The sequence below is a fragment of the Pseudomonas sp. 30_B genome (assembly GCF_017491605.1).
GTDB lineage: Bacteria > Pseudomonadota > Gammaproteobacteria > Pseudomonadales > Pseudomonadaceae > Pseudomonas.
Genome location: NZ_JAFGYY010000003.1, coordinates 57,672 through 115,342 on the forward strand (window position 1 = coordinate 57,672; position 57,671 = coordinate 115,342).

The 57,671-nt window shown below is 65.5% G+C and carries 47 protein-coding genes (2 of these 47 cut by a window edge); 24 read left to right on the forward strand and 23 right to left on the reverse strand.

The genetic code is table 11. The annotated features are described in order from the left end of the window. Positions 1-482: the 3' end of a succinylglutamate desuccinylase/aspartoacylase family protein gene (locus tag J5M67_RS03985; protein ID WP_207883532.1), read on the forward strand. It extends 532 nt beyond the left edge of the window; the window shows 482 of its 1,014 coding nt (coding positions 533-1,014); the start codon falls outside the window, past its left edge; its stop codon occupies positions 480-482. Positions 483-719: 237 nt separating this feature from the next. Here J5M67_RS03985 and J5M67_RS03990 read toward each other — a convergent pair whose 3' ends face one another. Beyond that, positions 720-2,303, reverse strand: a complete 1,584-nt coding sequence (locus tag J5M67_RS03990; RefSeq protein ID WP_207883534.1) for a peptide chain release factor 3 — start codon at positions 2,301-2,303, stop codon at positions 720-722. 678 nt (positions 2,304-2,981) lie between these two features. Between J5M67_RS03990 and J5M67_RS03995 the strand changes: the two genes are divergently transcribed. Continuing rightward, positions 2,982-4,145, forward strand: a complete 1,164-nt coding sequence (locus J5M67_RS03995; protein WP_152220567.1) for a type III PLP-dependent enzyme — start codon at positions 2,982-2,984, stop codon at positions 4,143-4,145. A 330-nt stretch (positions 4,146-4,475) separates the two neighbouring features. Here J5M67_RS03995 and J5M67_RS04000 read toward each other — a convergent pair whose 3' ends face one another. From J5M67_RS04000 to J5M67_RS04010, 3 genes are all read right to left on the reverse strand, one after another. Next, positions 4,476-6,275, reverse strand: a complete 1,800-nt coding sequence (locus J5M67_RS04000) for a phosphoethanolamine transferase CptA (RefSeq protein ID WP_207883536.1) — start codon at positions 6,273-6,275, stop codon at positions 4,476-4,478. 102 nt (positions 6,276-6,377) lie between these two features. Next, the gene (locus tag J5M67_RS04005) at positions 6,378-7,169 is read right to left on the reverse strand and encodes a tetratricopeptide repeat protein (RefSeq protein ID WP_207883538.1); all 792 of its coding nucleotides are present in this window, start codon (positions 7,167-7,169) and stop codon (positions 6,378-6,380) included. A gap of 6 nt (positions 7,170-7,175) precedes the next feature. Continuing rightward, the gene (locus J5M67_RS04010) at positions 7,176-7,856 is read right to left on the reverse strand and encodes a Fe2+-dependent dioxygenase (RefSeq protein WP_207883540.1); all 681 of its coding nucleotides are present in this window, start codon (positions 7,854-7,856) and stop codon (positions 7,176-7,178) included. Positions 7,857-8,058: 202 nt separating this feature from the next. On the opposite strand from J5M67_RS04010, the gene J5M67_RS04015 reads away from it, so the two are divergent. Both J5M67_RS04015 and J5M67_RS04020 read left to right on the forward strand, forming a co-directional pair. Beyond that, on the forward strand, positions 8,059-10,362 hold the full coding sequence (locus J5M67_RS04015; RefSeq protein WP_207883542.1) for a TonB-dependent siderophore receptor: 2,304 nt from the start codon (positions 8,059-8,061) through the stop codon (positions 10,360-10,362). A 159-nt stretch (positions 10,363-10,521) separates the two neighbouring features. Further along, positions 10,522-13,068, forward strand: a complete 2,547-nt coding sequence (locus J5M67_RS04020; protein ID WP_243434502.1) for a sulfite reductase flavoprotein subunit alpha — start codon at positions 10,522-10,524, stop codon at positions 13,066-13,068. Positions 13,069-13,332: 264 nt separating this feature from the next. On the opposite strand, the gene lpxO is transcribed toward J5M67_RS04020, so the two are convergent. Continuing rightward, entirely contained in the window at positions 13,333-14,232 is a 900-nt protein-coding gene (lpxO, locus tag J5M67_RS04025) for a lipid A hydroxylase LpxO (protein WP_207884146.1), read from the reverse strand. 150 nt (positions 14,233-14,382) lie between these two features. Here lpxO and J5M67_RS04030 point away from each other — a divergent pair, with 150 nt between their 5' ends. From J5M67_RS04030 to J5M67_RS04040, 3 genes are read left to right on the forward strand one after another with little or no spacing between them, the layout of a single operon-like run. Beyond that, complete coding sequence (locus tag J5M67_RS04030; RefSeq protein WP_207883546.1) at positions 14,383-15,138, forward strand: 5-oxoprolinase subunit PxpA; 756 nt, start codon at positions 14,383-14,385, stop codon at positions 15,136-15,138. After that, positions 15,135-15,812 (forward strand): 5-oxoprolinase subunit PxpB, encoded by a 678-nt coding sequence (gene pxpB / locus J5M67_RS04035; protein ID WP_207883549.1) that lies wholly within the window; start codon positions 15,135-15,137, stop codon positions 15,810-15,812. The genes J5M67_RS04030 and pxpB overlap by 4 nt, the downstream gene beginning before the upstream one ends. Beyond that, complete coding sequence (locus J5M67_RS04040; protein ID WP_368735918.1) at positions 15,806-16,726, forward strand: biotin-dependent carboxyltransferase family protein; 921 nt, start codon at positions 15,806-15,808, stop codon at positions 16,724-16,726. The genes pxpB and J5M67_RS04040 overlap by 7 nt, the downstream gene beginning before the upstream one ends. Here the strand turns inward: J5M67_RS04040 and J5M67_RS04045 are convergent. Then, positions 16,719-17,192: an Lrp/AsnC family transcriptional regulator gene (locus tag J5M67_RS04045; RefSeq protein ID WP_207884148.1), complete on the reverse strand. Its 474-nt coding sequence runs from the start codon at positions 17,190-17,192 to the stop codon at positions 16,719-16,721. The two genes, J5M67_RS04040 and J5M67_RS04045, sit on opposite strands and share 8 nt — an antisense overlap. Positions 17,193-17,336: 144 nt before the next feature. On the opposite strand from J5M67_RS04045, the gene J5M67_RS04050 reads away from it, so the two are divergent. Beyond that, positions 17,337-17,963 (forward strand): LysE family translocator, encoded by a 627-nt coding sequence (locus tag J5M67_RS04050; RefSeq protein ID WP_207883553.1) that lies wholly within the window; start codon positions 17,337-17,339, stop codon positions 17,961-17,963. A gap of 146 nt (positions 17,964-18,109) precedes the next feature. On the opposite strand, the gene J5M67_RS04055 is transcribed toward J5M67_RS04050, so the two are convergent. From J5M67_RS04055 to J5M67_RS04095, 9 genes are all read right to left on the reverse strand, one after another. Further along, complete coding sequence (locus J5M67_RS04055; protein WP_207883555.1) at positions 18,110-18,760, reverse strand: hypothetical protein; 651 nt, start codon at positions 18,758-18,760, stop codon at positions 18,110-18,112. A gap of 163 nt (positions 18,761-18,923) precedes the next feature. Beyond that, complete coding sequence (locus J5M67_RS04060) at positions 18,924-19,895, reverse strand: peptide ABC transporter ATP-binding protein (RefSeq protein WP_207883557.1); 972 nt, start codon at positions 19,893-19,895, stop codon at positions 18,924-18,926. Continuing rightward, the gene (locus J5M67_RS04065) at positions 19,892-20,869 is read right to left on the reverse strand and encodes an ABC transporter ATP-binding protein (RefSeq protein ID WP_207883559.1); all 978 of its coding nucleotides are present in this window, start codon (positions 20,867-20,869) and stop codon (positions 19,892-19,894) included. Before J5M67_RS04065 ends, J5M67_RS04060 begins: the two co-directional genes overlap by 4 nt. A 115-nt stretch (positions 20,870-20,984) precedes the next feature. Beyond that, a complete protein-coding gene (locus J5M67_RS04070) occupies positions 20,985-21,896 on the reverse strand; it encodes an ABC transporter permease subunit (RefSeq protein WP_207883562.1) in 912 nt (303 codons plus the stop codon). Between the two features lie 14 nt (positions 21,897-21,910). Next, a complete protein-coding gene (locus J5M67_RS04075; RefSeq protein WP_207883564.1) occupies positions 21,911-22,921 on the reverse strand; it encodes an ABC transporter permease subunit in 1,011 nt (336 codons plus the stop codon). 60 nt (positions 22,922-22,981) lie between these two features. After that, entirely contained in the window at positions 22,982-24,568 is a 1,587-nt protein-coding gene (locus J5M67_RS04080) for an ABC transporter substrate-binding protein (protein WP_207883566.1), read from the reverse strand. A gap of 11 nt (positions 24,569-24,579) precedes the next feature. Continuing rightward, positions 24,580-26,001: an OprD family porin gene (locus J5M67_RS04085; RefSeq protein WP_207883568.1), complete on the reverse strand. Its 1,422-nt coding sequence runs from the start codon at positions 25,999-26,001 to the stop codon at positions 24,580-24,582. A 140-nt stretch (positions 26,002-26,141) separates the two neighbouring features. After that, positions 26,142-27,740: an ABC transporter substrate-binding protein gene (locus J5M67_RS04090; protein WP_207883570.1), complete on the reverse strand. Its 1,599-nt coding sequence runs from the start codon at positions 27,738-27,740 to the stop codon at positions 26,142-26,144. A gap of 208 nt (positions 27,741-27,948) precedes the next feature. After that, on the reverse strand, positions 27,949-28,512 hold the full coding sequence (locus tag J5M67_RS04095; RefSeq protein ID WP_207883572.1) for a helix-turn-helix domain-containing protein: 564 nt from the start codon (positions 28,510-28,512) through the stop codon (positions 27,949-27,951). 135 nt (positions 28,513-28,647) lie between these two features. Between J5M67_RS04095 and J5M67_RS04100 the strand changes: the two genes are divergently transcribed. Then, positions 28,648-29,865 carry a Xaa-Pro peptidase family protein gene (locus tag J5M67_RS04100; protein WP_207883575.1) on the forward strand — a complete coding sequence of 406 codons (1,218 nt, stop codon included), beginning with the start codon at positions 28,648-28,650 and terminating at the stop codon, positions 29,863-29,865. Between the two features lie 235 nt (positions 29,866-30,100). Here the strand turns inward: J5M67_RS04100 and J5M67_RS04105 are convergent, their stop codons facing one another. From J5M67_RS04105 to J5M67_RS04115, 3 genes are all read right to left on the reverse strand, one after another. Further along, a complete protein-coding gene (locus J5M67_RS04105) occupies positions 30,101-31,672 on the reverse strand; it encodes an ABC transporter substrate-binding protein (RefSeq protein ID WP_243434503.1) in 1,572 nt (523 codons plus the stop codon). 70 nt (positions 31,673-31,742) lie between these two features. Beyond that, on the reverse strand, positions 31,743-33,347 hold the full coding sequence (locus J5M67_RS04110; RefSeq protein WP_207883579.1) for an ABC transporter substrate-binding protein: 1,605 nt from the start codon (positions 33,345-33,347) through the stop codon (positions 31,743-31,745). A 266-nt stretch (positions 33,348-33,613) separates the two neighbouring features. Beyond that, positions 33,614-34,330: an SIMPL domain-containing protein gene (locus J5M67_RS04115; RefSeq protein WP_207883582.1), complete on the reverse strand. Its 717-nt coding sequence runs from the start codon at positions 34,328-34,330 to the stop codon at positions 33,614-33,616. Between the two features lie 221 nt (positions 34,331-34,551). On the opposite strand from J5M67_RS04115, the gene J5M67_RS04120 reads away from it, so the two are divergent. The 13 genes from J5M67_RS04120 to J5M67_RS04180 all read left to right on the forward strand — a co-directional run bounded on the left by J5M67_RS04120 (position 34,552) and on the right by J5M67_RS04180 (position 51,569). Continuing rightward, entirely contained in the window at positions 34,552-35,808 is a 1,257-nt protein-coding gene (locus J5M67_RS04120; protein WP_207883584.1) for an ATP-binding protein, read from the forward strand. 24 nt (positions 35,809-35,832) lie between these two features. Next, complete coding sequence (locus J5M67_RS04125) at positions 35,833-36,393, forward strand: response regulator transcription factor (RefSeq protein ID WP_207883586.1); 561 nt, start codon at positions 35,833-35,835, stop codon at positions 36,391-36,393. Positions 36,394-36,460: 67 nt separating this feature from the next. Further along, complete coding sequence (locus J5M67_RS04130; RefSeq protein WP_207883588.1) at positions 36,461-38,194, forward strand: ABC transporter ATP-binding protein/permease; 1,734 nt, start codon at positions 36,461-36,463, stop codon at positions 38,192-38,194. Between the two features lie 191 nt (positions 38,195-38,385). Further along, positions 38,386-39,354, forward strand: a complete 969-nt coding sequence (locus J5M67_RS04135) for a M23 family metallopeptidase (RefSeq protein ID WP_207883590.1) — start codon at positions 38,386-38,388, stop codon at positions 39,352-39,354. Then, positions 39,335-39,703 (forward strand): hypothetical protein, encoded by a 369-nt coding sequence (locus tag J5M67_RS04140; protein WP_243434480.1) that lies wholly within the window; start codon positions 39,335-39,337, stop codon positions 39,701-39,703. The genes J5M67_RS04135 and J5M67_RS04140 overlap by 20 nt, the downstream gene beginning before the upstream one ends. A gap of 18 nt (positions 39,704-39,721) precedes the next feature. Then, positions 39,722-40,156, forward strand: a complete 435-nt coding sequence (locus tag J5M67_RS04145; protein WP_207883592.1) for a polymer-forming cytoskeletal protein — start codon at positions 39,722-39,724, stop codon at positions 40,154-40,156. 69 nt (positions 40,157-40,225) lie between these two features. Continuing rightward, positions 40,226-41,167 (forward strand): AEC family transporter, encoded by a 942-nt coding sequence (locus tag J5M67_RS04150; protein ID WP_207883594.1) that lies wholly within the window; start codon positions 40,226-40,228, stop codon positions 41,165-41,167. 165 nt (positions 41,168-41,332) lie between these two features. Further along, positions 41,333-42,145, forward strand: a complete 813-nt coding sequence (locus J5M67_RS04155) for a YfaP family protein (protein ID WP_207883596.1) — start codon at positions 41,333-41,335, stop codon at positions 42,143-42,145. Between the two features lie 38 nt (positions 42,146-42,183). Further along, positions 42,184-43,935 carry a DUF2138 domain-containing protein gene (locus J5M67_RS04160; RefSeq protein ID WP_207883598.1) on the forward strand — a complete coding sequence of 584 codons (1,752 nt, stop codon included), beginning with the start codon at positions 42,184-42,186 and terminating at the stop codon, positions 43,933-43,935. Beyond that, on the forward strand, positions 43,935-44,564 hold the full coding sequence (locus tag J5M67_RS04165) for a DUF1175 domain-containing protein (protein WP_368735919.1): 630 nt from the start codon (positions 43,935-43,937) through the stop codon (positions 44,562-44,564). Before J5M67_RS04160 ends, J5M67_RS04165 begins: the two co-directional genes overlap by 1 nt. Continuing rightward, the gene (locus tag J5M67_RS04170) at positions 44,561-49,114 is read left to right on the forward strand and encodes an alpha-2-macroglobulin (RefSeq protein ID WP_207883602.1); all 4,554 of its coding nucleotides are present in this window, start codon (positions 44,561-44,563) and stop codon (positions 49,112-49,114) included. The genes J5M67_RS04165 and J5M67_RS04170 overlap by 4 nt, the downstream gene beginning before the upstream one ends. After that, positions 49,114-50,748: a DUF2300 domain-containing protein gene (locus J5M67_RS04175; RefSeq protein WP_207883604.1), complete on the forward strand. Its 1,635-nt coding sequence runs from the start codon at positions 49,114-49,116 to the stop codon at positions 50,746-50,748. Before J5M67_RS04170 ends, J5M67_RS04175 begins: the two co-directional genes overlap by 1 nt. Positions 50,749-50,753: 5 nt before the next feature. Further along, a complete protein-coding gene (locus J5M67_RS04180; RefSeq protein WP_207883606.1) occupies positions 50,754-51,569 on the forward strand; it encodes a YfaP family protein in 816 nt (271 codons plus the stop codon). Positions 51,570-51,817: 248 nt separating this feature from the next. On the opposite strand, the gene J5M67_RS04185 is transcribed toward J5M67_RS04180, so the two are convergent. The 5 genes from J5M67_RS04185 to gatC all read right to left on the reverse strand — a co-directional run bounded on the left by J5M67_RS04185 (position 51,818) and on the right by gatC (position 55,987). Continuing rightward, complete coding sequence (locus J5M67_RS04185) at positions 51,818-52,207, reverse strand: carboxymuconolactone decarboxylase family protein (protein ID WP_207883609.1); 390 nt, start codon at positions 52,205-52,207, stop codon at positions 51,818-51,820. A 10-nt stretch (positions 52,208-52,217) separates the two neighbouring features. Further along, complete coding sequence (locus tag J5M67_RS04190) at positions 52,218-52,613, reverse strand: septal ring lytic transglycosylase RlpA family protein (protein WP_207883611.1); 396 nt, start codon at positions 52,611-52,613, stop codon at positions 52,218-52,220. Between the two features lie 155 nt (positions 52,614-52,768). Next, positions 52,769-54,214, reverse strand: a complete 1,446-nt coding sequence (gene gatB, locus J5M67_RS04195) for an Asp-tRNA(Asn)/Glu-tRNA(Gln) amidotransferase subunit GatB (RefSeq protein WP_207883613.1) — start codon at positions 54,212-54,214, stop codon at positions 52,769-52,771. Positions 54,215-54,225: 11 nt separating this feature from the next. Then, positions 54,226-55,680, reverse strand: coding sequence for an Asp-tRNA(Asn)/Glu-tRNA(Gln) amidotransferase subunit GatA (gene gatA / locus J5M67_RS04200; RefSeq protein WP_207883615.1), 1,455 nt, complete (start codon positions 55,678-55,680; stop codon positions 54,226-54,228). Positions 55,681-55,699: 19 nt separating this feature from the next. Further along, positions 55,700-55,987, reverse strand: coding sequence for an Asp-tRNA(Asn)/Glu-tRNA(Gln) amidotransferase subunit GatC (gene gatC / locus J5M67_RS04205; RefSeq protein WP_184588959.1), 288 nt, complete (start codon positions 55,985-55,987; stop codon positions 55,700-55,702). A gap of 239 nt (positions 55,988-56,226) precedes the next feature. Between gatC and mreB the strand changes: the two genes are divergently transcribed. Next, complete coding sequence (mreB, locus tag J5M67_RS04210) at positions 56,227-57,264, forward strand: rod shape-determining protein MreB (RefSeq protein ID WP_017518164.1); 1,038 nt, start codon at positions 56,227-56,229, stop codon at positions 57,262-57,264. Between the two features lie 86 nt (positions 57,265-57,350). Then, on the forward strand, positions 57,351-57,671 hold the 5' portion of the coding sequence (mreC, locus tag J5M67_RS04215) for a rod shape-determining protein MreC (protein ID WP_207884152.1). It continues 750 nt past the right edge of the window; only the first 321 of its 1,071 coding nucleotides appear in the window; it begins with the start codon at positions 57,351-57,353; its stop codon lies off the right edge, out of view.

Genomic DNA, 57,671 nt, shown 5'->3' on the forward strand with positions numbered 1-57,671 from the left:
ACGGCGCCTTCGAGGAGGTGGTGATCGCGCCCTGGCTTGCCGAGCAGCGCCTCGACGGGCGCCTGGTGGCCACGGTCGAATTGCGCGGGCAGGGCGACGTCAGCGATGCGCTGGCGCGCCAGGATGCGGACGGCATCTACCGATTCCTCGGGGCGCGCGGGGTGGTGACCGATGCTGAACCGCTGCCCGAGTGGAAAGGTGTCGCCACGCCCATCGGCTTCATGGAAACCGTGTTCGCTCCGGCCGCCGGCGTGCTGGTGTTCGAGCGCGAACTGGGCGAATGGATCGAGGCGGGGGAGCGCTTCGGCCGCATCGTTGCCCGGCCCGGGGACGCGAGCAGCGAGCACATCCTGCGCGCGCCGCAGAGTGGCATTCTCGCGACCCGTTATCGCGACCGCCTGATCCCGCAGGGCGCCATCGCGGCCAAGCTGACCGGCAGCGCGCAGTCGAGCACCTGGAGCGCAGGCGCGCTCGATCCGTAATCCAGACGTAGGGCGTATAACGCTCCGCGTTATACGCCGATTGACCTTGGTTCCGACTTCACTCGAGCTCGGCCGATGGATTCGTGCCAGGTCGAACCGCGGGTGTATGCGGTGAAATGGGGGTATCGGCGTACAACCGCGAACGGTTGTACGCCCTACGGGATAGAACGTGGCGCCCCATGGAGGTGGCGCAAATGAAAACGCCCGCGCAAGGCGGGCGTTTGCTGAGCAGCGAACTCAGTGGTGTTCGCGGGTGGCGCGGAAGGTGATGTCCGGCCAGCGCTCTTCCATCAGGCTCAGGTTGACGCGGGTCGGGGCCAGGTAGGTCAGATGGCCGCCGCCGTCCACCGAGAGGTTCTCGAAGGCCTTGTCCTTGAACTCCTTGAGCTTCTTCTCGTCCTTGCACTCGATCCAGCGCGCCGACCAGACGTTGATCTGCTCGTAGGCGCACTCGACCTTGTATTCCTCCTTCAGGCGGCTGGCGACGACGTCGAACTGCAGCACGCCGACGGCGCCGAGGATGATGTCGTTGTTGCGCTCGGGGAAGAACACCTGGGTGGCGCCTTCCTCGGCCAGTTCCTGCAGGCCCTGGCGCAGCTGCTTGGACTTGAGCGGGTCCTTCAGGCGCACGCGGCGGAACAGTTCCGGGGCGAAGTGCGGGATGCCGGTGAAGCCCAGCGCCTCGCCTTCGGTGAAGGTGTCGCCGATCTGGATGGTGCCGTGGTTGTGCAGGCCGATGATGTCGCCGGCGTAGGCCTCTTCCAGCTGCTCACGCTCGCTGGAGAAGAAGGTCAGCGCGTCGGCGATCTTCACGTCCTTGCCCAGGCGCACGTGGCGCATCTTCATGCCCTTCTCGTACTTGCCCGAGCAGATGCGCATGAAGGCGATGCGGTCGCGGTGCTTCGGGTCCATGTTCGCCTGGATCTTGAACACGAAGCCGGAGAATTTCTCCTCGGTCGGCGCCACGGTACGCTCGTGGGTGCCGCGCTCCAGCGGTTGCGGGGCCCAGTCGACGATGCAGTCGAGCACCTGGTCGACACCGAAGTTGCCCAGTGCGGTACCGAAGAACACCGGGGTCATCTCGCCGTCGAGGAATGCCTGCTTGTCGAACTCGTGGCAGGCGCCCTGCACCAGCTCAAGCTCTTCGAGGAAGTTCTCGTAGAGGTCGCCCAGGTGCGCGCGGGCTTCGTCCGAGTCCAGCTTGTCGATGATCTTCGTCTCGATGCGCTCGTGGCCGTGGCCCGGCACGTAGACGATGATCTTGTCTTCGGCGAGGTGGTAGACGCCCTTGAAGTCCTTGTAGCAGCCGATCGGCCAGGTGATGGGCGCGGCCTTGATCTTCAGCACCGCTTCGATCTCGTCGAGCAGCTCGATCGGGTCGCGGATGTCGCGGTCGAGTTTGTTGATGAAGCTGACGATGGGCGTGTCGCGCAGGCGGCAGACTTCCATAAGGGCGATGGTGCGCGGCTCTACACCCTTACCGCCGTCGAGGACCATCAGCGCCGAGTCCACCGCGGTCAGGGTGCGGTAGGTGTCTTCGGAGAAGTCTTCGTGGCCGGGGGTGTCGAGCAGGTTGATCATGTGCTCGCGGTAGGGGAACTGCATCACCGAGGTAGTGATGGAGATGCCGCGCTGCTTTTCCATCTCCATCCAGTCGGAGGTGGCGTGGCGGTCGGATTTACGCGACTTCACGGTACCGGCGACGGCAATCGCCTTGCCCATCAGCAGGAGCTTTTCGGTAATGGTGGTCTTACCGGCGTCGGGGTGGGAAATGATCGCGAACGTGCGGCGTTTGGCGACTTCGGCGGCCTGGAGGGTCATGGATGCGTGCCTGGCTGGAATCGATGGTGGGCCCGGATCGGCCCAAAAGCGCGGGATTATAACGGGAAATGACCGGTCGATCAGCGCCACCGGGCACCCGGTGGATGACCTGTGCTCCCGGCGGTCCCTGCGGAAGGGGAGTCGGCAATCGAATCCGAGGCCATCGCCCACCGGTCATGACCTCTTTATCCCGGCGGAAAAAGGTCGGTCGGATGGCCCTGTCACTCTCTTGAAACCCGCGTCTGTGCAGCATTCCATGACGTTTTGTTAAGTATTCGAAACGAAACGCCGGATCGCGACAAAGGGTTATGAAAAGGCGGCAATTTTTGATTGATCTGTGCTGCCTCTGGTCCTAAAGTTCGCGCCCGAACGCTCATGCTGGAAACGATCCATCCGGCTCAAGTACTGACGACGAGAGTCAGCCTGACATTCGCTCAGCGGCTTCTGCGACCACTTCATGGCTAGGCGCTTCGCCGTAGACAGTAGATCTACTACGGCAAGGCGGAGCAACGACGCCAGGGAGTGGTCGCAGGAGTCGCCTGGCACCAGGTGATACTCGGCGACATGCCTTGGGAAGTAGGCGAACCAAAGTGGGGAAACTGATCAGGCGTTCGTGGCTCGAAAGATAAGAGCCGTCCCTCTTTTCAATTGCGTGTTTTGCCATTTGGAGTCCCAACCATGTCCATCAAGGTCGAGGATTACTTCGCCCCGGAAACCTTCCAGCGCATGAAGGCGTTTGCCGACAAGCAGGAAACCCCCTTCGTCGTCATCGACAAGCAGACCATCGCCAACGCGTACGACCAGCTGACCGATTGCTTCCCGTTCGCCAAGATCTACTACGCGGTGAAGGCCAACCCGGCCACCGAGATCACCGAGCTGCTGCGCGACAAGGGTTCGAACTTCGACATCGCCTCGATCTACGAGCTGGACAAGGTGATGAAGACCGGCGTGGGCCCGGAGCGCATCAGCTACGGCAACACCATCAAGAAAGCCCGCGACATCCGCTACTTCTACGAGAAGGGCGTGCGCCTGTTCGCCACCGACTCCGAGGCCGACCTGCGCAACATCGCCAAGGCCGCGCCGGGTGCCAAGGTCTACGTGCGCATCCTGACCGAGGGTTCCACCTCTGCCGACTGGCCGCTGTCGCGCAAGTTCGGCTGCCAGACCGACATGGCCATGGACCTGCTGGTGCTGGCCCGCGACCTGGGCCTGGTGCCCTACGGCGTGTCCTTCCACGTGGGCTCGCAGCAGCGCGACATCGGCGTGTGGGATGCGGCCATCGCCAAGGTGAAGGTCATCTTCGAGCGCCTGAAGGAAGAAGACGGCATCGAACTGAAGATGATCAACATGGGCGGCGGCTTCCCGGCCAACTACATCGCCAAGACCAACAGCCTGGAAACCTACGCCGAAGAGATCATCCGCTTCCTCAAGGAAGACTTCGGCGACGAGCTGCCGGAAATCATCCTGGAGCCGGGCCGTTCGCTGATCGCCAACGCCGGCATCCTGGTCAGCGAAGTGGTGCTGGTGGCGCGCAAATCGCGTACCGCCGTGGAGCGCTGGGTGTTCACCGACGTGGGCAAGTTCTCCGGCCTGATCGAAACCATGGACGAGTCCATCAAGTTCCCGATCCACGTGGAGAAGCAGGGTGAGCTGGAAGAAGTGGTGATCGCCGGCCCGACCTGCGACAGCGCCGACATCATGTACGAGCATTACAAATACGGCCTGCCGCTGAACCTGGCCGCTGGCGACCGCCTCTACTGGCTGTCCACCGGCGCCTACACCACCAGCTACAGCGCGGTGGAATTCAACGGCTTTCCGCCGCTGAAGGCGTTCTACCTGTAAGGTTCAGGTTCGACTGAAAAGGCCCCGCGATGCGGGGCTTTTTCGTTTCTGGTGTTTGTATTTCGTAGGAGCGAGCTTGCTCGCGAACCGCCCAACACCGATGCCGCCGGCTGAATCTGTTCGCGAGCAAGCTCGCTCCTACAAGAGGCCACACCCGACAGTTTCCGTGGGAGCCATTGCGCTGGGCTCGATGACTGTGGGAGCGGACTTCGTCCGCGATGAACCCGCTACGGGGCCGGATCGCGGACGGAGTCCGCTCCTACGAAGGGCCAGCACACCGTGAAATGAAAACGCCCCGCAGGGCGGGGCGTTTTCACGATCAGGATCGGCTCAACCCTTGTTGGGCTGCTCCGCCGGAGTCTGTGCGGTGTCCGGCGACTTGGCGTCCTTGGCGATCTCCTGCTGCGCGGCCTGGGTTGGCGGCAGCTTGTCGAACTCGTGCAGGCCATCCTTCTTGTACGGATCGCCGATCCAGCGCGGGGCTACGACGAACTGCTCGCTGACCAGGCTCTTGACCGGCTCGAAGCGGTCATAGCTCAGGCCCGCGAGGTCCGACAGGGTGTGGATCAGGTGCGAGCTGCTGTACGGACGGTTGGCGGCCGCCTGCAGGTCGCGCGGGTGCGCGGCCTGCCAGCTGGGCGAGGTCCAGACCATGAAGGGAATGGTGTACATCGGCCGGGTCGGGGCGCCTTCGTTGCGGCCCAGGCGGTCGTGATTGCCCGAGCTGTAGACGTCCTCGCCGTGATCGGAGAGGTACAGCAGGAAGCCGTTCGGATCAGTCGCGGCGTAGCGCTTGATCAGGCTGGATACCACGAAATCGTTGTACAGCACCGCGTTGTCATAGAAGTTGTAGGTTTCGACCTGGTCGTCGGACAGCGCCGACGGTACGCCCTGGCGGTCCTTGAAGTGGGCGTACTGCTCCGGATAGCGGTAGCGGTAGTCCATGTGCGTGCCGAGCAGGTGGATGACGATGAACTTCTTCTGCGCCGGGTCCTGCAGGGCCTTCTCGAAGGGTTCGAGCACCACGCCGTCGTACTGGCTGGCGTTCTGGTTGCGCTGGTTGTTCAGGTAGAACTGCGCGTCCGTCTGCTGCGAGAAGGTGGTCAGCATGGTGTTGCGCTTGGTCATCGTCTGCTGGTTGGTGATCCAGAAGGTCTTGTAGCCCGCCTGTTTCATCAGGTTGATCAGCGACGGATCGGTGAGGAACTTGTCGGGGTGCTGCTCGTCACCGAAGGTGAGGATCTGCTGCATCACCTCGATGGTGTAGGGACGCGGCGAGACCACGTTCTGGAACACCGTCAGGTTGTGGCCCTCGGCGGCGGCCAGCGCGTCGAGGTTCGGGGTGGTTTCGCGCGGGTAGCCGTACAGGTGCATGTGCTCGCGGGTGGTGGATTCACCCAGCACCAGCACCAGGGTGCGCGGCGCTTCGCCGCTGCTGTCCTTGAGGTTCTGCAGCGGCGGCAGGGAGGCGTTCTGCTCCAGCAGCTTCTGCATGTTGTCCAGCTGCTGGCGGTACTGGGCATAGCCCACGACCAGCTGCCAGGGCACGGCCGGTTCCATGCGCTGCTGCACCTTCTCCAGCGCCTCGGCGAAGCTGCGCTCCTGGGTCACCATCTGCTTGTAGAAGGGGTAGAGCAGGTTCATCACCACCAGCAGCACTGCCACCGGAATGCGGGCGTAGAGGGGCAGGGTGACCGGACGGATGCGCCGCCACAGCAGCACCGCGACCACGCTGTAGACCAGCAGCGCCAGGCACAGCCAGATACTGAAGTACTGGCTGAAGTATTCGCCGGCTTCGGCGGTGTTCGATTCGAACATGACGAAGATGACGCTCTGCGAGAACTCCTGGCGGTAGATGCCGAAGTAGCTCAGGCCCACCAGCGAAGCGCCCCACAGCACCAGACCGATGACCGCGGAAATCCCCCGGGTGAAGCGCGGCAGCAGCAGGACCGGGGCGAGCCACAGGCTGCTGAGGAAGAAGGCATCACGGAAGCCGGCGAAGCCGGTGGTGCCGCTGAGCAGGATCAGCAGCTGGGTAATGCCGGAGAAGTACCAGAAGAACAGGAGCAGCCAGCCCAGGCCGGCCCAGTCGACGCCTTTACGGGCGGAAGGGGAAGTAGTGGTAGACACACACGCCTCGTCGATTCGGGACAGAAGGCTGCAGTCCCGCAGCCTAAAAAGCCGGCAAGGTTATCAGGAGTGGCGTGAAAAATGCGTCAAGTTGCAATGATCCTATGCTGGATGCAGCGAATTCAGACGCATTTTATCGGATTCATCGCCCAGTTCGGCGGCGCGCTGGCAGTAGGCGAGGGCCAGCTGGCGCAGGGGCTCCAGCGGGGAGCGGGCCAGTTGCTCGCGGGCGACCCGCAGGAAATTCAGGTTGCCGCCGTGCAGCGCACGCTGCAGCCAGGGCAGGGCGGCGTCCAGGTCGCCGGCCTCGGCCAGCACCGTGGCGTGGCTGAACTGGCCGCGGAAGTCGCCGGCCTCGGCGGAGCGCCGGTACCAGCGATGGGCCGCCTCGGTATCGCGGGGAACCACCAGGCCCTCCTCATGGAAGCGGCCGACCAGGTTCATCGACTTGGCGTGCCCCAGTTCCGCTGCCCGGCGATAGAGCGCCAGGGCGCGGGCCTCGTCGCGCGCCACGCCGCGTCCGGTGGCGAGCAGGTTGGCCAGGTTGTACATCGCCCAGTCCAGTCCCGCTTCGGCGGCGAGTGCGTAGTGCCCGGCGGCTGAGGCGGGATCGGCGGCGCCGCCCCAGCCGTGCTCCAGGCAGCGGCCGAGCATGTTGCGCGCCATCGGGTGGCCGCGTCCGGCGGCGATGCCGAACCAGGTCAGGGCCAGCGCTGGGTCGCGCTCGATGCCGTGGCCGTCGAGGAGGATCTGGCCGAGCAGGGCCTGGGCTTCCAGTTCGCCGTCGCGGGCGGCGGCGAGGATCAGCCGCGCGGCCTGGCGCGGGTCATCGGCAAGTTGGCCTGCGAGGTCTTCAACGGCGATTTCTTCGGTGCGGCGCAGGACGAAGCTCATGGGCGGTCAGACATCCACCCAGCGGCGCAGCAGGTTGTGGTAGGTGCCAGTCAGCTCGACCAGCGCGGGGTGCTCGGGCACGTCGCGGGTCAGCGCCTGGATCGACTGGTCCATCTGGAACAGCAGGGCACGCTGGCTGTCCTCGCGCACCAGGCTCTGGGTCCAGAAGAACGAGGCGATGCGCGCGCCACGGGTCACCGGATTGACCTTGTGCAGGCTGGTGGCGGGGTAGAGCACCAGGTCGCCCGCCGGCAGCTTCACCTGCTGGGTGCCGTAGGTGTCGTGGATCACCAGTTCGCCGCCGTCGTAGTCCTCCGGATCGCTGAAGAACAGCGTCGAGGAGACGTCGGTGCGCACGCGCTCGCGGCCACCCTGGACGTCGCGCACGGCGTTGTCGATGTGGAAGTCGAAGGAGCCGCCGCCGGTGTAGCAGTTGAACAGCGGCGGGAAGACCTTGTGCGGCAGTGCGGCGGACTGGAACAGCGGGTTGCCCCACAGGCGCTGGAGCATGGCCTCGCCGATCTCGCGGGCGAGCGGATGGTCCTGCGGCAGTTGCAGGTTGTGCTTGGCGCGGGCCGACTGGTAACCCGCGGTGGCCTTGCCGTCGCCCCATTCGGCCTGTTCCAGGGCGGCGCGGATTCGCGTCACTTCCTCGCGGGTGAAGATGCCGGGAATGTGCAACAGCATGGGGCGGTTCCGTCGGTGCCTGAGAAGCTGTCAATGATAATGATTTGCAACAGCTAGCTACAACCGCTACGCCCTGTCACAGGTCAGTCATGAAATGTAAATCTTGTAAATCAGATGCGTATGATAATGCCTAGTAATTGATATGAATTCTTAATTGCAATAGATTGCGCGGCCTTCATGAGCCCCTGGGGAGGGATTTGCAATGTCGCGCCCATCGTCCGATCTCGCCGGCAACACGCCGCGCCTGCTGGCATCCGCCGTCGGTGTCGCCATCACCGCCATGTCCGGCAGCCACCTGGCCCATGCCGCCGAATCCTCGGAGAAGAAGCCGAGCCAGGACGTATTGTCCCTGGAAGCCGATACCGTCGTCGGCACCCAGCAGCAGGACCCGACGACCTACAACGTCGAGAAGTCTGCGTCGAAGAAGTACACCGCACCACTGCTGGATACCCCGCGCTCGGTGACCGTTGTGCCGCAGCAGGTGATCAAGGACACCGGCGCGCTGACCCTGCAGGATGCCCTGCGTACCGTGCCGGGCATCACCTTCGGCGCGGGCGAGGGCGGCAACCCGACCGGCGACCGTCCGTTCATCCGTGGCTTCGACGCCCAGAGCGACACCTATGTCGACGGCGTACGCGACACCGGCGCGCAGTCCCGTGAAGTGTTCAACCTGGAACAGATCGAAGTCAGCAAGGGCCCGAACTCGGCCTTCGGTGGCCGTGGCTCGGCCGGTGGCAGCCTGAACCTGATCAGCAAGCAGGCCAAGGCCGGCAACTTCACCGACGGCAGCTTCACCTACGGTTCCGACCAGACCCGCCGCTACACCCTCGACACCAACCAGGAGTTCCTCGACGGCAACGCCGCCTTCCGCCTGAACCTGATGACCCACGACCAGAACGTCGCCGGCCGCCAGGCGGTGGACGCCAGCCGCTGGGGCATTGCGCCGTCCGTGACCTTCGGCCTCAATGGCCCGACCCGCCTCACGGTCAGCCACTACCACCTGGAAAGCGACGACACCCCGGACTCGGGCATCCCGTACGCCAAGAGCGCCGACCGCAGCAAGCACAACCCGGACAAGCCGGTGAACGTCGATCGTGACAACTTCTATGGCCTGGAGGACCGCGACTTCTCCAAGAGTCGCGTGGACACCAGCACCATCACCTTCGAGCACGACTTCAACGACAACCTGAGCCTGCGCAACACCACGCGCTACGGTACCAGCCACCAGGACTACATCATGACGCAGCCCGACGACAGTCAGGGCAACGTCAACAACGGCACCGTATGGCGGCGCAACAACAACCGCATCAGCACCACCACCACCGCGACCAACCAGACCGACCTGTTCGGTGAGTTCTACCTGGCCGGCTTCAAGAACAGCTTCACCACCGGCCTCGAGTTCTCCCGCGAGGACAGCAAGCGCGACAGTTACACGGTCGACACTGACACCGGTCTGAACAAAAACAAGTGCAACCCGTCGATGGTCGGCGCGCCCAGCGGCTACAACTGCACCAGCCTGGAAAACCCCAACCCGCACGATCCGTGGAACGGCAGCATCACCCGCAACTACAAGCCGATGAACACCGTGGGTACCACCCAGGCCATCTACGGCTTCGACACCCTGGACCTGAACGAGCAGTGGCAGGTCAACTTCGGTGCGCGCTTCGACAGCTTCCAGACCACCGCGAAGAATCACGCCGCAACGCCCACCACTACCAAGTTCGAAGACAACTCCAACTTCTGGAACTGGCAGGCCGGCGTGGTCTACAAACCGGCGCCCAACGGCAGCATCTACGCGTCCTACGCCACCTCGGCGACGCCGCCGGGCGCCATGCTGGACAACGGCAACACCTCCAACGCGGTGGACGCCTTCTCGGTGAAGAACAACCTGGAGCCGGAAGAAACCACCAACTACGAGATCGGCACCAAGTGGAGCTTCCTGGATGAGCGCCTGGAGCTGACCGGCGCGATCTTCCGCACCGACAAGGACAACGCCAAGATCCTGGTGGCGCCGCAGACCTACGACAACGCCGGCCAGTCCCGCGTCGATGGCCTGGAGCTGACCGCCAGCGGTAAGCTGACCGACAAGTGGAAGGTCTTCGCCGGCTACAGCTATCTCGACAGCGAGCTGGTGAAGGCCGGCAAGACCGGGCGCAACGGCAACATCACCGCCAACGTGCCGTCCAACGATGGCAACGAAATGCCCAACACGCCGAAGAACAGCTTCAGCCTGTGGACCACCTACGACGTTCTGCCCAACGCCACCATCGGCGGCGGCACTTTCTACGTCGACAAGGTCTACGGCGACGTGGCCAACACCATGTACGTCCCGGACTACTGGCGCTACGACGCGATGGCCGCCTACAAGCTGAGCAAGAACGTCGACTTCCAGCTCAACGTGCAGAACGTCTTCGACAAGAAGTACTTCGACAAGGCCTACGCCTCGCACTATGCGACCCAGGCGGCGGGCCGCACCGTGCTGCTGTCTACCAACTTCCACTTCTAAGGTTCGCCTGCGGGCGAACCACCCCGGCCGACGCTCCTCGGCCGGGGTTTTTGTGTGTGTAAGCCCTGGGTAAAGGTTGTAAAAGACGGCTGCATTTGCGAGCCGTTCTCAATAAAATTCCGTTCCGCGCAGAGTGCGGCATGACGTGAGGCCACGGTGTTGAAGAAAGTCTGGTTCCAGTTGCATTGGCTGTTCGGTATCAGCGCCGGCCTGGTGTTGGCGCTGATGGGCCTGACCGGGGCGATGCTGTCGTTCCAGGACGAAATCCTGCGCGCTGTGAATCCCGCCAGCCTCACCGTGGAAAAGCGTGCCGAAGGCACGCTGCCGATGGACGAACTGATCCGCCGGGTTGAGAGCGCCGAGCCGGGCAAGAAGGTCGCCTTCGTCTGGGTGAGCATCGATGGCGACCAGGCCGGCAAACTCTTCTACACACCCAAGCCGGGCCAGCGCCGTGGCGAGTCGCGCTACGTCGACCCGTACACCGGGGAGTTCCTGCCGGCGCCCAAGGGCGAAGGCTTCTTCAACTTCATCATGCAGCTGCACCGCTTCCTCGCCGCGGGCGAGGCGGGCAAGCAGGTCACTGCCGCCTGCACCCTGATCCTGCTTTACCTGTGCCTGTCCGGCCTGTACCTGCGCTGGCCGCGCAAGGCGCTGAACTGGCGCGCCTGGCTGACCTTCGACTGGGCCAAGAAGGGCCGGGCCTTCAACTGGGACCTGCACGCGGTCGCCGGTACCTGGTGCCTGGCGTTCTACCTGCTGGCGACGCTGACCGGCCTGTACTGGTCCTACGACTGGTACCGCGCCGGCCTGTTCAAGCTGCTCGACGACGCCCCCGCCGGCCAGCAGAAGGGCGGCCAACGTGGCGGCGGCAAGCGCGGCCCTGCGCCGGAAGGTCCGCCGCCGATGGTCGATGCCAGCGCCGTCTGGGCCACCATCCAGCAGACTGGCGGCGCCGCGATGACCACCTACAACCTGCGCCTGCCGCCGGTGAAGGGCCAGCCCGCCACCGTCTTCTATCTCCTTGATGATGCCGCCCACGAGCGTGCCTTCAACGAGATGAGCATCGACCCGGCCAGCGGCAAGCTGCTGGCCCACAAGCGCTACAACGACAGTTCCTTCGGCAAGCAACTGCTGACCAGCGTCTATGCCTTGCACGTGGGCAGTTACTTCGGCCTGCCGGGGCGCCTCCTGATGATGCTGGCGAGTCTGTCGATGCCGCTGTTCTTCGTCACGGGCTGGCTGCTCTACCTCGACCGCCGCCGCAAGAAGCGCGCGGCCCGGGCGGCGCGAGGGGCGCTGAGCAATGACGCCGGTGCCGACGCCTGGCTGGTGGGCTATGCCAGCCAGAGCGGCTTCGCCGAGCGCCTCGCCTGGCAGAGCGCCGGGCAACTCCAGGCCGCCGGCCTGCCGGTGCGCGTGGAGCCGCTGGCGAAGCTGGACCGCGCGCAGTTGGAGCAGACCCGCAACGCGCTGTTCGTGGTCAGCACCTTCGGCGACGGCGAGGCTCCGGACAGTGCCCGAGGCTTCGAGCGTCAGCTGCTGGGCCAGCGCCTTGGACTGACTGATCTGCGCTTTGCCGTGCTCGCCCTGGGCGATCGCCAGTACGACCAGTTTTGCGGCTTCGCCCGCCGCTTGCAAGGCTGGCTGCAAGGGCAGGGTGCGCGGACGCTGTTCGATGGCGTCGAGGTGGACAACGGCGACGCCGCCGCCCTGCACGACTGGCAGCAGCGCCTGGCCGAACTCTCCGGCGCCGCACCGCAGGCGGCGTTCACCGCGCCGGCCTTCGAGGTCTGGACCCTGGCCGGCCGCGAACATCTCAATCCGGGCAGCCAGGGCGAATCCACCTGGCTGCTGCGCCTGGCCGCACCGAGCGATTCGCAGATCGACTGGAGCGCCGGCGATCTGGTGGAAATCGTCCCGCGCCAGCCGGAGTTCCTGGTCAGCGCCTGGCTGAAGCGTCTCGGGCTGGACGGCGAGTCCCGCATCCAGGTCGACGGCATCGCCACGCCGCTGCGAGTGGCCCTGGCCGGCTGCCTGCTGCCGGGTAACCTCGAACACCTGGTCGGCCTGCACGGCCAGGCGCTGTACGACGCGCTGATCAAACTGTCGGTGCGGCAATACTCCATCGCTTCGCTGCGCAGCGACGGTGCGCTGGAACTGATCGTGCGCCAGGAACAGCACGCCGACGGCTCGCTGGGCATCTGCTCCGGCTGGCTGACCGAGTACCTGCCGGACGGCGGCAGCCTGCTGCTGCGTCTGCGCCGCAACCGCAGCTTCCACCTCAGCAAGGAGGACCGGCCGCTGATCCTGATCGGCAACGGCACGGGGCTGGCCGGCCTGCGCGGCCTGCTGCGCGCCAGCATCGCCGCGGGCCGCCGACGCAACTGGCTGCTGTTCGGCGAGCGCAATATCGCCCATGACTTCTACTGCCGCGAAGAGCTGGAAGGCGCGTTGGCGCGGGGCGAGCTGCAACGCCTGGACGTCGCCTTCTCCCGCGACCAGGCCGAGAAGGTTTACGTGCAGGATCGCCTGCGTGCCAGCGGCGACGTGCTCGCCCAGTGGCTGGACGAGGGCGCGGTGATCCATGTCTGCGGCAGCCTGCAGGGCATGGCCGAAGGCGTCGACCGCACGCTGCGCGAGATGCTGGGCGATACCGAGGTCGAGGCGCTGCTGGAGAGCGGGCGCTATCGGCGCGACGTTTATTGATCCGGCGTTTAGGGTAGCCAATCGCGGACGGAGTCCGCTCCTACGATAAGGCTCATCTCGGTAGCAGCTGTTTTTCGTAGGAGCGAGCTTGCTCGCGAACCAACTCCGCTACGGGGCTGTTCGCGAGCAAGCTCGCTCCTACAAGGATCAATTGCCCTGCGCCTGACTCCCCTGTAGGAGCGGGCCATGCCCGCGATGCTTTTCAATCGCCTGGAAACAAAAAGGCCCCCGCCAATGCGGAGGCCTTGATATCACGAACGCAGCTCAGACCCAGACGATCACCGCCAGCAGCGCCGCCAGGACTCCCCACTTCTCCAGGTAATACAGCTTGCGATTGCGCTTCTTCAGCGCCTTGCCGTGCAGGCGGATCTTGTACAGCGAGGCGAAGGCGCGGTTGATGGCGCCGGTCCTGTCGCCCGCGTCATTGGGCGAGGCCGCCGCGGCCATCACGTTGCGGCTGAACCAGCGGTTGAAGGCCGTGGCCCAGCGGTACTTCAACGGACGCTCGATGTCGCAGAAGAGGATCACCCGGTCATGCTCCGTGGTGTTCTCTGCGTAGTGGATATAGGTCTCGTCGAACACCACGGCTTCGCCGTCGCGCCAGTGGTAGCGCTCGCCGTCCACCTCGATGAAGCAGGCTGGATCGTTCGGCGTCATCAGCCCCAGGTGATAGCGCAGCGAGCCGGCATAGGGGTCGCGGTGGCGCACCAGGCGCGAGCCGGGCGGCAGCTCGGCGAACATCGCCGCCTTCACCGAGGGAATCCGCCGCAGCAGCTCGGTGGTCCTGGGGCACAGCGCGTCGGCGGAGGGATGGCTGTCGTCGTACCACTTCAGGTAGAAGCGCTTCCAGCCAGTCTTGAAGAAGGAGTTGAAACCCACGTCGTTGAGCTGCTCGGAGCGCTTGATGCTGCCGGCGTCGCGCAGGTGCAGGGCTTCGCTGCGGATGGTTTCCCAGTTCTCGGTCAGCAGGCGCATTTCGGGGAAGTCGTCGGTCGCCAGGTACGGGCGGGCCGGTACCTTCGAGAACAGATACATGAGGCAATTGATCGGCGCCAGGAAGCTGGAGTGGTCGGTCAGCTGGCGCGAGAATTTGTGGCGCACCCGTCCACGCAGGTGGACATAGGCGATGCTCAGGCCGAAGGTGGCCAGGATAGCTGCTTTGATCATTCAGGCAGGTTTCCGCGTGTCTAACGTGTGGATGGTACTCCTGCCGACCCTGACTGAGTATTCTCCAAAGGCCAAAGGCCAAAGGCCAAAGGCCAAAGGCCGGCGTCTGCCTTAACCTGTAGGAACTTTCGAAAGATGGTGACCCCGATGACCGAACGCACCGCGCGGATTCTGCTCAATTGCGACATGGGCGAAAGCTTCGGAGCCTGGCGCATGGGGGATGACGCCCATGCCATGCCGCTGATCGACCAGGCCAACCTCGCCTGCGGTTATCACGCCGGCGACCCGCTGACCATGCAGCGCACCGTGCGTCTGGCGGTGGAGCACGGCGTCAGCATCGGCGCGCACCCGGCCTACCCGGACCTGGCCGGCTTCGGTCGCCGGCACATGAGCTGTTCGCCCGAGGAAGTCCAGGCGCTCGTGCTCTACCAGCTCGGCGCGCTGGACGCCTTCTGCCGTGCCGCCGGCACCCGCGTCGACTATGTGAAGCCCCACGGCGCGCTGTACAACGACCTGGTGCGCGACGACGCGCTGCTATCGGCCGTGCTCGACGCCTGCGCCGCCTACCGCAAGAGCCTGCCACTGATGGTGCTGGCGCTGGCCGACAACAGCCGCGAGCTGCAACTGGCCGACGCCGCCGACGTGCCGCTGATGTTCGAAGCTTTCGCCGACCGCGCCTACCTGCCCGACGGCCAGCTCGCTCCGCGTCGCCTGCCCAATGCCGTGCACCACGAGCCGCAGCGCATCCTCGACCAGGCCCTGGCCATCGCCCGCGGCGAGCCCTTCCCGGACATCGACGGCAACCCGCTGCGCCTGCGCGCCGACAGCCTTTGCGTGCATGGCGACAATCCCGAGTCCCTGGCGGTGCTGCGCCGTCTGCGTGGGCTGCTGGACCAGGCATGATCCGCGTCGAAGCCTTTGGCGCCACGGCGTTGCTGATCACCCTTGCCGAGCAGCCCGACGACACGCTGCCATTACGCATCGCCCGCCTCGCCGGGCGCCTGCGGGCCGAGCTCGGCCCGGCGCTGACCGACTGCGTGCCGGGCTGGACTACGTTGCTGCTGCACTACGACCTGCTGCGCATCGACCTGCCGGAACTGCAGCGCCGCGTGCAGCAGGCGCTGGAGGACTGGCCCGGCGACTCGGACGCAGTGGCTGCGGGACGCTTGCACGAAATTGCAGTCTGGTACGCCGGCGAAGACCTTGCGGAAATTGCTCGTCTCTGCGGACTTGCACCCGCAGAGGTGATCGACCTGCACGCCGGCCGCGACTACCGCGTCGGCGCCATCGGCTTCGCCCCCGGTTTCGCCTACCTCGGCGAGCTGGACGAACGCCTCGCACTGCCGCGCCGGGCCACCCCTCGTACGCGGGTGCCAGCCGGCAGCCTGGCCATCGCCGAGCGGCAGACGGCGGTTTATCCACAGGCCTCGCCGGGCGGCTGGCATCTGCTCGGGCGCACCGCGCAACGTCTGTTCGATCCGCATCAGGAACCGCCTTGCCCCTTGGCGGTCGGTGACCGCGTGCGCTTCGTGCCCATCGACGAAGCGGCTTTCCGCGCCGCCGGTGGCGAATCATGAGCCTGAAGGTCATCGGCTGCGGCCCGCTATGCCTGCTGCAGGATGGCGGGCGCCATGGCTGGCAAGGGCTGGGCGTATCGCCCGGCGGCCCGGTGGACAAACACGCGGCGGCCTGGGCCAATCGCCTGCTGAGGAACGCGCCCGATGCCGCATTGCTGGAAATCGCCCTGGGCGGCCTGGAGCTGGAAACACAGGCCGATACCTGGCTGGCGCTGACGGGCGCCGAGCTGCCCTTGAGTCTCGATGGCGAACCGCTGCCGGCCTGGTCGCGCTTTCGCGTGCGGGCAGGGCAGCGCCTGAAACTGGGCTTCGCCCGCGCCGGCCAGCGAGCCTACCTCGCCGCAGCGGGCGGCTTCCACGCGGAGCCGGTGCTGGGCAGCGCCTCGACCCAGACGCGGGAAAAGCTCGGCGGCCTCGCGGGCAACGGCCAGCCGCTCGCGGTGGGCGATGTGCTGGAGTGCGCCGCGGACGGCGGACGTTTTGCCCGCAGTGCCAGCGTGCCCTGGCCCTACCAACCGGATTACCGCGAAGTCCCGACGCTGCGTGTGCTGCCCGGCCCTGATGCGTTCACAGAGCAACAGCGACAAGCCTTCTTCGACCAGCCCTGGCGGATCAACCCGCAATCCGATCGCATGGGCGTGCGCCTGCGCGGCGAGGCAATGAGCGCGCCGCGTCGGCAGTGGTCATTGGGTGTTGTTGAAGGGGCGATCCAGGTGCCGCCGGATGGCCAGCCGATCATCCTGCTGGCTGACCGGCAGACCATGGGCGGTTACCCGCTGCTGGGCGTTCTGCACCCGCTGGACATCGGCCGCCTGGCGCAATGCCCGGCGCACAGCGAGGTGCGTTTTGCCGAGTCGACGGTGGAACAGGCACAGGCGGACCTGCGCGAGTTCCTGGGTTTCTTCGCTACTTAGGCAGATGCCGCAACGGCAGCGGCGCCGACTCCTTCACGGTCTGGATGGCGAAGTTGCTGCGGATGTCGCTGACGCCCGGCAGCTTGAGCAGGGTACAGGTGAGGAACTGCTCGTAGGCGCGCAGGTCGGGCAGCACCACTTGCAGGAGGAAATCCGACTCGCCGCTGACCAGGTGCACCGAGATGACTTCCGGCAGGTCGATCACCGCCTGGCGGAAGGCGGACGCGCTGCTGTCGCTGTGGCGTTCGACTTTCACCCCGACGAATACCGTCAGGCCTAGCCCGACTTCGTCGCGACCCAGTTCGGCGTGGTAGCCGCGGATCATCCCGGCCTCTTCCAGCAGGCGCACCCGGCGCAGGCAGGGGGAGGGCGAGAGGCCGATTTCCTCGGCGAGCTGCACGTTGCTCAGGCGGCCGTCGCGCTGCAGGGCGGCGAGGATGCGGTGGTCGTAGGCGTCCAGCTTGATGTTTGGCATAAGTGATATCTGTTGCGGGTCTGAATTGGCAGAACATGCCAACCAGTCTGCCAATCATGGCTGAATACGCAAGCACCTGCCTTGGCCTTCGGGCATAGAATCCTTATCCGCGATCACCTTTGCGGAGCTGCTCTCATGGATATCGGCGTGTTCCTGCTGGCCCTGGCGATGGTCTACCTGCTGCCGGGGCCGGACATGATTCTCCTGCTGCACACCGGTGCCCGCGATGGCAGTCGTGCCGCGCTGGCGACCGCCGTCGGGCTGGCGCTGGCGCGGGCCTGCCATGTGGCGCTGGCGGCGACCGGGCTGGCGCTGCTGTTCCGCACGGCGCCCTGGACCTTCGATGCGGTGCGGATCGTCGGCGGTGTGTACCTGGCGTGGATCGGGCTGCAACTGCTGCGGGCGCCTGTCGGCCTCGCGGTGGAGAGCAGCGAATGTGCGAGGGCACCGGTGAGTCTCTGGCGAGGTTTCCGTCGTGGAGTGCTGACCAATCTGCTGAACCCCAAGGCGTTGCTGTTCTGCTCGGTGCTGCTGCCGCAGTTCATCCAGCCGCAGAACGGGCCGCTGGGCGTGCAGTTCGCGCTGCTGGGCGGCTTGCTGGTGCTGGCCGGCTTTGGTTTCGACAGTTTCTACGCGGTCAGCGGCGAGCGCATGGGGCGCTGGCTGGCGCGGCATCGGTTGATGCAGCGGGTGCAGCAGTGGGGCTTTGGCGGCATCCTGCTGGGCTTCGGCGTGCGTTTGGCGCTGATCCGTGACCTGTAGGAGCGCTCCGTAGCTTCGGGTGTCGTAGGAGCGGACTCCGTCCGCGATAGATTGCCGGCAGCTCTGAACTGGCCTGTTGCACATCGCGGACAAAGTCCGCTCCTACGAGAGCCGGACGTGACAGTGCAAGGTTGCAGGCATGAGGATCAAAGGTCTTCCGGCTGGATTTTCCACAGGCGGGCCACCGACGGCTTCTGCGGGTTGCGCGCCACCACCAGCAGGCCCAGTTCCGTGCCGCGCAGTTCGCGCAACAGCTGCGCGCCATTGCGTTGCTGAAGGTTCTCGGCCAGATGGCCCAGGGCAATAGCGGCGGCTGCCGGGTGGGTAGCGACGGGCACGTAACCGCCATCGTCCATGTCCAGCACGACATGTTTCTCGCCGGGCTCCGGGGCGGGCAGGTACAGGTTGGCCTTGAGCAGTTGGGCCATGGCTTCGTTGCGCTGCGCGGCGGACAGTTGCCCCTGTGGCAGGGCGCGCTCCAGCGGGTGGAACTCGTCCTTGGGGTCCGCTTTCGGTTTCGTCTCGGACGACGTGGCGGGCGCTTTCACTGGCTTGGGCTGGGGTGGCGCTACGGGTGCTGGCGGGGGCGGTGCAAGATCCAGCTCTTCCTGGTCGAGGCCGTCCCAGTCGATCTCGTCGAGGTCGATTTCCTGCTGGACCTTCTTCCTCGGTGTCGACTTCTTCCGTGCGCCCACGGCTGCGCGGATATCCTGCCGTTGCCGGCGTTTCCACTTGTGGATCTGGACGTTGGCGATGATCGCGGCAACGAGAATGAGCAGAAGGAAGAACAGCAGCATGACTGGCGTGGCCCTGTAGATAACGGCCACTGCGGTGCTGGGCAGTGGCGGGACGCCACCCTAGCGGGACAGTCTGGAGCGGGCGGTAGGCCTGTTCCCTATGCGTGGTAGGACGCAGCTGAGTCCGAAAGGGTGGGCCGGCCTATGACCGGCCCACCGCGTTTCAGTTCAGGAATTGCTCCGCGTGGTGGCAGGCCACCTGGCGCTCATCCAGCAGGCGCAGCTCCGGCACCTCGGCCTTGCAGCGCTCGGTCGCGTATGGGCAGCGCTTGTGGAAGGCGCAGCCAGTGGGCGGGTTGAGCGGGTTGGGGAGTTCGCCCTGAATCTTGATCTTCGGCTTGGACGGATCGGGGTGGATGGCCGGGGTCGCCGACAGCAGCGCCTGGGTGTAGGGGTGCAGCGGGCGCTCGTAGAGCTTGTCCGCCGGGCCCATTTCCGCCGGGCGGCCGAGGTACATCACCAGCACGTCGTCGGCCACGTGACGGACCACGGCGAGGTTGTGGGAGATGAACACGTAGGCGGTGCCGAACTCCTGCTGCAGGTCCATGAACAGGTTGAGCACCTGGGCCTGGATCGACACGTCCAGCGCCGAGGTCGGTTCGTCCGCCACCAGCACCTTGGGCCGCAGCATCATGGCGCGAGCCAGGGCGATGCGCTGGCGCTGGCCGCCGGAGAACATGTGCGGGTAGCGCTGGTAATGCTCGGGGCGCAGGCCGACCTGCTTCATCATCGCCTGCACGCGCTCGCGGCGCTCGGCGCGGGAGAGGCTGGTGTTGATCACCAGCGGTTCGGCCAACTGGTCGCCGATCTTCTGCCGGGGGTTGAGCGAGGCGTAGGGGTTCTGGAACACCATCTGCACGTCGCGGCGCAGTTGCTTGCGCGTCTCGTGGTCGGCGCCCTTCACTTCGTGGCCGGCGATCTGCAGGGAGCCGGCGGTGGGCTCCTCGATCAGGGTCAGGGCGCGGGCGAGGGTGGACTTGCCGCAGCCGGATTCGCCGACCACGGCGAGGGTTTTGCCGGCCTGCAGTTCGAAGGACACGCCATTGAGCGCGCGGACCAGGGCGTGGGGCTTGAGCATGCCCTGGGAGATTTCATAGTGACGGGTGAGGTCGCGGGCGGTCAGGACGGCGTTCATCGGGCCACCTCGGTGTTCAGGTTGAGCGGATAGAAGCAGCGCACCGCGCCGCGCTCATGGGGTTCCAGCGCCGGGCGCACGTTGCGGCAGTTGTCCTGCGCGTAGGGGCAGCGCGGCGACAGCAGGCAGCCCTGCGGTCGGTCGTACTTGCCGGGGACGATGCCGGGCAGGGTGGCCAGGCGCTCTTCGCCGGCGCTGTGCTCGGGGATCGCCTTGAGCAGCGCCTCGGTGTAGGGATGGGTGGGAGCGTCGAACAGCGCCGGCACCTGGCCGATTTCCACCGCCTGGCCTGCATACATCACGCAGACGCGCTGGGCGGTCTCGGCAACCACGGCGAGGTCGTGGGTGATCAGGATCAGCGCCATGCCCTGGTCGCGCTGCAGGTTCAGCAGCAGCTCCATGATCTGCGCCTGGATGGTGACGTCCAGCGCGGTGGTGGGTTCGTCGGCGATCAGCAGCTTGGGTTCGCCGGCGATGGCCATGGCGATGGCCACGCGCTGGCTCATGCCGCCGGAGAGCTGGTGCGGGTAGGCGTCCAGGCGCTGGGCAGCGCCGGGGATTTCCACCCGTTCGAGCAATTCCAGGGCACGCTGGCGGGCAGCCTTGCCGCGCAGGCCGAGGTGCAGGTTGAGGACTTCCTCGATCTGGTAGCCGACGGTGAAACTGGGGTTGAGGGCGGTCATCGGGTCCTGGAAGACCATGGCGATGTCCTTGCCGACGATGCGGCGGCGCTCGCGGCCCTTCAGGCGCAGCATGTCGGTGCCGTCGAATTGCATGGTGTCGGCGGTGATGATGCCGGGGGCGTCGATCAGGCCCATCAGGGCCATCATGGTCACCGACTTGCCGGAACCGGATTCGCCGACGATGGCCAGGACTTCACCCTTGTCCACCGAGAGGTCGAGGCCATCCACCACCGGGATGGCATTGCGGTCGCCGAAGCGGACCGAGAGATTGCGCAGGTCGAGGAGGCTCATACGGCGGTCTCCATCAGGATCTTGTTGTTATGGCGAACGGCGGACGCGGGGAGTTGCAGGTTCGCGAGCAAGCTCGCTCCTACAGTGCGTGCGAAAGTCATCATTTGTGCCTTCCTCACGCCGCGTTCTTCAGCTTCGGGTCCAGCGCATCGCGCAGGCCGTCGCCCATCAGGTTGATCGCCAGCACGCTGAGCAGGATGGTCAGGCCGGGCAGCGAGACGACCCACCAGGCGCGTTCGATGTAGTCGCGCGCGGAGGCCAGCATGGTGCCCCACTCGGGAGTCGGCGGCTGTACGCCGAGGCCGAGGAAGCCCAGGGCGGCGGCGTCGAGGATGGCCGAGGAGAAGCTCAGGGTGGCCTGCACGATCAGCGGCGCCATGCAGTTGGGCAGCACGGTGACGAACATCAGGCGCAGGGTGCCGGCGCCGGCCAGGCGCGAGGCGGTGACGTAGTCGCGATTCAGCTCACCCATTACCGCGGCGCGGGTCAGGCGCACGTAGGCCGGCAGCGAGACGACGGCGATGGCGATCACGGTATTGAGCAGGCCCGGGCCGAGCACGGCGACGATGGCCACCGCCAGCAGCAGCGAGGGCAGGGCCAGCATGATGTCCATCAGGCGCATGATTACCGGGCCCAGGCGGTTGGGCGAGAAGCCGGCGAGCAGGCCAAGAATGATGCCGGGGATCATCGAGATCAGCACCGAGGTCAGGCCGATCATCAGCGACAGCCGAGCGCCATGCATCAGGCGCGAAAGCAGGTCGCGGCCCAGCTCGTCGGTGCCGAGCAGGAACTGCGCGTGGCCGCCTTCCAGCCACACCGGCGGGGTGAGCAGGAAGTCGCGGAACTGCTCGCTCGGATCATGCGGCGCCACCCAGGGGGCGAACAGCGCGCTGAACACGATGAGCAGCATGAACAGCAGGCCGCCGACCGCGCCCTTGTTGCGCGAGAAGGCTTGCCAGAATTCTTTCAGCGGGGAGGGGTAGACCAGGCTCGGGTCGCTGGCGGGAGCTTTGGCGTTGGCATTCATGGCGTCGGCTCCGGTTAGCGTTGGTGACGGATGCGTGGATTGGCGAGACCGTAGAGGATGTCCACGATGAAGTTCACCAGGATCACCAGGGTCGCCACCAGCAGGATGCCGTTCTGCACCACCGGATAGTCGCGGCGGCTGATGGCGTCGATCAGCCATTTGCCGATGCCCGGCCAGGAGAAGATGGTTTCGGTGAGCACGGCGCCGGCGAGCAGCGTGCCGACCTGCAGGCCGAACACGGTGAGCACCGGGATCATGGCGTTGCGCAGGGCGTGCACGAACACCACGCGGGCCGGCGACAGGCCCTTGGCGCGGGCGGTGCGCACGTAGTCCTCGCGCAGCACTTCGAGCATCGAGGAGCGGGTCATCCGGGCGATCACCGCCAGCGGAATGGTGCCCAGCACGATGGCCGGCAGGATCAGGTGGCGCACCGCGTCCATGAACGCGCCTTCTTCACCCGAGAGCAGGGTGTCGATGAGCATGAAGCCGGTCTTCGGCTCGATGTCGTAGAGCAGGTCGAGGCGCCCGGAAACCGGGGTCCAGCCCAGGCTCACGGAGAACAGCATGATGAGGATCAGGCCCCACCAGAAGATCGGCATGGAGTAGCCGGCCAGGGAGATCGTCATCACCCCGTGATCGAACAGTGAGCCCCGTTTGAGTGCGGCGATCACCCCGGCGAGCAGGCCGAAGACGCCGGCGAACAGCAGGGCCGCCAGGGACAGTTCGAGGGTCGCGGGGAACAGGGTGAGGAATTCGTTCCACACGCTATCGCGGGTGGTCAGCGACTCGCCGAGGTTGCCCTGGGCGAGGTTGCCGATGTAGTCGAGGTACTGCTGGTAGAGGGGCTTGTCGAGGCCCAGGCGGTGCATGGCCTCGGCGTGCATCTGCGGGTCGACGCGGCGTTCACCCATCATGACTTCCACGGGGTCGCCCGGAATCAGGCGAATCAGCGCGAAGGTCAGGAGGGTGACGCCGAAGAAGGTCGGGATCAGCAGACCGAATCGGCGTGCGATGAAACTCAGCATGGTGGTTGAGGACTCCTCATCGAGCGGCTACTCATCGGGGGTGCTGATGGCGCCGGTTTCTTATTGCTTCGCCTGGGTATTGGCGAAGTTGTTGGTGGTCAGCGGGCTGATGGTGTAGCCCTCGATAGTGCTGCGTCGCACATTGAACAGCTTAGGATGCGCCAGTGGAATCCATGGAGATTGTTCGTGGAACACGGATGTCGCCTTTCTATAAAGATCTGCCCGTTTGGCCGTGTCATTCGTCTGACGAGCTTCCTGAATCAGCGCTTCGAAGGCCTGATCGCACCAGAACGCCTGGTTTTCGCCGGATTTCGCGGCGGCACAGGAAAGGTTCGGGCTGACGAAGTTGTCCGGGTCGCCGTTATCCCCGGCCCAGCCCAGCAGCGATAGGTCGTGCTCGCCAGCCTTGGAGCGCTTGAGCAGCTCGCCCCACTCCAGGGAGCGGATCTGCAGGTCGACGCCGGCCTTGGCCAGATCCGCCTGCATCATCTGTGCCGCCAGTGCCGGGTTGGGGATGGTTGGCGAGCTGCCGTTGCGGATGAAGAGGGTGAGCTTGAGGTTTTCCGCCCCGGCTTCCTTGAGCAGGGCCCTGGCCCGCTCCGGGGCGTGCGGCCAGTCCTTGAGGTCCTTGTTGTAGCCCAGCAGCGTCGACGGATAGGGATTGATCGCCGGGCTCGCGGCATTGGCGCCGAACACCGCGTCGATCAGGGCCTGCTTGTCGATGGCGAGATTGATCGCCTGGCGCACGCGGACGTCGTCCAGCGGCTTGTGCTTCGTGTTGATGGCGACATAGGTGGTCATCAGCGCGTCGATGCTGTCCACCGCCAGGTTCTTGTCCTGTTGCAGGGCCGGCACGTCGGAGGGCTTGGGGTAGAGGGCGATCTGGCATTCGTTGCGGCGCAGCTTCTGCATCCGCACGTTGGGGTCGAGGGTGATGGCGAAGACCAGGTTGTCGATCGCCGGCTTGCCACGGAAGTAGTCCGGGTTGGCGCGGTAGCGCACCTGGGCGTCCTTGGCGTAGCGGCTGAAGACGAAGGGGCCGGTGCCGATGGGCAGGTTGTTCAACTGGCCCTGCTTGCCGGCGGCGAGCAACTGATCGCCATATTCGGCGGAGTAGATCGAGGCGAAGCCCATGGCCATGTCGGCCAGGAAGGGCGCTTCAGGGTGGTTCAGGGTGAAGCGCACGGTGAGGTCGTCGACCTTGTCCACCGACTTGATCAGGTCGCGCATGCCCATGGCGTCGAAGTAGGCATAGCCGCGACCGGCGGACTCGTGCCACGGATGCTTGGGGTCGAGCGCGCGCTGGAAGGTCCAGAGCACGTCGTCGGCATTCAGCGTGCGGGTCGGCTTGAAATACTCGGTGCTGTGGAACTTCACGCCGGGGCGCAGGTGGAAGGTGTAGGTCAGCCCGTCGGGACTGACTTCCCAGCGTTCAGCCAGGGCCGGCTCCAGTTCGGTGGTGCCGGGGCGGAAGTCCACCAGGCGGTTGAAGACGGTCTCGGCGGCGGCGTCGAAGCTCACCGCCCCGGTGTACTGGACGATGTCGAAGCCTTCGGGGCTGGCTTCGGTGCAGACCGCCAGGTTCTGTGCCAGGACGGTGCCGCTGCCCAGGGCAAGTAGCAAGGGAAGTGTGCGTGCGATGAACATGCCGGCTCTCCTTACAGCAGGTTGAACGGGAAGTTGCTGACCAGACGGATCTCGTTGACGCTGCCGTCGACCTGGTTCTGGCTGGCGAGGTGCTTCATGTAGGTCAGGCGGAAGCTGCTCTGCTTGAGCGGGCCACCTTGAAGCGTATAGCCGCTCGACAGACCCAGTTCGTGGTGTCTCTCACCGTCCTGGTTGCGCACTTCGTCGTAGTTGCCATAAGCACCGTTGCGGTCGCCGTCGTAGTGGGTGCCGTCGATGCCCCAGCCCTTGGCGTACCACGCCATGGTGGTCAGGCCCGGCACGCCGAAGCCGGCCCAGTCGGTGCTGTAGCGCAGTTGCAGGGATTTTTCATTGGGGCCGTTGTAGTCCGACAGCAGCGAGTTGGCCAGGTAGATGGCGGCGGTTTCGTGCACGTAGTCGAAGTACTCGTTGCCATTGATCTGTTGCCAGCCCAGCAGCACGGCATGGGCGCCGTGGGTCAGGGTGAAACCCAGGCTGTAGGCGTCGTTGTCGATGTAGCCGGCCTTGCGGTCACCGGTATCGTGGGTGTTGTAGTAGTTGAGGCTGGTATTGAGCGCCAGGGATTGCGGGTCGCCCAGGTCATGGGAGGCGCCGAAGTAGTACTGGTTCCAGACGTCCTCGAAGTTGCCGGCATAAGCCGTCAGCTTCAGGTTCTTGAGTGCCTGGTAGCTGCCACCGGCATAACTGAAGCGGTCACCATGGAAGCCCCGTGCACCGTATTCGCTGGTGAGGCGCTCGTTGCCCGAGGCCGTACGTGGGCTGGCGCGGGTGAAGCTGCCGCCTTGCAGTTGCAGATCTTCGAGCTCTTCGCTGAGCAGGCTGACGCCGTCGAAGGACGAGGGCAGGGCACGGTTGTCGTTGATGTTGAAGACCGGGGTCTCCACTTGCTGGCGGCCGGCGCGCAATTCGGTGCTGGAGGCGCGCAGCTTCACGTTGGCCAGGCCCATTTTCGACCACTGTCCCACGGCATCGCCATCGCTGTCGGTCAGGGTCCGGGTGCCGCCTCCGGCGATGGCTCCATGCCCGCGTTCCAGGGCGACCTCATTGAAGGCTGCAGCCTCCACGCCAACCCCGATGGTGCCCGGGGTATAGCCGGAGCTGTACTTGAGCTGGCTGCCCTGGGTCCAGGTATAGCGGCTGTGGGTCGGCTCGGTATAGCCGTCCTTCTTGATGTTGAAGTGGAAGCTGTCCTTCATCTGCTCGCGGGCGGCGAAGTTGCGGGTGCTGAAGGTCAGTTGCTGGCCTTCGATGAATCCGCTGGCGCCTGCCTGGCCCTTTACCACCACCTCTTCTGCACGATTGCCTTCCTCGGGCGGCAGGTCCTCACCGGCCTTGGCGGCCCAGGCCTGGTTCAGTACGGCACAGCCGATGGCCATGGCCAGCAGGGACCGGGTAAGTGCGTAGTGCTGCATGAGTTGCTCCTTGTTGTAGTTGGGTTTTCCTAGCAACGAATGCATCTCCTCCACCCATCGCGATGATGGGGGAGCCGGCAGGCGGAGGAGAAGGCGGAATGCGCCGCCCGGTCTGCGCCGGGCTGGCGTTCAGGCCGTGGTCAGGGCTGGTTGGCCACGCCGTAGAAGGAGTTGCGCCCGAAGGGGCTGATCAGGAAGCCCTGCACCGACTTGCGCATGGGCTGGTAGACGGTGGAGTGGGCGATGGGGCTGATGGGCAGCTGCTGTGCGAGGAGCTGCTGGGCCTTCTGGTAGAGGGCGACGCGCTGGTCGTGGTCGGTGGTGGCCTTGGCCTGGCGCACCAGTTTGTCGTAGTCCGCGTTGCACCACTTGGAGACGTTGTTGCCGCTCACCGAGTCGCAGCCGTAGAGGGTGCCCAGCCAGTTGTCCGGGTCGCCGTTGTCGCCGGTCCAGCCGAACAGCATGGCGTCGTGTTCACCCGCGTGGGCGCGCTTGATGTATTCGCCCCATTCGTAGGTGACGATCTTCGCCTTGATGCCGACCTTGGCCCAGTCGGCCTGGATCATCTCGGCCATCAGCTTGGCGTTGGGGTTGTAGGGGCGCTGCACCGGCATGGCCCACAGGGTGATCTCGGTGCCTTCGGCGACGCCGGCCTTCTTCAGCAGCGCCCTGGCCTGTTCCGGATCGTAGGCCTGGCCCTTGATCGAGGCGTCATAGGACCACTGGGTCGGCGGCATGGCGTTCACCGCCAACTGGCCGGCGCCCTGGTAGATCGCATCGATGATTGCCTGCTTGTTCAGCGCCATGTCCAGCGCGCGGCGCACGTCGGTCTTGTCCAGCGGGGCGTGGGTGACGTTGTAGGCCAGGTAGCCGAGGTTGAAGCCCGGCTGCGAGGGCATGTTCAGGTTCGGGTCCTGTTTCAGCGCTTCAAGGTCCGCCGGGCGCGGGTTCAGGGTGATCTGGCACTCGCCGGCCTTGAGCTTCTGCACGCGCACCGAGGCGTCGGTGTTGATGGCGAAGATCAGGTTGTCGACCTTCACGTCCTCGGGCTTCCAGTAATCCTTGTTGCCCTTGAAGCGGATCAGCGCGTCCTTCTGGTAGCGGCTGAACACGAAGGGGCCGGTGCCGATGGGCTTCTGGTTGATCTCGGCGGGCTTACCCTGCTTGAGCAACTGGTCGGCGTATTCGGCGGACTGGATGACGGCGAAGTTCATCGCCAGGTTCTGGATGAACGCGGCGTCGACCTCGTTGAGGGTGAACTTGACGGTGTGGTCGTCGACCTTCTCCACCTTGGCGATGTTGCGGTCCAGGCCCATGTCGGTGAAGTAGGGGAACTCGGTGGGGTACGCCTTGCGGAACGGCTGCTCCTTGTCGAGCATGCGGTTGAAGGTGAACAGCACGTCGTCGGCGTTGAATTCGCGGCTCGGCTTGAAGTACTCGGTGCTGTGGAACTTCACGCCCGGACGCAGGTGGAAGGTCCAGGTCTTGCCGTCGGCGGCGGTTTCCCAGCTTTGCGCCAGGGCCGGCTGGACTTCGGTGCTGCCGCGCTGGAACTGCACGAGGCGGTTGAACAGGGTTTCCGAGGTGGCGTCGTAATCGGTGCCGGTGGTGTATTGGCCGGGGTCGAAGCCCGCCGGGCTGCCTTCGGAGCAGTACACCAGGCTGGATGCGGCGTGGGCCGCGGAACCGGCGAGCAACAGCCCGCCCAGGGCGATTGCATGCAGGGGATTACGTCGCATGTTGCGCATTGCCTGACCTCATTCTTGTTCTTCTGAGGGGGCCGGAGAACCGATAGGGTCCGGGACCGGCTCGGGCGGACGGGGCCGGGTAGGGCCGTCCGTAAATGGCTGGATCGTGGGTGTCCAGACCGTCGCAGAAGTTAAGTCAGGCTGAAATTAAGTTCAACTTAAAATTCAGTGGGACTGAAAGTTTTTCCAGTCCTGTGAGTCAGGTCGAGGAGTGTTCGCCGAACAGCGGCAGGGTGGTGACCGACAGCATTTCCGCGACGCTGTCACCGGCGTTGCGCAGGCAGTGGCGTTTGCCAGAGTCAAAATGCACGGAGTCGCCCGGACCCAGCGGGTAGGTATGACCGTCGATCACATAAGTGATGCGCCCGCTGAGGACATACGCGAATTCCGAGCCGTCGTGGGTGATCAGTTCCGATTCGTAGCCCACCGGAACCGTCACCTTCACCGCATTCAGCTGGTTGCCGGGAAAGCTGCTGGACAGGCGCTCGTAGCTCAGCGGCTGGCCTTCGATGGTGTAGCGCACGCGCTCGCCCTGATGCGAGTCCGGCGGTATCTGCTGCGGCGAGTCGAACAGCGCGTTGAGCGGCACATCCAGGGCCTTGGCGATGCTCGCCAGGGAAGACAGCGAGACGCCGGTGAGATTGCGCTCGGCCTGGGACAGGAAGCTGGCGGTAAGGCCCGACTCGGCGGCGACCTGGTTCAGGGTCTTCTTCGCTGCGCGCCGGTAACGGCGCAGGCGCTCTCCGATACGATCTGAGGACATTGGCAAGGCTCTTGTAGGACGCCGGCAGCATACCAGCGTCATCGCCCGCTGAGAGCATTTCGCCATAAAGTCTTTGACCGAAAATTTCAGTGCTGCTTAAATTTCTGCGGTTTTTCATTCTCGCGGGAGAGTCGCATGACACTGGGTGTAGGGGGCGTCAGCTCCGAACAGGCGCTGGCCAGGTTGCCGGTAATGACCGCTGGCGCCGCGCCGATCACGCTGGAGGAATACCGCCAGCGCATCGAGCGCCTGCAGCAGCTCATGCGGGCCCAGGGGATGGCGGCGGTGTTCGTCGACGCCGGCAGTTCGCTGTTCTATTTCACCGGGCTGAAGTGGAACCCCAGCGAGCGGATGGTTGGTGCACTGGTGCCGGCGCGTGGCGAGGTGCATTACATCGCGCCGGCCTTCGAAGAGGGCACGGTGCTCGACCTGCAGGTGCTGCCGGGCAGCATCAGCGTTTGGGCGGAGCACGAAAGCCCCTTCACGTTGCTGATCGGGATGCTGGCGGAGATCGAAGTCGGCGCGGGTGCGCGGGTCGGCCTTTCCCATAGCCTGCCGTTCGGCATGTATGAGCGGCTGCGGCAGGTCGCCGGAGCCGTGCAACTGGTCGATGCGGGGGCGCTGGTCGAGCAGTGCCGGCGCTGCAAGTCGCCGGCCGAGCTGGCGCTGATGCAGCGGGCCAAGGACATGACCTTGGAGGTGCACAAGGCCGCCGCCAGCATCCTGCGCGAAGGTATCACCACCCTTGAGGTGACACGCTTCATCGAGGCGGCGCACCGCAAGGTCGGCGCGCCGGGTTCGACCTTCTGCATCGTACTGTTTGGCGAGGACAGCGCCTTCCCCCATGGCGTGCGCCAGCCGCGCCCGCTGCGCGATGGCGACATGGTGCTGATCGACACCGGCTGCCAGCTGTACGGCTACAACTCGGATATCACCCGCAGCTATGTGTTCGGCACGCCCAGTGCGCGCCAGCGCGAGCTGTGGAACCTGGAGAAGGCCGCGCAGCAGGCGGCTTTCGATGCAGCGGTGCTTGGCTCGCCTTGCGAGTTGGTGGACGCTGCTGCCCGGCGTTGCCTGGAGGCCGGCGGCCTCGGGCCGGACTACGCATTGCCCGGCCTGCCGCATCGCTCGGGTCACGGCATCGGCCTGGATATTCACGAAGGCCCATACCTGGTGCGTGGCGACAGCACGCCGCTGGATGTCGGCATGTGCTTCAGCAATGAGCCGATGATCTGCGTGCCTGGGGAATTCGGTATCCGTCTGGAAGATCACTTCTACATGACGGCGGAGGGACCGCGCTGGTTTACCCGGCCGAGTCATTCTGTGGACGACCCGTTCGGCCTGGAAGCCTGATCGTTCGCGAACAATCGTGCCCTGATGTAAGGCTATGGGTAGGAGCGGACTCCGTCCGCGATTGGCCCGATTCGCGCCGGACGCCATCGCGGACGAAGTCCGCTCCTACAGGGGAAATCCACCCCATCCGACGGCGCGAGGCCGCTCTTGTAGGAGCGGAGCTTCTCCGCGAAATCCCGGCACAGCCGGGACAAGGCGACGCAGAACACCGGCTTGCCGGCGTCCGTTCCTGCAGTTATTGCGTCAACTCGACCCGCGAGAAGTTGTTCGAACCCAGCGGGCTGAGGGTGAATCCCCTCACGTTCGGGCGCAGCACCGCGAACTGCTTCGGGTAAGCCAGGGCGATCCACGGCGCTTCCTGCTGGAAGATCGCCAGTGCCTGCCGGTACAGGCCGGCGCGGACCTCCTGGTCGGTACTGGCGCGGGCCTGGCGCAGCAGTTCGTCGAACTCGGCGTTGCACCAGCCGGCCTGGTTCTCGCCGCTTTTGGCGGCGGCGCAGGAGAGGTTCGGCGTAAGGAAGTTGTCCGGATCGCCGTTATCGCCGACCCAGCCCATGAAGATCAGGTCGTGTTCGCCCTGCTTGGCACGCTTGATCAGCTCACCCCATTCGAAGACGCGGATATCCGCCTGGATACCGATCTTGTTCAGGTCGTCCTGCAGCATCTGCGCGCCGATGCCGGGATTGGGGTTGGTCGGACCGCCGCCGGGGCGGGTCCAGATCGACAGCTTCAGGCCGGGTTGGATACCGGCCTCCTCCAGCAGCTGTTTTGCCCGCGCCGGGTTGTGCGGCCAGCCCTTGAGCTGCGGGTCTGAGCCCCAGAGCGTCGGCGGATAGGGCGCTATGGCCGGCGTGGCGGCGCCTTCGCCGAATTGCGCCTTGAGGTAGGCCTTGCGGTCGAAGGCGAGGTTGATCGCCTGGCGCACGCGCACATCGTCCAGCGGCTTGTGCCGGGTATTGAGGGCCACGTAGGCCACCAGCAGGGAATCCAGCTCCTCCACCTTCAGGTTCGGTTCCTGGCGCAGCGCGGGAATGTCGGTGGGCTTGGGGTAGACGGCGATCTGGCAGTCGCCGGCCTTGACCTTCTGGATGCGCACGTTCGGATCGGGGGTGATCGCCAGCAGCAGGCGCTCGATCTTCGGCTTGCCGCCCCAGTAGTCCGGGTTGGCGTTGAAGCGCACCTGGGCGTCCTTCTGGTAGCGCTGGAAGACGAACGGACCGGTGCCGATGGGCAGGTTGTTCAGTTGCTCGGCCTTCTGCGCCGCGAGCAGCAGGTCGCCGTACTCGGCGGAATAGATGGAGGCGAAGCCCATTGCCAGGTCGGCGAGGAAGGGCGCCTCGGGGTGCCGCAAGGTGAAGCGTACGTGGTGGTCGTCGAGCTTTTCCACGGCGCTGATCAATCCGGGCAGGCCCATCGACTCGGCGTAGGGGAAACCACGTGGCGCGAGCTTGTGCCACGGATGCTGCGGGTCGAGCTGGCGCTCGAAGCTCCAGAGCACGTCGTCGGCGTTGAATTCGCGGGTGGGGCTGAAATAGTCGGTGCGGTGGAACCTCACACCCTGGCGCAGGGTGAAGGTGTATTGCAGGCCGTCCGGGCTGATCTCCCAGCTTTCCGCCAGGGCGGGCACCAGGCGGGTGCTGCCGGGAGCGAACTGCACCAGTCGTTCGAACACCGTCTCGGCCGATGCATCGGCGGTGGTGGCGGCGGTGTACTGGGTGATGTCGAAGCCTTCCGGGCTGGCCTCGGTGCAGACCACCAGGGACTGGCCGAAGGCTGGCGCGCAGCCGAGGAGGCTGGCGAGGGTCAGGCGGGCGAGCGCGGTGCGCACGGCGGTTGCCGGGAAAGAAGGCCGCCGGGGAGCCCGGCGGCCATTGGCCTTACTTGCCGACGCTGACGCCGTAGAAGGAGTTCAGCGCGAACGGACTGATCTTGAAGTCCTGCACCGTCTTGCGCATCGGCTGGTACACGGTGGAGTGGGCGATCGGGGTGATCGGCACCTGCTCCTTGAGGATGTGCTGGGCCTGCTTGTACAGCTCGGTGCGCTTGGCCTGGTCCGGCGTGCGCTTGGCTTCCTTGATCAGCGCGTCGTAGGGCTTGTCGCACCATTTGGAGAAGTTGTTGCCATCCACGGCGTCGCAGCCGTAGAGGGTGCCCAGCCAGTTGTCCGGGTCACCGTTGTCGCCGCTCCAGCCGATCAGCATGGCGTCATGCTCGCCGCCCTTGGCGCGCTTGATGTACTCGCCCCACTCGTAGGTGACGATCTTCGCCTTGATGCCGACCTTGGCCCAGTCGGACTGGAGCATCTCGGCCATCAGCTTGGCGTTGGGGTTGTACGGGCGCTGTACCGGCATGGCCCACAGGGTGATCTCGGTGCCTTCGGGCACGCCGGCCTTCTTCAGCAGTTCCTTGGCTTTTTCCGGGTTGTAGCCGGCGTCCTTGATGCTGTCGTCGTAGGACCACTGGGTCGGCGGCATGCCGTTCACGGCGAGCTGGCCGGCGCCCTGGTACACGGCGTCGATGATGGCCTTCTTGTTCACCGCCATGTCCAGCGCTTCACGCACTTCCAGCTTGTCCAGCGGCTTGTGCAGCACGTTGTAGGCGATGTAGCCGAGGTTGAAGCCCGGCTGCGACGGCATGTTCAGGTTCGGGTCCTTCTTCAGCGCTTCCAGGTCGGCCGGGCGCGGGAAGAGGGTGATCTGGCATTCATTGGCCTTGAGCTTCTGCATGCGCACCGAGGCGTCGGTGTTGATGGCGAAGATCAGGTTGTCGATCTTCACCTCACCCTTGTTCCAGTAGTCCGGGTTGGCCTTGAAGCGGATCATCGCGTCCTTCTGGTAGCGATTGAATACGAACGGGCCGGTGCCGATGGGCTTCTGGTTGATGTCGCTGGCCTTGCCCTGCTTGAGCAACTGGTCGGCGTACTCGGCGGACTGGATCGAGGCGAAGCTCATGGCCAGGTTCTGGATGAACGCGGCGTCGACTTCGTTGAGGGTGAACTTGACGGTGTGGTCGTCGACCTTCTCCACCTTGGCGATGTTCGCGTCCATGCCCATGTCGGTGAAGTAGGGGAATTCGGTCGGGTAGGCTTTGCGGTACGGATGGTTCTTGTCGAGCATGCGGTTGAAGGTGAACAGCACGTCGTCGGCGTTGAACTCGCGGGTCGGCTTGAAGTAGTCGGTGGTATGGAACTTCACGCCGGAACGCAGGTGGAAGGTGTAGGTCTTGCCGTCAGCAGATACGTCCCACTTTTCCGCCAGGCCAGGAATGACCTGGGTGCCGCCGCGCTCGAACTGGGTGAGGCGGTTGAACACGGTTTCCGCCGACGCGTCGAAGTCGGTGCCGGTGGTGTACTGGCCGGGGTCAAAGCCCGCCGGGCTGCCTTCGGAGCAGTAGACCAGGTTGTTGGCGGCGTGAGCGAACAGCGGAGCGCTGGCGATCAACCCAGCGGCAATCATGGAGCGGATGACGGCGTTCTTACGCATACGGACCTCTGGTTATTCTGGTTGTCATCGAGGCACAGCCTTGTGGGCTGCGTTGCGTGAAACTATGCATGGCACATGCCGTGCGCAAGCTACTGACGGGGATGAGTGTAGAAGTTGTGACGCGAGTGCAAGGGAATGTCGCAATTTCGACAATGGGAACCGTGCGGTCAGGTCACGGCGTCCCGGTTCCCGGTGGCGCCGCGCGAGGGGAGACGGGATGGCGTTACCGCCGGCCCGCAAATGGGGCACGGCGGTAACGACAGCGGTCAGGGCATCTGCACTTCGATCGTGCCGTCGGCGCTGACCACGACCTGGCTGGTGCCGGCTTCGATTTCCTGGGCAGGTGCGCCGCCGTAGCTGTCGGCCTTCATTGCCGCCATGCGCATCACCGGCATCGGGCGCGGCGCGCCGGAGGTGTTCAGGTTCAGGCTGACCAGCTTGTAGCCCTTGCCGCCGAGGGCATCGGTGAGCACCTGGGCGCGGGCCTTGAAGGCGCTCACGGCGTCCTTCATCAGCGCATCTTCATTCTTCACCCGGGTGGCGTCGGCGATGCTGAAGTCCATGCTGCCCATCTTCAGCTTGCCCAGCAGGTCGGCGGTGAGCTGCGAGAGGGCGGCGAAGTCGGCGCTCTCCAGGCGGACTTCCGCGCGTTCGCGCCAGGCGGTGATTTTCTGGCCCTTGTCGTCATACACCGGGTAGCTGTTGCGGCTGCCCAGGCTGACGGTCACGCCCTTCACCTTGCGTGCCTGCTCGACGGCAGCATTCAGCGCGGTGGTGGTCTCGGCCGCCAGCTTGGCCGGGTCGCTGCCCTGGCCTTCGCTGAACAGGGTCACGTGCATCAGGTCGTGGGCGACTTCCTGGCTGACCTCGGCGCGCAGCGAAACCTGGTTGTAGCGAGGTTCGTCTGCCAGGGCTCCCAGGCTGGTGGCGCACAGGGCGATGGCGGCGGCGATGGCGGTGAAGGGTTTCTTCAGTACAGACATGGATGACTCCTTGCTCCAGAAAATGTCCCGGCCACAGCGTAGTTGAGGCAGTGGCGAGGACTGTCAGACCCTTTGACGGGGATTGGTTCCGGAACGGGTTAACGGTGGATGTCACCAATTGTTTCCGACCGCCGCGACCCGCGCTGGAGTATGCTGTGGCGCTATGCCGCATAAGTTGGAGGGGGCTCTTGGCTATACTCGCGCAAATTCCGGAATTCACCATGCGCACACCGGTTTTCCAGCTTTCCGCCAGTCGTCAGAACCTCCTGCATCTGACGCTTATCCGTATTCTCGTGCTTGCCGCCCAGGCGGGTTCCGTCGGGCTCGCCTACAAGGCCCAACTGATCCAGCTGCCCTGGCTCGCCCTGGGCGTGACCCTCGGCGTTTCCCTGGTGCTCTGCCTGGGCACCGCCCTGCGCCTGCGTGGCCCCTGGCCGGTGACCGAGCTGGAATATGCCGTCCAGCTGGCCTGCGACCTGATCATTCACAGCGTGCTGCTGTATTTCTCGGGCGGTTCCAGCAACCCCTTCGTCTCTTATTACCTGGTGCCGCTGACCATTGCCGCGGCGACCCTGCCCTGGCTCTATACCATCGTTCTCGCCGGCCTGGCGCTGGCCAGCTACACCGTGCTGCTGGTCTGGTTCCACCCGCTGGAAATGGCCGCCGGGCAGCGCGACAACCTGCTGGTCTACGGCATGTGGCTGAGCTTCGCCCTGGCCGCCGCGCTGATCACCTTCTTCGTGGCGCGCATGTCCGAATCGCTGCGCCGCCAGGAGCAGCTGCAGGCCCAGCGCCGCGAGGAAGGCATGCGCGATCAGCAACTGCTCGCCGTGGCCACCCAGGCCGCCGGTGCCGCTCACGAACTGGGCACGCCGCTGGCGACCATGAGCGTATTGCTCAAGGAATTGCGCCAGACCAATGCGGACCAGCCGATGTTGCAGGAAGATCTCGCCCTGCTGCAGGAGCAGGTGAAGCTCTGCAAGGACACCCTCCAGCACCTGGTGCGCGCCGCCGAGGCTGATCGTCGGCAGGCGGTGGTGGAGCAGGGGGCTGACGAGTGGGTGGATTCCGTCCTGCATCGCTGGCACCTGATGCGTCCGGAGGCCAGCTACCGTTACCAGACTCTCGGCAAGGGCAAGGCGCCGCGGATGGTGCCGCCCACCGACCTGAGTCAGGCGCTGCTGAACCTGCTGAACAACGCCACCGACGCCTGTCCGGACGACCTGGATGTCCGTCTGGACTGGGATGCCGGGGAAATCTGCCTGAGCATCCGCGACCAGGGGCCGGGCGTTCCGTTGGCCATTGCCGAACAGCTCGGCAAGCCTTTCTTCACCACCAAGGGCAAGGGTTTCGGCCTGGGCCTGTTCCTCAGCCAGGCCAGCGTGACGCGGGCGGGCGGTACGGTGAAGTTGTACAACCATGAAGATGGCGGCACTCTGACGGAGTTGCGTCTGCCAAGAAGCTATGGCGTGGCTTGAGGGCCACGTCTGCGAGGAAGTCCCATGAGCGAAGAGATCCAGTTCGAAGGCGAAGAGCAGCCCCACCTGTTGCTGGTGGACGACGACACCACCTTTACCCGCGTCATGGCCCGTGCCATGACCCGTCGCGGGCTGCGGGTATCGGTCGCCAGCTCCGCCGAGGAAGGTCTGGCCCTGGCCAAGGAAGACCTGCCCGACTACGCCGTGCTCGATCTGAAGATGGATGGCGATTCCGGCCTGGTGCTGCTGCCCAAGCTGCTGGAGCTGGACCCCGAGATGCGGGTGGTGATCCTCACCGGCTATTCCAGCATCGCCACCGCGGTGGAGGCCATCAAGCGCGGCGCCACCAATTATCTGTGCAAGCCGGCCGACGCCGACGACGTGCTGACCGGGCTGCTGTCCGAGCATGCCAACCTGGATACCCTGGTGCCGGAAAACCCCATGTCGGTGGACCGCCTGCAGTGGGAACATATCCAGCGCGTGCTTGCCGAACACGATGGCAACATCTCCGCGACCGCCCGTGCTCTGGGTATGCACCGGCGAACCTTGCAGCGTAAGCTGCAGAAGCGCCCGGTGAGGCGTTAAGTAAGCGATAACACGAGGAGCGCCAACTGAGCGCTCCTTTTATTTTCAGCCGTGCGAGCGAGATTCCATGACCGATAGCGCCGAATACCGCGCGGCGAACGACGCCGTTCGCAGCCACTTCTTCCACCGGGTCTGGCAACTCACCGCGCCCTACTGGCGCAGCGAAGAAAAGGGCACGGCCTGGCTGCTGCTGATCGTGGTGATTGCGCTGTCGCTGGTGGGCGTGGGCCTCAGCGTCTGGCTCAACAGCTGGTACCGCGACTTCTACAACGCCCTGCAGAACAAGGACCTGAACAGCTTCATCCATCTGATGCTGATGTTCTGCGGCATCGCGGCGGTGTTCATCCTCACGGCGGTCTATCGCCTATACCTGACCCAGATGCTCACCATCCGCTGGCGCCGCTGGCTGACGGAAAAGCATTTCGCCGCCTGGCTGGGCGACAAGAACTACTACCGCCTGGAGCAGCGCGGACACACCGACAACCCTGACCAGCGTCTGTCCGAAGACCTCAACAGCTTCACCGACACCACCCTGACCCTCGGCCTGGGCCTGATCCGCAACCTGGTCAGCCTGGTGTCCTTTGCGGTGATCCTCTGGGGCGTGTCCGGCAGCGTCGAGCTGTTCGGCATCACCATTCCGGGCTACATGTTCTGGGCTGCATTGCTCTACGCAGCGGTCGGCAGCTGGCTGACCCACCTGATCGCCCGCCGCCTGATCGGCCTGAACAACCGCCAGCAGCGCTTCGAGGCTGACCTGCGCTTCGGCCTGGTGCGGGTGCGCGAGAACGCCGAGAGCATCGCCCTGTACAACGGCGAGGCCAACGAGAACGAGCGGCTGATGACGCGCTTCCGCAACGTCTGGGGTAACTTCTGGGAGCTGATGAAAGTCCAGAAGCGCCTGACCTTCTTCAGTTCCGGCTACGCGCAAATCGCCACCGTTTTCCCCTTCATCGTTGCTGCCCCGCGCTATTTCTCCGGGCAGATCCAGCTCGGCGAACTCATGCAGATCAACTCGGCCTTCGGCAACGTGCAGGACGGCCTGAGCTGGTTCATCGATGCCTATGCCAGCCTCGCCACCTGGCGCGCCACCTGCGACCGTCTGCTGAGCTTCCGGGGCGCCATGGCCGAGACGGCCCACGAGTCCGCCAACATCGATGTCCGCAAGACCGGCGACAGCCTGCAACTGCAGAACCTCAGCCTGAGCCTGGGCAGCGGTCGCGAATTGCTCGAGCCCGCCAGCCTGACCGTGAACCCCGGCGAACATGTGCTGATCGGCGGCCCTTCCGGTGGCGGCAAGAGCACCCTGCTGCGCGCGATGAGCGGCCTGTGGCGATACGGCAGCGGCGTGGTGCAGATGCCCGAGGCGCGCTGCCTGTTCGTGCCGCAGAAGCCCTACCTGCCGATTGGCACCCTGGCCGAAGCACTGTGCTATCCGGAGCCTGGCAACAGCCACGACGCCGAGCGGATGACAGAGGTGTTGCACCTGTGTCGCCTGGACTCGCTGGCGGCTCGCCTGGACGAAGCCGATCACTGGCAACGCGTGCTGTCTCCGGGCGAGCAACAGCGCCTGGCCATTGCCCGCGCCTTGCTCTACGCCCCGCGCTGGCTGTTCCTCGACGAGGCCACCTCGGCCCTGGACGAAGCCGACGAAGCGGCGCTCTACCAGGTGCTGCTGGAGCAGTTGCCGGGCGTCACCCTGGTCAGCATCGGCCACCGTGTCAGCCTTAAGCGTTTCCACCCCCGGCAGTTGCGCCTGGAAGATCGCCGGCTGCGGGAAATGGAGGCGGTGTTGCCGGCCTGATGGCAGTTTGATTCCCTAGCAGACTGTGAGCTGGTTAGTAGGAAACGTCTGAAAGTCATCTCAAAAGGGATGAATTCTTCTTAATTTCTTACATTTCCCAGTGTTTAGTCGCTGCTAAATTTTCAAGAACAGGTACCCTGTGCGCCCCGGCCGGGCACTGCCCGGCCTCAAGGCTGTTCAACGGTACCCTTATGAAGTCCCTTTCCCCGTCACGGCAGGCGCTGACCCGCTCGGACCTGCGCCTGATCGACCCGCGCCGGCTCCTGCTGGGCGCTGCCAGCGTGTCGCTGGTGGTGGCCGCTGCGGCTTTCGCCGGCGGCATCTGGGTGGGGCGCGCCCATGTGGAGCCCGTCGCGCCGCCCGTCGCGCAGGCCGGGAACAGTACCGAGGCGCCGGAAGAGCGCTTCGCCGCCGAGCGTATCGGTCAGCTGTCCGGTCGCCTGCAGGTGCTGGAAAAGGACGCCGCCTACCTGTTGCAGGCCGTCGAAAGCCACGAGGAAATCACCCGCAAGCTGTCCAAGCTCGACCCCGCGCTGGTCCCGCCGGCCAAGGCGCCTGTGGTTAGGCGTGCGACTGATGGTGAAGGCGGCATCCTGCTGCCGCCGCGTCCGTGCGCCGAGCCGCTGCCGTCAGCCGACATCGAGCAGAACGAGCGCTCGGCCCGCTGCCTGCGCCGCGTCTTCGATCAGCTGATGGACCAGGTTGCCCGACGCAGCGCCGACTTCATGGCCATCCCGGCGCGTCGGCCGATGGAAGACGCCCGCCTGGGCTCGCCCTTCGGCAACCGCGTCGACCCGTTCAATCGCCGCCTGGCCTTCCATTCCGGCCAGGACTTCTCGGCGCCCACGGGCAGCCCGATTCACGCCGCCGCCGGTGGACGCGTGATCGTCGCCGACCGTAATTCTTCCTATGGCAATCGCGTCGAGATCGACCACGGCAATGGGCTGGTGACGCGCTATGCCCACGCATCGAAGCTGCTGGTCAAGGTGGGTGACGTGGTGCTGCCGGGGCAGGAAATCGCCAAGGTCGGGTCTACCGGCCGTTCCACCGGGCCGCACCTGCATTTCGAAGTTCTCTACCACGGCGAGTTCGTCGACCCGCAGAACTTCCTCTCTCTGGGCGGCATGGAGATCGACAGCGATGGCCTGGCTTCGGACTAGGAAGCCTTCCACCCGCGACCTGCTGCGCGCCGAGCACCTGCCGCATGTTCCGCGCAGCCCGGCGCGGCTGGGCTGGGTGGCCTTGCTGCTATGCGTTGTCCTGTTGGCAGCGCTGGCGGGAGTCTACCTGCTGCGTACACAGGATGACGGGCAGATGCGTCAGCGTATCGAACTGCTGGAAGCCGAGAACGCTCGCCTGAACGCGGCGCTGGACGAGCGACGCCTGCAAGGCGAAGAGGATGGCGCCAATCGCGAGCAGCTGATGCGCCGGATCGACGCGATGTCCGCCGAAATCAAGAAACTCAAGACCGAGCTGGCCTTCTTCCGCCAGCAGAAACCTGGCAAGTAGTCCGTCACAGGAGGACAGATGTTCAGCAGCAACAAGAAGAAGACGCCGCAGGTATCGGTGGACAAGTTCTCCAGCCTGCTCTCGGGCAATGTCGATCTGGTCGGCGACATGCAGTTCCAGGACGGCCTGAAGATCCTCGGCACGGTGAAAGGCAACGTCTGTCACAAGCCCGGCGCGGCCAGCCTGCTGGCGCTCAGTGCGGAAGGGCGGATCGAGGGCAACGTGAGCAGTTACGACGCGCTGATCGATGGCACCATCATCGGCGACCTCTATGTAGAGCACCTTCTGGAGCTGCATTCCAACGCGCGTGTGGTCGGCAACATCCAGTACCGCCAGCTGAGCATGGAGAACGGCGCCACGGTGGATGGCAAGCTGACCCGACTGGCCGACGGCGAAGCGCCCAAACCGCTGGAGCTTCCGGCGCCGGTGCGCGAAGAGGCGGCCGAAGCCTGATTTGCCCCGGCGGGACCGGTGCCTGGCTTGCTATGATTGCCGTTCCCGCTGCCCTGAACGTTCCGCCCCATGCTCGCACTCCTGCTCCAGACCTTCGGCATCACCGCCCCGGTCTTTGCCATGCTGTTCCTCGGAGTGCTGCTGCGCCGCGTGGGCGCGATCAATCCGGCGTTCATCCAGACCGCCTCGGCACTGGTGTTCAACGCCACCATGCCGGCAATGCTGTTTCTCGGCATCTATCACTCCGACCTGCATAGCGCAGCGCGTCCGGCGCTGCTGCTGTACTTCTGCGTGGCGACCCTGGCGGGCTTCCTGCTTGCCTGGGGTTGGTCGATCTGGCGGGTGCCCCACGCGGATCGCGGGGTCTATACCCAGGGTTCATTTCGCGGCAACAACGGCATCATCGGCCTGGCACTGGCCACCAGCCTCTACGGTGACCACGGCCTGGCGCTGGGCTCGGTTCTCGCCGCGCTGGTGATCCTCTGCTACAACACGCTCTCGTCGGTGGTGCTGGCGATCTACAGCCCGAGCATGAAGTCCGACCCCTGGAGCATCTTCAAGAGTGTGCTGCGCAACCCGCTGATCCTCGGTGTATTGGCGGCGCTGCCGTTCTCCTGGCTGCAGATCGCGCTGCCGGCGTGGCTGCTCACGTCCGCCGGCTACTTTGCCCAGATGACCATGCCGCTGGCGCTGATCTGCATCGGCGGCACGCTGTCGTTGGCCTCGCTGCGGGAGAGCGGTGCTCTGGCGGTCAGCGCGAGCCTGATGAAGATGGTCTGGTTGCCGCTGATCTGCACCTTCGGCGCCTGGTTCTACGGGTTTCGCGGCGCGGAACTGGGCGTCCTGTTCCTCTATTTCGCCAGTCCGACGGCGGCCGCCAGCTTCGTGATGGCCCGCGCGGCGAACGGCAACCACGAGCTGGCAGCCTCGATCATCGTGATCACCACGCTGGCGGCGGCGGTGACCACCAATATCGGTATTTTCCTGCTGCAGTGGGGCGGCTGGATGTAAGCACGACGGGCACATTTGCAGATCGCCGAAGTGCGACAAAAATGATGAGCTTTGTAAGACATTGCTGAAACACTACGCTGCGGCTCCAAGGCGCGGTGAAGTTCATTTCTTCGTTGTACAAGAACAGTTACATTTGCCGATCTTCTGCACGATCAAGGATTGTTCATGCAACTCACACGCCGGATTCTGTATGCCGCCTCGTGTCTGCCGGCCTGCCTGCTGGCAGCCGTGGCCGCTGCCGAACCGGGTGCCGAGCTGAGCAGCCCAACCGCCGGCTGGCGCTATTCCGGCCTGACCGATGATCCCAGCGTGCCCCGCGTGGCCTATCCGACCCCGCCCATCGACCGTGGCGGTGCGCGCGGTCGCAGCCTGATCGAGGGCCACCTGCGTGAAGTGTCCGGTGTCGACCGCGCCCAGCGCCTGGTGGTCAACGGCAACCCCCTCCCTCTGTATACCGACGCCGAAGGCAAGTTCGTCCGCCCATACAACTTCGGCGCGGGCAGTAACAGCGTCGCGCTGAGCAGCGACCAGGGCAAATCTCTCAAGCGCCTCCAGTTCTACGAGGCCAACAACAGCCGGATACCGCCGCGCATCCGCTTGGCGCTGGGCTGGAACGACCCCAAGGCAGAACTCGACCTGCATATCGTCACGCCCGATGGCCAGCATGCCTTCTGGGCCCACCCGCGCCTGAGCAACGGCGGCGGCCTCGACCCGGACGGCGTCGATGGGCCCGGTCCGGAAATGTTCACCATGGCCGCGCCGCTGCATGGCACTTATCTGGTCTACGTGAACTACTGGGGCAACTACAACGCCAGCCAGGGTTACAACTTCCAGGAAGGCAATCACGAGCAGGATGTGATCACCGCGGAGATCAACCTGGTGTTCAACGAAAATACCGTCAACGAGAAGCGCGAGACGTTCGTGGTGCCCATGCGCACCATCGGTGATCTGGTGCTGGTGAAGACCTTCAACTACTGAATTCGCCCCTCGCAGGGATGACACGGGACAAGCGATCCATGAGCGACAACACTCCTACCAGCAGCCCAGACAGCACTCCCACGCCGCCGGCCGCGCAGCCTCCGCGCCGCGGCCCGCTGATCGCCATCGGCGCGGTTGCCGCCGTGCTGGTCGCCGGCGGCCTGGCCCTGGCCTTCGGTCTGATTCCCGCCTTCCACTCTGCGCCGGTGGGCACGCTGGAAGCGCCGGAGAACGCGGAAGTGGTGCGCGACCTGCAGCGCCCCGACGCGCTGCTCGAGAGCGCCTCGCTCAGCCAACTGCCCAAGGCGGTGCTGGAAGTGCCGCTGCTGCGCGACGTGCTCACCGAGGACTTCGTCTTCTACTACGAGAACAACGCCGACCGCCTGGGCCTGACTGGCACCCTGCGGCGCATCGCCTACGAACACGACCTGACCCTGAAGGACAGCGTGATCGAGGAACTGCTCGACCAGCCGGCCCAGGTCGCGCTATGGCGCGGCGCCGATGGCCGCCTGCGCGACTTCATGGTGGTCCTGCGCCGTGGCGGCTTGGCCAAGCTCCTGGAGCCGCTGGCGAAGGTCGCCGCTGACGACAGCCAGCTGAAGAAGGTCTCGGAAATCCAGGTGAAGGGCGCTGCCACGCCGGTCTACAGCCTGCGTTACGGCGCCGAAAAGAGCGTGCTGTTCGTTTCCCGTGGCGACCAGATGCTGGTGCTGTCGAATCCGAAGATGCTCTTCCCCGAGGCCAATGAGGGTGGGCTGGGTGAGTCGGACGCCATGATCGCCAAGGACCTGGGCACGTTGCTCGAAGGCGAGCCGCTGTTCGCCAAGGACTTCGGCCTGGAACCGCGCGGCGAACTGAAGCAGCGCATCACCCTGGGCGCCGGCGTGCTCGCCATGGGCTACCAGCGCTTCATCCCGACCTTCGCCGGCGTGCGCTTCGAGCAGGGCAAGGACGGCTGGCACAGCTACCTGGCGCTCAATGAAGTCGCCCGCCAGCCCGAACTGGATTTCACTCCCGTCTGGCAGGCCATGCCCATGGGCGCCAGCGCCTGTGTCGCCCTGCCGGTCACGCCGGGTCTGTATGACAACATGCTGGTGAAGCTGGGCGCCGAGCAGAAGATGGCCGCGGCCTTCTCCGAGCACCTCTCTGGCGCTGCGGGCCTGTGCTGGTACCCGGACTCGCGACTGCATTCGCCGCTGCTCGCAGTGAAGCTCGATGCGCCCGCCAGCCCCGAACTCGATGAGCAGCTGGGCAAGCTGTTCGGCAGCATGATCGGCGCCTATGAGGCCAATGTGGAGGCGGGCGCCTTCGAGGTGGAGAGCCGCGCCGAAGGTGACGGTCGCCTGTGGCAGCGCCAGGTCAGTTCGCGCTTCGGCCAGTACCCGGCCAGCGAGGCGGAGAATCCCGACCAGGTCAGCGGCAACGGCTTCTTCCGCGTCAGCCTGCTGCGCGATGGCAACACCCTGCTGTTCTCCATCGACGACAAGCTGCTCGACAAGGCCCGCAACACCCTGGCCAAGCGCTTCCCGCCGCTGGCCGACGTGCTGCCGAAAGACGCCCTGGTGCCTGCCTACCTGGCGCCCAAGACGCTCTCCGAACTGCTCCAGCGCGAAACCCTCGACAGCCTGCCGCAGGACATCGAGCCGGTGTTCCGCAACGCTGCCGACACGCTGCTCCTGCCGCGCCTGAAGACCCTCGCCGGCAACGGGTCCTACGCCCTGACCCTGCCGGCCGGCAGCGAGCCCAGCGGCGACTGGGAGTGGCTTCCGCTGGAGTGGAAGGCGCTGTGATCGGAAAGCCTTTCACGCTGCTCGCAGGTCTGCTCGTCGCCACGCTGGCGCACGCAGCCGAGCCTGCGCTGGATGCGCAGCAGACCCAGGTGTTCCGCGCCTGGTTCGTGCGTATCGCCGAGGAGCAGCTGCGTCGTGGGCCGAACCCGCGCTGGTACCAGCAGGACTGCGCAGGCCTCGTGCGCTTCGCCGCCAACGAGGCGCTGAAGGTGCACGACGCCAAGTGGCTGCGCGCCAATGGCATGTCCAACCGCTACCTGCCGCCGGAGCTGGAGCTTACCGACGCGCAGCGCAACCTCGCGCAGACCTGGCAGCAGGGCGGCGGCAAGACCGGCCCCTACGTCAACGCGATCAAACTCATTCAGTACAACAGCCAGCTCGTCGGCCGCGACCTCAACCAGGCACGGCCGGGCGACCTGATGTTCTTCGACCAGGGCGATGACCAGCATCTGATGATCTGGATGGGCCGCGACATCGCTTATCACACCGGCACTCGTACGGCGACCGACAACGGCATGCGCTCGGTCAGCCTGCAACAACTCATGACATGGAAGGACACCCGATGGATACCCGACGAATCCAATCCCAACTTTATCGGCGTCTATCGCTTGTCCTTCCTGACCCGATGAACGCGCTGCGCGGCATTGCCGCTGCCCTGGCCTGCGCCGGCCTGTTCGCCGCCGCGCCCGCGGTCGTGCAGGCGGACGACGACGTCCCGGCGAGCAACTACACGCCCATGGCCGGCGAATCGTTCTTCCTGCTAGCTGACTCTAGCTTCGCTTCCGACGAGGTGGCCAAGGTGCGCCTCGAAGCGCCGGGCCGCGACTACCGCCGCTACCGCATGGAGCCTTACGGCGGCGCGGATATCCGCGTCTACCGCATCGACCAGCCGCTGGACTTCCTCAAGCGCCAGAAGAATCTGCACCGCGTGCTGTCCGAGGGGCAGTTCAAGGGCGAAGGCCTGTCCAATACCCTGGCCTACCTGTGGGACAACTGGTACCGCAAGTCGCGTCGGGTGATGCAGCGGACCTTCTCCTACGAGTCGCGCCAGCAGGTCACCGAAGTCGTACCCGAGCTGAAGATGGGCAACGCCATCGCCGCGCCGACGCCCTACGACGCGCAGCCGCAGTACGCGCCGATCCCCGGCCTGCCGATGGTCAGCCAGTTCCGCTACCCGCTGTGGGACGCCAAGCCCATCGAGCCGCCGAAGGACGTGACCCTGATGGGCTCCTCCAGCGAGTTCATCAACGTCGCGCCGGGTAACGTCTACGTGCCGCTGGGCAAGTTGAAACCCGGCCTCTACCTGGTCGAAGCGCTGGTCGGCAAGTACCGCGCGACCACCGTGGTGTTCGTCTCCAACAGCGTGGCGGTGAGCAAGATCGCCGGCAACGAACTGCTGGTGTGGACCGCGCGCAAGCATGAAGGCACGCCGGTGGGCGGCGCCAAGGTGCTGTGGACCGACGGCCTGGGCGTGATGAGCAGCGGCAGCAGCGACGCCGACGGCCTGCTGCGCCTGCAGCATATCAGCCCCGAGCGCTCCTTCGTGATCGGCGAGGACGAGGAGGGCGGCGTCTTCGTCTCCGAGAACTTCTATTACGACAGCGAAATCTACGACACCAAGCTCTACGCCTTCACCGACCGCCCGCTGTACCGTCCGGGCGACTGGGTGTCGCTGAAGATCGTTGGCCGCGAGTTCAAGAACTCCCGCGAATCGCAGTCGCCGCAGAGCGCGCCGCTGCGCCTGTCGGTGATCGACGCCGCCGGCACCACGCTGCAGACCCTGGACCTCAAGTACGACGCCAAGAGCGGCACCAATGGCCGCTTCCAGCTGCCGGCCAACGCCGTCGCCGGCGGCTACGAGCTGCGCTTCGACTACCGCGACCAGACCTACAGCAGCGCCTTCCGCGTTGCCGAATACATCAAGCCGCACTTCGAGATTTCCCTCGATCTGGCCAAGCCGGACTTCAAGACCGGCGAGCCGGTGAAGGGCAACCTGATCCTGCTCTACCCGGATGGCAAGCCGGTGGCCAACGCGCGCCTGGAGCTGAGCCTGCGCGCGCAGCAGCTGTCGATGGTGGACAACGAGTTGCAGTACCTCGGCCAGTTCCCGGTGGAGCTGTCCAGCGCACAGATCACCACCGACGGCCAGGGCCGTGCCGAGCTGGAGCTACCGGCGGCGGAGAAACCCAGCCGCTACATGCTCACCGTGTTCGCCAGCGATGGCGCCGCATACCGCGTGAAGACCAGCAAGGAAATCCTCATCGAGCGCGGCGCCGCGCGCTACCGCGTGAGCGCGCCGCAGCGCTTCAGCGCAGCCGGGGACAAGGTCGAGTTCAGCTACGCCGCCGAACAGCAGACGCAGGTCCAGCCCACCGCCTACCGCTGGCTGCGCCTGGAAGACCGCAGCAACGGCGATGGTGTGGTGGCTGACGGCAAGTTCGCCATCACCTTCGACAAGCCCGGCACCTACAGCATCGAGCTGCGCGACAAGGCTGGCCAACTGCTCGGCGGCACCGGCCACTCGGTCAGCGGCGACGGCGTGAAAGCCGTGCCGGGCACCGTGGAAATCGTCCTCGACAAGGCCGAGTACAAGGCCGGCGAGGAAGCGCTGGCGCTGATCACCTTCCCCGAGCCGGTGGACGATGCGCTGCTGTCGCTGGAGCGTGACAAGGTCGAGGCCACCGCGCTGCTGTCCAAGGGCGGCGACTGGCTGAAGCTGGAAAAGCTCAACCCGACCCAGTACCGCGCGCGCATTCCGGTGAAGCCGGAGTTCTCGCCGAACCTGACCTTCTCCGTGCTCTACACCCGCAGCGGCGACTACAGCTTCCAGAACGCCGGCATCAAGGTCGCGGTGCCGCAGGTGGAGATCGCCGTCAGCACCGACAAGGAGCGCTACGAGCCGGGCGAGACAGTCACCGTCAACCTCGACACCACCTACGCTGGCAAGCCGGTCTCCAGCCACCTCACCGTGAGCGTGGTGGACGAGATGATCTATGCGCTGCAGCCTGAGATCGCCCCGGGCATCGACCAGTTCTTCTACCACCCGCGCCGCAACAACGTGCGCACCAGCGCCAGCCTGTCGTTCATCAGCTACGACGTGGCATTGCCCGGAGCGCCCAGCGCACCTGGCCGCGCCAACCGCAGCGAACGCGGGGTGAAGGTGCTGGAGCGCCCGCGCCGCGAGGAAGTGGACACCGCCGCCTGGGAGCCCGAGCTGGTCACCGATGCCAACGGCAAGGCGCAGTTCAAGTTCCGCATGCCCGACTCCCTGACCCGCTGGCGCATCACCGCGCGCGCCATGGATGACGAAGGGCAGGTCGGCCAGAAGAAGCAGTTCATCCGCTCCGAGAAACCGCTGTACCTGAAGTGGAGCGGCCCGAAACGCTTCCGCACGGGCGATGCGCCGGACCTCGGCCTGTTCGTCTTCAACCAGGGCGAGCAGGACACCAAGGCCGAGTTGCTGATCCGCGCCAACGGCGCCGAGAAGACCCAGGCGCTGGAGCTCAAGCGCGGCGTCAACTACATCGCCCTGCCGCAGCAACCGCTCAGCGATGGCGACTGGAGCGTGGAGCTGCGCCAGGACGGCCAGGTCCGCGACAGCCTCGGTGTGCACTTCAGCCTGGTGGCCGACAGCTGGCAGGTCCTGCAGTCCAGACCGCTGCAGGTCAACGCGCAGAACATCCCGCTGGAACTGCCGGCGGATGCCCGCGACGTGACCCTGCGCCTGGACGACAGCGCCCAGGCCCTGCTGCGCGGCAACCTCGACTCGCTGCTTCAGTACCCCTGGGGTGGCGTCGAGCAGACTGCCAGCCAGTTGCTGCCGCTCAGCGTCGCTTACCCGATGCTGGCCAGCGGCGAGCCGCGCGTGCGTGACCGCCTGCGCCTGATCATGCAGACCAGCCGCCTGCGCCTGGTGCAGATGGCCGGCCCGGATGCCTACTTCACCTGGTGGGGCGGCGAAGACAACGACGCCTTCCTCACCGCCTACGCCTACTACGCCGACTGGTACGCCAGCCGTGCGCTGGAAATCCAGCTGCCGCCGGACCACTGGCAGCGTGTGCTGGAACTGTATTCCGCACGCGCCAGCGCCACGCCGCTGTTGCAGCGCGCACTGATCCTGGCCTTCGCCCGCGACATGAAATTGCCGGTACAGACCCTGGTCAGCGGCCTGCTCACCGACCTGCAGAATGCTGGCAGCGGCGAGGCGGCGAAGTCGGTGAACGACTTCGACAGCGACGACAGCCTGGTCATGGGTAGTCCGGATTCCGAGCTGGGCCTGGCGGTCGCCCGTGTGCTGACGGCCAGCCTGGCCGAGCAGAACAAGGTCGCGCTGCCGCAAGGCTTCGCCAAGCAACTGGATGCCGCGCGCCTGAAGCTGAATACCAGCGACCAGCCCTTCGCCCGCGCGGTGCAGCTCTACAGCGGCACCGTGGACGCCAACCGCACCCGGGCACTGCTGCTGAGCCTGGCGCCGCAGCAGTCCACCGTCGAACGCGCCCTGGCGTTGACCTGGATGCAGCGTGCCGTGGCCGAAGCTCCGGCCGCCGAGCTGCCCAAGCCGGTGGCGGACTGGAAGGAAAAACACAGCACGACAGGCGACGCCGTCTGGCAATGGCAGGGCAAGGCAGTGCCTGCGCAGCTGGACCTCTCCGCCGCGCCGTCGCGTCCGCTCAATGCTTCCGTGACCTTCCGCAGTGCCGAAGCGCCGGCCAGCCAACTGCCGGTGACCATCAAGCGTCGCCTGCTGCGCCTGGTGCCGGGTGAGGAAGCTTTCGCCTTCAATGCCGAGGCACTGGGCGACAAGCCGCTGTCCAGCGACGAGCTGTACCTGGACGAAGTGACCCTGACCACCGAGCAGGCGCAAGCCCTGCGCTACGGCATGTTGGAAGTGCCGCTGCCGCCGGGCGCGGACGTCGAGCGCACCACCTGGGGCCTGCAGATCAGCGGCCTGGGTGGCGCCGAGGCGACCAGCCTGGAGCGCGCGCGCAACGAACCGGGCGACCTGTTCTACGGCGTGCCGGTGGACACCCTGGGCGGCGAGCTGCGCTTCCGCCATCTGGTGCGCTTCTCGCAGAAGGGCGAGTTCGTCCTGCCGCCGGCGCGCTTCCAGCGCCTCTATGCGCCGCAGGAGCAGGCGCTGGAGCAGAATCCGGCCCTGGCGAAGATCAAGGTCCAGTAATGCGCGCGCGCATCGCCGGGCTGATTCTGCTGTTGCCGCTCTGCGCCCTTGGGGCGCAGGAGTCGGCGCAGCTGGCCTGGCGCACTGCGCAGGGTGATGAACTGCTGCGGCTAGGGTCGCAGCAGGTGCTCGATCGTCAGGCTTTGCCCGCCGATCTCACGGCTCCGCTGGGTAGCCTGTGGAAGCTGTTCGTCTATGCCTGGCTGAGCGACACCGGCCAGCAGGAGCCGGCCTACCCGTGCCGTGGCGAGAGCAAGGAAGAGGTCTATTGCTGCACGGCGGGGCAGAGCATCGAGCGTGACGCGGCGCTGGTGAAGTCCTGTGGTCTGTATTTTCAGCCCCGGCGCCTGGGCATCGACGGTACGGTCTGGCAGCAGTACTGGCAGGCGCGCCACGCGCCGGCCTGGGTCTCGCAACTCGATCATCTGGCGCCGCAGACCGAGGTGCCGGTTGCCGAACTGCTCGATCAACTGCAGCACCTGCCGGCCCAGGAGCAGGCGCGAAAGGTGCTGCTGGATGTCAGCCTCGCCGCCGATGACGGGCGCGCTCCCGCTGCCCTGGGTGGACGCCTGCGGGTGAAGACCTGGAGCTGGGAAGAAGGCGGCCAGCGCGAAGGCGGCTTTGCCGGCTGGCTGGTGGACGGCACACCGCTCTGGGCGCGCGGGCCGGGCACCAGCAAGACGGTGCTGGCCAAGTACGGCAACGCTATCGGTGTCGCGCTGCCGGCGCCGTGGCCAAGCGATCCGGGGCGTTGTGTGGAGGTCAGTCTGTTCAGCCGCTATCCGCTGAAAGAGGTCTACGACGTGCGAAACCAGCCTGCCACCGAAGGCCTGCTGGAAGGTCGGCAGAATGTGCTGTTCGCCAATGGCGTAAGGCTCGACGTGAACAGCGGCGGCGATCTGTTTCTTGAACGCGGCGCCCAGGGCCCGCGCTTGACCGCGCGCCTGTCCCGCGAGGAGTATGTCGCCCGCGTGCTCGACCGCGAGGCTTCCGCTACGCCGCCGGAAGCGGCCAAGGCGCTGGCGGTGACCATCCGCACCTATCTGCTGCAGAACGGCGCCCCGCGCGGCGACTGCCTGAGCATCGACGACAGCAGCCAGCGCCAGCGCGTGGCGCCGCGCCCGGCTAGTGAGGCCGCGCGGGGAATCGCCGCCTGGACCGCTGATCTGGTACTGGCCGGCGGCACCGTCACCTATCACTCGGACCAAGCCGGGCAGTCGAAACTGTCCTGGCGCGACGCCCAGGAACAGGCCGCCAAGGGCCTGCGCTACGACGCCATCCTCGCCCGCGCCTTCCCGCGCACCAGCCTCAGCCGCTGGAGCAACCCGACTGCCGCCTGCCAGCCGCTGCCCGAGGCCGAACGCTGGCTGCAGGCGCAGCGCCGCCACTGGCGGCAGCGCCTGGAAGCCGAGGCGGGCTATGAGGAATTGCAGTCTTTCGCCGTGTGCCGCCTGAGCAGTGGCCGGCCCTACGTCGACCGCGAACGTCAGCGCATCTACGTACGTGGCCTGTACTCCCAGCAGGACCGCCTCGACCTGGCTCATGAATACCTGCACCTGGCCTTCCAGGCGCACCCTAATGGACAAGACGAGGGCTACGTGGAAAGCCTGGCCCGTCGCCTGATACTGGAATGATCACCATGAAATTCGCCCACGTGCTCCGCCTTTCCCTGCTTGCCAGCCTGATCCCGCTGGCCGCGCAGGCCGCCGAATCGCCGATCAGCCTGGACACGCCGCTGGGCGGTTGGCGCGCGGGCGACGGCGACAAGGCCGACTTCCGGCAGACTGTGAATTACCCGGCGTCCTCGGTGAACACTCGCGCGGACCAGGCCGAGACCGCGCGTATCCGCGGGGAAATCCGTGGCTTGCCCAAGGACAGCAAGGAGCCGGCACGCCTGGTGGTCAACGGCGTGGCCATGCCGATGCGGATCGAGGGCGACGGCAAGTTCGACCGTCCGTTCGCCTTCCCGGCGGGCTCCAACAGCGTCGAAGTCATCAGCCCGGACGGCCAGCAGCGCAAGCGCGTGCAGTTCTACCACGGCGGCGGGGGCGGCGAAGTCGCAGCCAAGCTGCGGGTCATGTTGTCCTGGGACTCGGACAACACCGACCTCGACCTGCATCTGGTGACGCCCGATGGCGGGCACGTCTGGTACGGCAACCGCTCGCTGCCCAACGGCGCGGCTCAGGACGTCGACGTGACCACCGGCTACGGCCCGGAAATCATAGCCAGCCCGACCCCGCTCAAGGGCCAGTACCTGGTCTATGTGAACTATTACGGTGGCGGTTGGAGCGAGGACGACAGCTCCGGCGATGTGAACGCGGCCAAGCCGCTGACCACGGCGCAGGTGACCATCGTCACGGAGGAGGGCACGGTGAACGAGAAGCAGGAATCCTTCCTGATCCCGATGCGCCAGCCGGGCGAGCTGACGCTGGTGAAGTGGTTCAGTTATCCGTAAGGGCGAGAGCCGTCGGCCCGGCCGACGGATCGCGGGCATGGCCCGCTCCTACAAATGGGCGCTGCGCTTGGGTGCTGGTGCCCGGCACGGAAGGTTCAGGCCCGCGTAGGAGCGGACTTTGTCCGCGATGCAGTCCGGCGCGATTCGAACCTATCGCGGACGGAGTCCGCTCCTACGAGCGCGGCGTCGGCCCAAGCCTGTAGGAGCGGGCTATGCCCGCGAATAGCGCTAATAGGCGCTCATGCCACTCAGGTTTTCTGATCCGCCTGCCAGGCCTCGATCACTTCCTGCGCGGCGCGGAAGGCGTCGATGGCCGCCGGAACACCGGCGTACACCGCGCAATGCAGCAGCGCCTCGCGGATTTCTTCCACCGTACAACCATTGTTCAGTGCGCCACGCACATGGCCTTTCAGCTCCTGCGGGCATTTGAGCGCGGTCAGCGCGGCCAGGGTGATCAGGCTGCGGGTCTTGCGCGGTAGGCCGTCGCGGTTCCACACGCCGCCCCAGGCGTGCTCGTTGACGAAGTCCTGCAGCGGCTGGGTGAACTCGGTGGCGTTGCCCAGGGCGCGGTCGACGAAGGCGTCGCCCATCACTTCGCGGCGGACCTGTTCGCCGGCCTTGCGGTTGTCGTTGCTCATTCTGACTCCTTCAGAGACCTTCCAGGCGCACCGGCGCGGTGCCGGAGCGCAGCATGTTGAGTTGTTCGGCGGCGGCTTTCGACAGGTCGATGATCCGCCCACGGCCGAAGGGGCCCCGGTCGTTGATCCGCACCACGACGCTACGGCCGTTATTGAGATTGGTGACTTTCACCCGGGTGCCAAAGGGCAAGGTGCGATGCGCGGCGGTCAGGGCGTGCTGGTTGAAGCGCTCGCCGCTGGCGGTGCGCTTGCCGTGGTGTGCCTTGCCGTAATAGGAGGCGGTGCCTTCGGCGCGATAGCCACGGCCGGAGACACCCGAGTCGCTGTCGTATGACGGGGCGCTGCTACAACCGGCCAGCAGGGCGAGTCCGGCGGCGAAGAAGAGGGAAGGGAACGAACGCCACATAATGGAGCTTCCAGGGGACGATTTACCCGGTGCTGATGGGTTCTGCACTGACATTCCTGTCGCAGCACCGAGTTTTCCAATCCGGCCATCCCTGGCCGGTCGTTCGCCGGGCCAACGCAGGCGTTGGCACTCTTCTGGATAAAAGAAGGGGCGGATTACCCTTCGAGCTTTTTCTTCAGCAATTCGTTCACTTGTGCCGGGTTGGCCTTGCCCTTGGCGGCCTTCATGGCCTGGCCGACGAAGAAGCCGAACATCTTGCCGCGCTTGGCCTCGTCGCTGGCACGGTACTGCTCGACCTGCTCCGCATTGGCTGCCAGCACGTCGTCCAGCAGCTTCTCGACGGCGCCCGAATCGGTGTTCTGCACCAGGTCCTTGGCCTTGATGATCTCATCGGGCGAGCCTTCACCCTCGGCCATGGCGGCGAACACGGTCTTGGCCGCCTTGCCGTTGATGGTGCCGTCCTTCAGGCGGAGGATCATTTCGCCCAGGTGCTGCGCGGAAACCGGCGACTGCTCGATCTCCAGGCCGTCCTTGTTGAGCAGGCTGGAGAGCTCGCCCATCACCCAGTTGGCGGCCAGCTTGGCGTCGCCGCAGATGGCCTGCACCTGCTCGAAGTAGTCGGCCATTTCGCGGCTGGCGGACAGCACGCTGGCGTCGTAGGCGGACAGGCCGTACTGGCTCTCGAAGCGCTCGCGCTTCTGGTCCGGCAATTCCGGCAGGTTGGCGCGCAGCTCGTCGAGGAAGGCGCGCTCGATCACCACCGGCAACAGGTCCGGGCAGGGGAAGTAACGGTAGTCGTTGGCTTCTTCCTTGCTGCGCATGGAGCGCGTTTCGTCCTTGTTCGGGTCGTACAGGCGGGTTTCCTGCACGACCTTGCCGCCGTCCTCGATCAGCTCGATCTGGCGCTGCACTTCGTGGTTGATCGCCTTCTCGATGAAGCGGAAGGAGTTCACGTTCTTGATCTCGGCGCGGGTGCCAAACTCGGCCTGGCCCTTCGGCCGTACCGACACGTTGCAGTCGCAGCGTAGCGAGCCTTCGGCCATGTTGCCGTCGCAGATGCCCAGGTAGCGCACCAGCGCGTGGATAGCCTTGACGTAGGCCACGGCTTCCTTGGCGCTGCGGATGTCCGGCTCGGAGACGATCTCCAGCAGCGGGGTGCCGGCGCGGTTCAGGTCGATCCCGCTCATGCCGTGGAAGTCTTCGTGCAGGCTCTTGCCGGCGTCTTCTTCCAGGTGCGCACGGGTGATGCCGACGCGCTTGACTGTGCCGTCTTCCAGGGTGATGTCCAGGAAACCCTTGCCGACGATGGGATGGTCCATCTGGCTGGTCTGGTAGCCCTTGGGCAGGTCCGGGTAGAAGTAGTTCTTCCGGGCGAAGACGTTGCGCTCGGCGATCTCGGCGTTGATCGCCAGGCCGAACTGGCAGGCCATGCGCACGGCCTCCTGGTTCAGCACCGGCAGGGTGCCGGGCATGGCCAGGTCGACCAGGCTGGCCTGGGTGTTCGGGGCGGCGCCGAAGGTGGTGGCGCTACCGGAGAAGATCTTCGATTGGGTGGAGAGCTGTGCGTGGATTTCCAGCCCGATCACGGTTTCCCATTGCATGTGTGTCGTCCTCAGAATCCAGCCGGTGCTTGTTTGTGCCAGTCAGTGACCAGTTGGTACTGGTGCGCGACGTTGAGCAGGCGGCCTTCCTGGAAGTACGGCGCGAGCAGCTGGACACCCACCGGCAGACCGTCGACAAAGCCGGCGGGCATGGACAGGCCCGGAATGCCGGCGAGGTTGGCGGTGATGGTGTAGATGTCTTCCAGGTACTGGGCGACCGGGTCGTTGTTCTTCTCGCCGAGTTTCCAGGCCGGGTTCGGCGTGGTCGGGCCGAGGATCACGTCGACTTCGGCGAAGGCGCTGACGAAATCGTTCTTGATCAGGCGACGAATCTTCTGAGCTTTCAGGTAGTAAGCGTCGTAGTAGCCAGCGGAAAGCGCGTAGGTGCCGACCATGATGCGGTTCTTCACTTCCGCGCCGAAGCCTTCGGCGCGGGAGCGCTTGTACAGGTCCTGCAGGTCTTTCGGGTCTTCGCAGCGGTAGCCATAGCGCACGCCGTCGAAGCGCGACAGGTTGGAGCTGGCTTCTGCGGGCGCGATCACATAATAGGCAGGGATCGCGTGCTGCATGTTCGGCAGGGAGATCTCCTTGATCACCGCGCCGAGCTGCTTGAGCTGCTCGACTACCTTCATCACCGCGTCGGCGATGCGGCTGTCCAGGCCGGCGCCGAAGTATTCCTTCGGCAGGCCGATGCGCAGGCCGGTCAGCGGCTTGGCCAGGGCGGCCAGATAGTCGTCCACCGGCTGGTCGACACAGGTGGAATCCTTCGGATCGAAGCCGGCCATGGCGCCGAGCATCAGCGCGCAGTCCTCGGCGGTACGTGCCAGCGGGCCGCCCTGATCGAGGCTGGAGGCGTAGGCGATCATGCCCCAGCGGGATACGCGGCCGTAGGTCGGCTTGATGCCGGTGAGGTTGGTCAGCGCGGCCGGCTGGCGGATCGAGCCGCCGGTGTCGGTGCCGGTGGCGGCCGGGATCAGGCGCGCGGCCACGGCGGCGGCGGAACCACCGGAGGAGCCGCCCGGTACGCGGGAGGTGTCCCAGGGGTTCTTCACCGGGCCGTAGTGGCTGGATTCGTTTGCCGAGCCCATGGCGAACTCGTCCATGTTCAGCTTGCCCAGGCTCACGGCGCCGGCGTCGGCCAGGCGTTCGACGACGGTGGCGTCGTAGGGCGAGACGAACGCGTCGAGGATCTTCGAGCCGCAGCTGGTGCGCACGCCCTGGGTGCAGAACAGGTCCTTGTGGGCGATCGGCGCGCCGAGCAGGGCGCCGGTCTCGCCTTTGGCGCGCCGCTCGTCGGCCGCCTTGGCCTGGGCCAGGGCGATTTCCTCGGTGACGGTGATGAAACTGTTCAGCTGCGGGTCGAGCTGCTGGATGCGCGCGAGCAGGGCAGTGGCCAGTTCCTGGGCGGAGAATTGCTTGTCGGCGAGTCCGCGGGCGACTTCGGCGAGGGTCAATTGATGCAGCATATGTCCGTGTCCTTAGCGCTTACTCGATGACTTTCGGGACGAGGTAAAGGCCGTCTTCAACGGCCGGCGCGATGGCCTGGTAGGCTTCGCGGCGGTTCTCCTCGGTGACAGCGTCGGCGCGCAGGCGCTGCGTGGCCTCCAGCGGGTGGGCCAGGGGCTCCACGCCGTCGGTGTCGACCGCCTGCATGGCGTCGATCAGGCCGAGGATGTTGTTGAGGGTGTCGGTGGTGCGCGAAATGTCGGCTTCCGCCAGGCCCAGGCGGGCGAGGTGGGCGATCTTTTCCACGTCGGAGCGTTCAAGCGCCATCGGGGTCTCCAGCTAGAGCGGCCCGGTTCGAACTGGACCTGGCCGGAAGGAATTTGTGGGGCAGGGAACAGAACCCGCGGCGGACGGTCGAAGGCCGCTGGGACGGGCCTGCGGGCCCGAAAAACGAGGAATCTAGCATAAATTGCCGCCTTGCCCAAAACCCCCGTCATTGTTAGAGTTTGCCGCACTTTTTTACCCGCGCATTTTTCACCCACGCTCCACCTACGGGTTTCTTTCCAATGTTCAAAAAACTGCGTGGCATGTTTTCCAGTGATCTGTCGATCGACCTGGGCACTGCCAATACCCTTATTTATGTGCGCGAGCGCGGCATCGTCCTGAACGAACCGTCCGTGGTCGCCATTCGTAGCCACGGCAGCCAGAAGAGCGTGGTAGCGGTCGGTACCGAAGCCAAGCGCATGCTGGGCCGTACCCCGGGCAACATTGCCGCCATTCGTCCGATGAAGGACGGCGTGATCGCCGACTTCAGCGTCTGCGAGAAGATGCTGCAGTACTTCATCAACAAGGTGCACGAGAACAGCTTCCTGCAGCCCAGCCCGCGCGTGCTGATCTGCGTACCGTGCAAGTCCACCCAGGTGGAACGCCGTGCCATCCGTGAATCGGCCCTGGGCGCCGGCGCACGCGAGGTGTACCTGATCGAAGAACCGATGGCCGCAGCCATCGGCGCTGGTCTGCCGGTGGAAGAGGCCCGTGGTTCCATGGTCGTCGACATCGGCGGCGGCACCACCGAGATCGCCCTGATCTCCCTCAACGGCGTGGTCTATGCCGAATCCGTCCGCGTCGGCGGCGACCGCTTCGACGAAGCCATCGTCACCTACGTGCGCCGCAACTACGGCAGCCTGATCGGCGAATCCACCGCCGAGCGCATCAAACAGGAAATCGGCACCGCCTTCCCGGGCGGCGAAGTCCGCGAAGTCGACGTCCGTGGCCGCAACCTGGCCGAAGGCGTACCGCGCAGCTTCACCCTGAATTCTAACGAAGTGCTCGAAGCGCTGCAGGAATCCCTGGCGACCATCGTCCAGGCGGTCAAGAGCGCCCTGGAGCAGTCCCCGCCGGAACTGGCTTCCGACATCGCCGAGCGCGGCCTGGTGCTGACCGGTGGCGGCGCGCTGCTGCGCGACCTGGACAAGCTGCTGGCCCAGGAAACCGGCCTGCCGGTGATCGTCGCCGAAGACCCGCTGACCTGCGTCGCCCGTGGCGGCGGCAAGGCGCTGGAAATGATGGACCGTCATTCGATGGACCTGCTGTCCACCGAATAAGATGGGAGTGGAGGTCGGTTGACGTTTCGCCCAGGGGGGTGGAACTTCAACCGACTTTGCACAGCTAGGAGCCGGTCATCAAACCGATATTCTCCAAAGGGCCCTCGCTGGGCGCGCGCCTGCTGGTGCTCGCCGTCCTGTCGGTCGCCTTGATGGTGGTCGATGCCCGCTTCGATTATCTGAAACCGGTACGCAGCCAGATGGGCCTCGTGCTGAGTCCCTTCTATGGCGTTGCCGATTTCCCTGTTCGTGCCTGGGAAGGCGTACGCGACCAGTTCACCAGCCGCAGCGAACTGCTGGCCGAGAACGAACGCCTGAAGGCCGAGCAGCTGCTGATGCAGCGCCGCCTGCAGAAACTCGCCACCCTGACCGAACAGAACGTGCGCCTGCGCGAGCTGCTCAATTCC

Bases quoted from the DNA above. Each gene is read 5' to 3' on its own strand.
- J5M67_RS03990 (WP_207883534.1), bottom strand. From the start codon at position 2,303: ATGACCCTCCAGGCCGCCGAAGTCGCCAAACGCCGCACGTTCGCGATC.
- J5M67_RS03995 (WP_152220567.1), top strand. From the start codon at position 2,982: ATGTCCATCAAGGTCGAGGATTACTTCGCCCCGGAAACCTTCCAGCGC.
- J5M67_RS04005 (WP_207883538.1), bottom strand. From the start codon at position 7,169: ATGAGCTTCGTCCTGCGCCGCACCGAAGAAATCGCCGTTGAAGACCTC.
- J5M67_RS04010 (WP_207883540.1), bottom strand. From the start codon at position 7,856: ATGCTGTTGCACATTCCCGGCATCTTCACCCGCGAGGAAGTGACGCGA.
- J5M67_RS04015 (WP_207883542.1), top strand. From the start codon at position 8,059: ATGTCGCGCCCATCGTCCGATCTCGCCGGCAACACGCCGCGCCTGCTG.
- J5M67_RS04030 (WP_207883546.1), top strand. From the start codon at position 14,383: ATGACCGAACGCACCGCGCGGATTCTGCTCAATTGCGACATGGGCGAA.
- pxpB (WP_207883549.1), top strand. From the start codon at position 15,135: ATGATCCGCGTCGAAGCCTTTGGCGCCACGGCGTTGCTGATCACCCTT.
- J5M67_RS04050 (WP_207883553.1), top strand. From the start codon at position 17,337: ATGGATATCGGCGTGTTCCTGCTGGCCCTGGCGATGGTCTACCTGCTG.
- J5M67_RS04055 (WP_207883555.1), bottom strand. From the start codon at position 18,760: ATGCTGCTGTTCTTCCTTCTGCTCATTCTCGTTGCCGCGATCATCGCC.
- J5M67_RS04060 (WP_207883557.1), bottom strand. From the start codon at position 19,895: ATGAACGCCGTCCTGACCGCCCGCGACCTCACCCGTCACTATGAAATC.
- J5M67_RS04065 (WP_207883559.1), bottom strand. From the start codon at position 20,869: ATGAGCCTCCTCGACCTGCGCAATCTCTCGGTCCGCTTCGGCGACCGC.
- J5M67_RS04070 (WP_207883562.1), bottom strand. From the start codon at position 21,896: ATGAATGCCAACGCCAAAGCTCCCGCCAGCGACCCGAGCCTGGTCTAC.
- J5M67_RS04075 (WP_207883564.1), bottom strand. From the start codon at position 22,921: ATGCTGAGTTTCATCGCACGCCGATTCGGTCTGCTGATCCCGACCTTC.
- J5M67_RS04080 (WP_207883566.1), bottom strand. From the start codon at position 24,568: ATGTTCATCGCACGCACACTTCCCTTGCTACTTGCCCTGGGCAGCGGC.
- J5M67_RS04085 (WP_207883568.1), bottom strand. From the start codon at position 26,001: ATGCAGCACTACGCACTTACCCGGTCCCTGCTGGCCATGGCCATCGGC.
- J5M67_RS04090 (WP_207883570.1), bottom strand. From the start codon at position 27,740: ATGCGACGTAATCCCCTGCATGCAATCGCCCTGGGCGGGCTGTTGCTC.
- J5M67_RS04095 (WP_207883572.1), bottom strand. From the start codon at position 28,512: ATGTCCTCAGATCGTATCGGAGAGCGCCTGCGCCGTTACCGGCGCGCA.
- J5M67_RS04100 (WP_207883575.1), top strand. From the start codon at position 28,648: ATGACACTGGGTGTAGGGGGCGTCAGCTCCGAACAGGCGCTGGCCAGG.
- J5M67_RS04110 (WP_207883579.1), bottom strand. From the start codon at position 33,347: ATGCGTAAGAACGCCGTCATCCGCTCCATGATTGCCGCTGGGTTGATC.
- J5M67_RS04115 (WP_207883582.1), bottom strand. From the start codon at position 34,330: ATGTCTGTACTGAAGAAACCCTTCACCGCCATCGCCGCCGCCATCGCC.
- J5M67_RS04120 (WP_207883584.1), top strand. From the start codon at position 34,552: ATGCGCACACCGGTTTTCCAGCTTTCCGCCAGTCGTCAGAACCTCCTG.
- J5M67_RS04125 (WP_207883586.1), top strand. From the start codon at position 35,833: ATGAGCGAAGAGATCCAGTTCGAAGGCGAAGAGCAGCCCCACCTGTTG.
- J5M67_RS04130 (WP_207883588.1), top strand. From the start codon at position 36,461: ATGACCGATAGCGCCGAATACCGCGCGGCGAACGACGCCGTTCGCAGC.
- J5M67_RS04135 (WP_207883590.1), top strand. From the start codon at position 38,386: ATGAAGTCCCTTTCCCCGTCACGGCAGGCGCTGACCCGCTCGGACCTG.
- J5M67_RS04140 (WP_243434480.1), top strand. From the start codon at position 39,335: ATGGCCTGGCTTCGGACTAGGAAGCCTTCCACCCGCGACCTGCTGCGC.
- J5M67_RS04145 (WP_207883592.1), top strand. From the start codon at position 39,722: ATGTTCAGCAGCAACAAGAAGAAGACGCCGCAGGTATCGGTGGACAAG.
- J5M67_RS04150 (WP_207883594.1), top strand. From the start codon at position 40,226: ATGCTCGCACTCCTGCTCCAGACCTTCGGCATCACCGCCCCGGTCTTT.
- J5M67_RS04155 (WP_207883596.1), top strand. From the start codon at position 41,333: ATGCAACTCACACGCCGGATTCTGTATGCCGCCTCGTGTCTGCCGGCC.
- J5M67_RS04160 (WP_207883598.1), top strand. From the start codon at position 42,184: ATGAGCGACAACACTCCTACCAGCAGCCCAGACAGCACTCCCACGCCG.
- J5M67_RS04170 (WP_207883602.1), top strand. From the start codon at position 44,561: ATGAACGCGCTGCGCGGCATTGCCGCTGCCCTGGCCTGCGCCGGCCTG.
- J5M67_RS04175 (WP_207883604.1), top strand. From the start codon at position 49,114: ATGCGCGCGCGCATCGCCGGGCTGATTCTGCTGTTGCCGCTCTGCGCC.
- J5M67_RS04180 (WP_207883606.1), top strand. From the start codon at position 50,754: ATGAAATTCGCCCACGTGCTCCGCCTTTCCCTGCTTGCCAGCCTGATC.
- J5M67_RS04185 (WP_207883609.1), bottom strand. From the start codon at position 52,207: ATGAGCAACGACAACCGCAAGGCCGGCGAACAGGTCCGCCGCGAAGTG.
- J5M67_RS04190 (WP_207883611.1), bottom strand. From the start codon at position 52,613: ATGTGGCGTTCGTTCCCTTCCCTCTTCTTCGCCGCCGGACTCGCCCTG.
- gatB (WP_207883613.1), bottom strand. From the start codon at position 54,214: ATGCAATGGGAAACCGTGATCGGGCTGGAAATCCACGCACAGCTCTCC.
- gatA (WP_207883615.1), bottom strand. From the start codon at position 55,680: ATGCTGCATCAATTGACCCTCGCCGAAGTCGCCCGCGGACTCGCCGAC.
- gatC (WP_184588959.1), bottom strand. From the start codon at position 55,987: ATGGCGCTTGAACGCTCCGACGTGGAAAAGATCGCCCACCTCGCCCGC.
- mreB (WP_017518164.1), top strand. From the start codon at position 56,227: ATGTTCAAAAAACTGCGTGGCATGTTTTCCAGTGATCTGTCGATCGAC.